56 protein-coding genes and 6 pseudogenes (1 of these 62 only partly in view) are annotated in these 57083 nt (G+C 55.8%); 21 read left to right on the top strand and 41 right to left on the bottom strand.

Features of this window, described 5'->3' with window-relative positions; genetic code table 11:
• Nucleotides 1–2950: the 3' end of a PKD domain-containing protein gene (locus DVK06_RS12105; protein WP_158600076.1), read on the top strand. The gene continues 4793 nt to the left of window position 1, outside the view; 2950 of the gene's 7743 nt are visible here — the last part of the coding sequence; its start codon lies beyond the left edge, outside the window; its stop codon occupies nt 2948–2950.
• Between the two features lie 81 nt (nt 2951–3031).
• Here the strand turns inward: DVK06_RS12105 and DVK06_RS12110 are convergent, their stop codons facing one another.
• Both DVK06_RS12110 and DVK06_RS12115 read right to left on the bottom strand, forming a co-directional pair.
• Nucleotides 3032–3784, bottom strand: coding sequence for a hypothetical protein (locus tag DVK06_RS12110; RefSeq protein WP_233561689.1), 753 nt, complete (start codon nt 3782–3784; stop codon nt 3032–3034).
• A gap of 79 nt (nt 3785–3863) precedes the next feature.
• Nucleotides 3864–4286 carry a TRAM domain-containing protein gene (locus tag DVK06_RS12115; RefSeq protein WP_121600434.1) on the bottom strand — a complete coding sequence of 141 codons (423 nt, stop codon included), beginning with the start codon at nt 4284–4286 and terminating at the stop codon, nt 3864–3866.
• Between the two features lie 130 nt (nt 4287–4416).
• Here DVK06_RS12115 and DVK06_RS12120 point away from each other — a divergent pair, with 130 nt between their 5' ends.
• The 3 genes and pseudogenes from DVK06_RS12120 to DVK06_RS19000 all read left to right on the top strand — a co-directional run bounded on the left by DVK06_RS12120 (nt 4417) and on the right by DVK06_RS19000 (nt 6214).
• The gene (locus DVK06_RS12120) at nt 4417–5241 is read left to right on the top strand and encodes an IS5 family transposase (RefSeq protein WP_121600435.1); all 825 of its coding nucleotides are present in this window, start codon (nt 4417–4419) and stop codon (nt 5239–5241) included.
• A 44-nt stretch (nt 5242–5285) separates the two neighbouring features.
• Nucleotides 5286–5459: pseudogene (locus DVK06_RS18995) on the top strand (transcriptional regulator); the annotation flags it as partial.
• Between the two features lie 212 nt (nt 5460–5671).
• A complete protein-coding gene (locus tag DVK06_RS19000) occupies nt 5672–6214 on the top strand; it encodes a helix-turn-helix domain-containing protein (RefSeq protein WP_199718657.1) in 543 nt (180 codons plus the stop codon).
• Between the two features lie 552 nt (nt 6215–6766).
• Here DVK06_RS19000 and DVK06_RS12135 read toward each other — a convergent pair.
• Both DVK06_RS12135 and DVK06_RS12140 read right to left on the bottom strand, forming a co-directional pair.
• Nucleotides 6767–8008 (bottom strand): RNA-guided endonuclease TnpB family protein, encoded by a 1242-nt coding sequence (locus DVK06_RS12135; protein ID WP_121600437.1) that lies wholly within the window; start codon nt 8006–8008, stop codon nt 6767–6769.
• A 24-nt stretch (nt 8009–8032) separates the two neighbouring features.
• Nucleotides 8033–8152, bottom strand: coding sequence for a DUF2080 family transposase-associated protein (locus DVK06_RS12140; RefSeq protein ID WP_121600496.1), 120 nt, complete (start codon nt 8150–8152; stop codon nt 8033–8035).
• A 259-nt stretch (nt 8153–8411) separates the two neighbouring features.
• Between DVK06_RS12140 and DVK06_RS19680 the strand changes: the two are divergent.
• Nucleotides 8412–8776: pseudogene (locus tag DVK06_RS19680) on the top strand (transcriptional regulator); the annotation flags it as partial.
• 228 nt (nt 8777–9004) lie between these two features.
• On the opposite strand, the pseudogene DVK06_RS12155 reads toward DVK06_RS19680, so the two are convergent.
• The 4 genes and pseudogenes from DVK06_RS12155 to DVK06_RS12165 form a co-directional block, all read right to left on the bottom strand.
• Nucleotides 9005–9475, bottom strand: a pseudogene (locus DVK06_RS12155) (zinc ribbon domain-containing protein); the annotation flags it as partial.
• Between the two features lie 74 nt (nt 9476–9549).
• Complete coding sequence (locus DVK06_RS19290; protein ID WP_233561692.1) at nt 9550–9696, bottom strand: hypothetical protein; 147 nt, start codon at nt 9694–9696, stop codon at nt 9550–9552.
• A gap of 3 nt (nt 9697–9699) precedes the next feature.
• Nucleotides 9700–10131 (bottom strand): PIN domain-containing protein, encoded by a 432-nt coding sequence (locus DVK06_RS12160; RefSeq protein WP_121600438.1) that lies wholly within the window; start codon nt 10129–10131, stop codon nt 9700–9702.
• Nucleotides 10132–10434, bottom strand: coding sequence for an AbrB/MazE/SpoVT family DNA-binding domain-containing protein (locus DVK06_RS12165; RefSeq protein ID WP_121600439.1), 303 nt, complete (start codon nt 10432–10434; stop codon nt 10132–10134). It lies immediately after the preceding gene.
• A gap of 480 nt (nt 10435–10914) precedes the next feature.
• On the opposite strand from DVK06_RS12165, the gene DVK06_RS12170 reads away from it, so the two are divergent.
• Together DVK06_RS12170 and DVK06_RS12175 are read left to right on the top strand one after the other, a co-directional pair.
• Nucleotides 10915–11577, top strand: a complete 663-nt coding sequence (locus tag DVK06_RS12170; RefSeq protein WP_121600497.1) for a helix-turn-helix domain-containing protein — start codon at nt 10915–10917, stop codon at nt 11575–11577.
• A gap of 13 nt (nt 11578–11590) precedes the next feature.
• Nucleotides 11591–12265 carry a hypothetical protein gene (locus DVK06_RS12175; RefSeq protein ID WP_121600440.1) on the top strand — a complete coding sequence of 225 codons (675 nt, stop codon included), beginning with the start codon at nt 11591–11593 and terminating at the stop codon, nt 12263–12265.
• A gap of 2 nt (nt 12266–12267) precedes the next feature.
• On the opposite strand, the gene DVK06_RS12180 is transcribed toward DVK06_RS12175, so the two are convergent.
• The 13 genes and pseudogenes from DVK06_RS12180 to DVK06_RS12235 form a co-directional block, all read right to left on the bottom strand.
• Complete coding sequence (locus DVK06_RS12180; RefSeq protein ID WP_121600441.1) at nt 12268–13182, bottom strand: NAD-dependent epimerase/dehydratase family protein; 915 nt, start codon at nt 13180–13182, stop codon at nt 12268–12270.
• Nucleotides 13183–13536: 354 nt separating this feature from the next.
• Nucleotides 13537–14289, bottom strand: coding sequence for a sugar phosphate nucleotidyltransferase (locus tag DVK06_RS12185; RefSeq protein ID WP_121600442.1), 753 nt, complete (start codon nt 14287–14289; stop codon nt 13537–13539).
• A 203-nt stretch (nt 14290–14492) separates the two neighbouring features.
• Complete coding sequence (locus DVK06_RS12190) at nt 14493–14738, bottom strand: sugar phosphate nucleotidyltransferase (RefSeq protein ID WP_121600443.1); 246 nt, start codon at nt 14736–14738, stop codon at nt 14493–14495.
• A 105-nt stretch (nt 14739–14843) separates the two neighbouring features.
• On the bottom strand, nt 14844–15287 hold the full coding sequence (locus DVK06_RS19780; RefSeq protein ID WP_121600444.1) for a hypothetical protein: 444 nt from the start codon (nt 15285–15287) through the stop codon (nt 14844–14846).
• Nucleotides 15288–15815, bottom strand: a complete 528-nt coding sequence (locus DVK06_RS12200; protein WP_121600445.1) for a sugar-specific transcriptional regulator TrmB — start codon at nt 15813–15815, stop codon at nt 15288–15290.
• A 1421-nt stretch (nt 15816–17236) separates the two neighbouring features.
• Nucleotides 17237–17434, bottom strand: a pseudogene (locus tag DVK06_RS19785) (ATP-binding protein); the annotation flags it as partial.
• A 333-nt stretch (nt 17435–17767) separates the two neighbouring features.
• Nucleotides 17768–19792 (bottom strand): hypothetical protein, encoded by a 2025-nt coding sequence (locus DVK06_RS18270; protein ID WP_147438068.1) that lies wholly within the window; start codon nt 19790–19792, stop codon nt 17768–17770.
• A gap of 59 nt (nt 19793–19851) precedes the next feature.
• Nucleotides 19852–22854 carry a hypothetical protein gene (locus DVK06_RS12210; RefSeq protein ID WP_147438069.1) on the bottom strand — a complete coding sequence of 1001 codons (3003 nt, stop codon included), beginning with the start codon at nt 22852–22854 and terminating at the stop codon, nt 19852–19854.
• 6 nt (nt 22855–22860) lie between these two features.
• On the bottom strand, nt 22861–23742 hold the full coding sequence (locus tag DVK06_RS18275; RefSeq protein ID WP_147438070.1) for a hypothetical protein: 882 nt from the start codon (nt 23740–23742) through the stop codon (nt 22861–22863).
• 971 nt (nt 23743–24713) lie between these two features.
• Nucleotides 24714–25067 carry a hypothetical protein gene (locus DVK06_RS19010; RefSeq protein WP_199718678.1) on the bottom strand — a complete coding sequence of 118 codons (354 nt, stop codon included), beginning with the start codon at nt 25065–25067 and terminating at the stop codon, nt 24714–24716.
• Nucleotides 25064–25390, bottom strand: coding sequence for a DUF5615 family PIN-like protein (locus DVK06_RS12225; protein WP_121600448.1), 327 nt, complete (start codon nt 25388–25390; stop codon nt 25064–25066). Before DVK06_RS12225 ends, DVK06_RS19010 begins: the two co-directional genes overlap by 4 nt.
• On the bottom strand, nt 25387–25704 hold the full coding sequence (locus DVK06_RS12230) for a DUF433 domain-containing protein (RefSeq protein WP_121600449.1): 318 nt from the start codon (nt 25702–25704) through the stop codon (nt 25387–25389). The genes DVK06_RS12225 and DVK06_RS12230 overlap by 4 nt, the downstream gene beginning before the upstream one ends.
• 155 nt (nt 25705–25859) lie before the next feature.
• On the bottom strand, nt 25860–26072 hold the full coding sequence (locus tag DVK06_RS12235; protein ID WP_233561695.1) for a glycosyltransferase: 213 nt from the start codon (nt 26070–26072) through the stop codon (nt 25860–25862).
• A gap of 28 nt (nt 26073–26100) precedes the next feature.
• On the opposite strand from DVK06_RS12235, the gene DVK06_RS12240 reads away from it, so the two are divergent.
• From DVK06_RS12240 to DVK06_RS12250, 3 genes are all read left to right on the top strand, one after another.
• Nucleotides 26101–26349, top strand: coding sequence for a UPF0175 family protein (locus DVK06_RS12240; protein ID WP_121600450.1), 249 nt, complete (start codon nt 26101–26103; stop codon nt 26347–26349).
• Nucleotides 26350–26562: 213 nt separating this feature from the next.
• The gene (locus DVK06_RS12245) at nt 26563–26880 is read left to right on the top strand and encodes a DUF6516 family protein (RefSeq protein ID WP_121600451.1); all 318 of its coding nucleotides are present in this window, start codon (nt 26563–26565) and stop codon (nt 26878–26880) included.
• Nucleotides 26881–26912: 32 nt separating this feature from the next.
• Nucleotides 26913–27326 carry a transcriptional regulator gene (locus tag DVK06_RS12250; protein WP_121600452.1) on the top strand — a complete coding sequence of 138 codons (414 nt, stop codon included), beginning with the start codon at nt 26913–26915 and terminating at the stop codon, nt 27324–27326.
• A gap of 27 nt (nt 27327–27353) precedes the next feature.
• On the opposite strand, the gene DVK06_RS12255 is transcribed toward DVK06_RS12250, so the two are convergent.
• The 10 genes and pseudogenes from DVK06_RS12255 to DVK06_RS18685 form a co-directional block, all read right to left on the bottom strand.
• Nucleotides 27354–27770: a PIN domain-containing protein gene (locus tag DVK06_RS12255; RefSeq protein WP_121600453.1), complete on the bottom strand. Its 417-nt coding sequence runs from the start codon at nt 27768–27770 to the stop codon at nt 27354–27356.
• Complete coding sequence (locus DVK06_RS12260) at nt 27767–28036, bottom strand: AbrB/MazE/SpoVT family DNA-binding domain-containing protein (RefSeq protein WP_121600454.1); 270 nt, start codon at nt 28034–28036, stop codon at nt 27767–27769. The genes DVK06_RS12255 and DVK06_RS12260 overlap by 4 nt, the downstream gene beginning before the upstream one ends.
• A gap of 121 nt (nt 28037–28157) precedes the next feature.
• Nucleotides 28158–28421 (bottom strand): glycosyltransferase, encoded by a 264-nt coding sequence (locus DVK06_RS12265; protein WP_199718666.1) that lies wholly within the window; start codon nt 28419–28421, stop codon nt 28158–28160.
• Nucleotides 28422–28587: 166 nt separating this feature from the next.
• Nucleotides 28588–28980, bottom strand: coding sequence for a type II toxin-antitoxin system PemK/MazF family toxin (locus DVK06_RS19790; RefSeq protein ID WP_369333403.1), 393 nt, complete (start codon nt 28978–28980; stop codon nt 28588–28590).
• Nucleotides 28922–29326: a helix-turn-helix domain-containing protein gene (locus DVK06_RS12275; RefSeq protein WP_121600456.1), complete on the bottom strand. Its 405-nt coding sequence runs from the start codon at nt 29324–29326 to the stop codon at nt 28922–28924. The genes DVK06_RS19790 and DVK06_RS12275 overlap by 59 nt, the downstream gene beginning before the upstream one ends.
• Nucleotides 29327–29442: 116 nt before the next feature.
• Nucleotides 29443–29697 (bottom strand): annotated as a pseudogene (locus tag DVK06_RS12280) (glycosyltransferase family 1 protein); the annotation flags it as partial.
• A 63-nt stretch (nt 29698–29760) separates the two neighbouring features.
• On the bottom strand, nt 29761–30702 hold the full coding sequence (locus DVK06_RS12285) for a hypothetical protein (RefSeq protein ID WP_121600498.1): 942 nt from the start codon (nt 30700–30702) through the stop codon (nt 29761–29763).
• Complete coding sequence (locus tag DVK06_RS12290; RefSeq protein ID WP_233561696.1) at nt 30699–31487, bottom strand: hypothetical protein; 789 nt, start codon at nt 31485–31487, stop codon at nt 30699–30701. Before DVK06_RS12290 ends, DVK06_RS12285 begins: the two co-directional genes overlap by 4 nt.
• On the bottom strand, nt 31484–32356 hold the full coding sequence (locus DVK06_RS12295) for a hypothetical protein (protein WP_121600457.1): 873 nt from the start codon (nt 32354–32356) through the stop codon (nt 31484–31486). The genes DVK06_RS12290 and DVK06_RS12295 overlap by 4 nt, the downstream gene beginning before the upstream one ends.
• 370 nt (nt 32357–32726) lie before the next feature.
• Entirely contained in the window at nt 32727–32912 is a 186-nt protein-coding gene (locus DVK06_RS18685; protein ID WP_158600077.1) for a hypothetical protein, read from the bottom strand.
• A 21-nt stretch (nt 32913–32933) separates the two neighbouring features.
• Between DVK06_RS18685 and DVK06_RS12305 the strand changes: the two genes are divergently transcribed.
• Complete coding sequence (locus tag DVK06_RS12305) at nt 32934–33452, top strand: NUDIX hydrolase (RefSeq protein WP_121600459.1); 519 nt, start codon at nt 32934–32936, stop codon at nt 33450–33452.
• Here the strand turns inward: DVK06_RS12305 and DVK06_RS12310 are convergent.
• From DVK06_RS12310 to DVK06_RS12330, 5 genes are all read right to left on the bottom strand, one after another.
• Nucleotides 33424–34689, bottom strand: a complete 1266-nt coding sequence (locus DVK06_RS12310) for a glycosyltransferase family 4 protein (RefSeq protein ID WP_121600460.1) — start codon at nt 34687–34689, stop codon at nt 33424–33426. The two genes, DVK06_RS12305 and DVK06_RS12310, sit on opposite strands and share 29 nt — an antisense overlap.
• Nucleotides 34690–34710: 21 nt before the next feature.
• Nucleotides 34711–35730, bottom strand: coding sequence for an NAD-dependent epimerase/dehydratase family protein (locus DVK06_RS12315; protein ID WP_121600461.1), 1020 nt, complete (start codon nt 35728–35730; stop codon nt 34711–34713).
• Complete coding sequence (locus DVK06_RS12320; protein WP_121600462.1) at nt 35730–36740, bottom strand: NAD-dependent epimerase/dehydratase family protein; 1011 nt, start codon at nt 36738–36740, stop codon at nt 35730–35732. Before DVK06_RS12320 ends, DVK06_RS12315 begins: the two co-directional genes overlap by 1 nt.
• A 530-nt stretch (nt 36741–37270) precedes the next feature.
• Nucleotides 37271–38716, bottom strand: a complete 1446-nt coding sequence (locus DVK06_RS12325; RefSeq protein ID WP_121600463.1) for a sulfatase — start codon at nt 38714–38716, stop codon at nt 37271–37273.
• Nucleotides 38716–40083 (bottom strand): sulfatase, encoded by a 1368-nt coding sequence (locus tag DVK06_RS12330; RefSeq protein WP_121600464.1) that lies wholly within the window; start codon nt 40081–40083, stop codon nt 38716–38718. The genes DVK06_RS12325 and DVK06_RS12330 overlap by 1 nt, the downstream gene beginning before the upstream one ends.
• Nucleotides 40084–40217: 134 nt before the next feature.
• On the opposite strand from DVK06_RS12330, the gene DVK06_RS12335 reads away from it, so the two are divergent.
• From DVK06_RS12335 to DVK06_RS12350, 4 genes are all read left to right on the top strand, one after another.
• Nucleotides 40218–41363 (top strand): polysaccharide pyruvyl transferase family protein, encoded by a 1146-nt coding sequence (locus tag DVK06_RS12335; RefSeq protein WP_121600465.1) that lies wholly within the window; start codon nt 40218–40220, stop codon nt 41361–41363.
• The gene (locus tag DVK06_RS12340) at nt 41363–42508 is read left to right on the top strand and encodes a glycosyltransferase family 4 protein (RefSeq protein ID WP_121600466.1); all 1146 of its coding nucleotides are present in this window, start codon (nt 41363–41365) and stop codon (nt 42506–42508) included. Before DVK06_RS12335 ends, DVK06_RS12340 begins: the two co-directional genes overlap by 1 nt.
• Before the next feature lie 159 nt (nt 42509–42667).
• Entirely contained in the window at nt 42668–44152 is a 1485-nt protein-coding gene (locus DVK06_RS12345) for a sulfatase (RefSeq protein ID WP_121600467.1), read from the top strand.
• A gap of 305 nt (nt 44153–44457) precedes the next feature.
• Nucleotides 44458–45330, top strand: a complete 873-nt coding sequence (locus DVK06_RS12350) for a glycosyltransferase (RefSeq protein WP_121600468.1) — start codon at nt 44458–44460, stop codon at nt 45328–45330.
• Nucleotides 45331–45548: 218 nt separating this feature from the next.
• On the opposite strand, the gene DVK06_RS12355 is transcribed toward DVK06_RS12350, so the two are convergent.
• The gene (locus tag DVK06_RS12355; protein ID WP_158600078.1) at nt 45549–46541 is read right to left on the bottom strand and encodes a glycosyltransferase family 2 protein; all 993 of its coding nucleotides are present in this window, start codon (nt 46539–46541) and stop codon (nt 45549–45551) included.
• A 214-nt stretch (nt 46542–46755) separates the two neighbouring features.
• Nucleotides 46756–48171, bottom strand: a complete 1416-nt coding sequence (locus tag DVK06_RS12360) for a flippase (protein ID WP_158600079.1) — start codon at nt 48169–48171, stop codon at nt 46756–46758.
• A gap of 155 nt (nt 48172–48326) precedes the next feature.
• Between DVK06_RS12360 and DVK06_RS18280 the strand changes: the two genes are divergently transcribed.
• From DVK06_RS18280 to DVK06_RS12375, 4 genes are all read left to right on the top strand, one after another.
• The gene (locus DVK06_RS18280; RefSeq protein ID WP_147438071.1) at nt 48327–50273 is read left to right on the top strand and encodes a hypothetical protein; all 1947 of its coding nucleotides are present in this window, start codon (nt 48327–48329) and stop codon (nt 50271–50273) included.
• Between the two features lie 94 nt (nt 50274–50367).
• Nucleotides 50368–50838 carry a dTDP-4-dehydrorhamnose 3,5-epimerase family protein gene (locus tag DVK06_RS12365; RefSeq protein WP_121600471.1) on the top strand — a complete coding sequence of 157 codons (471 nt, stop codon included), beginning with the start codon at nt 50368–50370 and terminating at the stop codon, nt 50836–50838.
• A 3-nt stretch (nt 50839–50841) separates the two neighbouring features.
• Nucleotides 50842–51915 (top strand): glucose-1-phosphate thymidylyltransferase, encoded by a 1074-nt coding sequence (locus DVK06_RS12370; protein WP_121600472.1) that lies wholly within the window; start codon nt 50842–50844, stop codon nt 51913–51915.
• A 2-nt stretch (nt 51916–51917) separates the two neighbouring features.
• On the top strand, nt 51918–52097 hold the full coding sequence (locus tag DVK06_RS12375; RefSeq protein WP_121600473.1) for a hypothetical protein: 180 nt from the start codon (nt 51918–51920) through the stop codon (nt 52095–52097).
• On the opposite strand, the gene DVK06_RS12380 is transcribed toward DVK06_RS12375, so the two are convergent.
• Complete coding sequence (locus tag DVK06_RS12380; RefSeq protein ID WP_121600474.1) at nt 52094–52984, bottom strand: SDR family oxidoreductase; 891 nt, start codon at nt 52982–52984, stop codon at nt 52094–52096. The two genes, DVK06_RS12375 and DVK06_RS12380, sit on opposite strands and share 4 nt — an antisense overlap.
• Nucleotides 52985–53036: 52 nt before the next feature.
• On the opposite strand from DVK06_RS12380, the gene rfbB reads away from it, so the two are divergent.
• Together rfbB and DVK06_RS12390 are read left to right on the top strand one after the other, a co-directional pair.
• The gene (gene rfbB / locus DVK06_RS12385) at nt 53037–53963 is read left to right on the top strand and encodes a dTDP-glucose 4,6-dehydratase (protein ID WP_121600475.1); all 927 of its coding nucleotides are present in this window, start codon (nt 53037–53039) and stop codon (nt 53961–53963) included.
• Nucleotides 53963–54415: an NUDIX domain-containing protein gene (locus tag DVK06_RS12390; RefSeq protein ID WP_121600476.1), complete on the top strand. Its 453-nt coding sequence runs from the start codon at nt 53963–53965 to the stop codon at nt 54413–54415. The genes rfbB and DVK06_RS12390 overlap by 1 nt, the downstream gene beginning before the upstream one ends.
• Nucleotides 54416–54621: 206 nt before the next feature.
• On the opposite strand, the pseudogene DVK06_RS19795 reads toward DVK06_RS12390, so the two are convergent.
• Nucleotides 54622–55383, bottom strand: a pseudogene (locus tag DVK06_RS19795) (cell division control protein Cdc6); the annotation flags it as partial.
• 186 nt (nt 55384–55569) lie between these two features.
• On the bottom strand, nt 55570–56784 hold the full coding sequence (locus DVK06_RS12400) for a glycosyltransferase family 2 protein (RefSeq protein WP_121600477.1): 1215 nt from the start codon (nt 56782–56784) through the stop codon (nt 55570–55572).
• Nucleotides 56785–57083: the final 299 nt, after the last annotated feature.

Raw genomic sequence — 57083 nt, forward strand, 5'->3', positions numbered from 1 at the left:
CACGCCCGTCGTTGGCGAGCCGGTGGCGTTCAGCGCGGCGGACAGCATGGATGCTGACGGCGAGGTTGTTGAGACACGTTGGGATCTGGACGGTGACGGCCACGTCGAATCTAACGCCTCGGAACCAACCACAACGTACGACGACTACGGTGAGCAAACGGCGACGCTGACCGTGATTGATGACGACGGGGCCCGCAACGAGACGACGCTCACGTTCGACGTGAACGCCCCACCCACCCCGGCGTTCACCACATCTGCCCCAGTCCTGACCACTGAACCAATTGACCTCGTGGCTGACTCCAGTGTCGACCCCGATGGCACGATAGAGTCGTACGAGTGGGATCTGGATACCGATGGAACCAGCGAGGCAACCGGTTCAACGGCCACAGTTGATTTCGTTGATGATGGCACGTACCCCATCGAGCTGACTGTCACAGATGACGATGGGACCGCTCGCTCGCTCACGCAGAACGTGACCGTCACCAACCGGCCACCGACCGCGACGGCCACAGCTAACGACACAACGCCGGCGATTGGACAACCGGTGACGTTCGACGCGAGCGAGAGCACTGACGTCGATGGTGCGATCGCAACTGTCGCATGGGATATCAACGACGACGGCAGCTACGACCTGACTGGCGATCAGGTCACCGGAGCGTTCAACCAGCCAGGCAATCAGACTGTCACGGTACGGGTGACTGACGACGATGGGGCGACAGCTCGTGCGAACGTGACTGTCGACGTGAACAGTCCACCGAACCCGCGTGTGAACACGTCCGACCCAGTGCTCTCGAACGAACCGGTGACACTCGACGCCTCACAGAGTGACGATCCAGACGGCACCATTCTCGCCTACGAGTGGACAATTGAAGCTGCGCCTGACGCAGCGGGCCCCAACGTGAGCCGGACATTCACTGATGATGGAAGCTACGCAGTCACCCTGACGGTCACCGATGACGATGGCGCAACGGCGAGTGTCACGACGAACGTCACGGTTCAGAATCGGCCGCCAGAACTGTGGCTGACGCGTGTCTCACCTGAAACGACTCCAGTCGAAACGGGCGACGAAGTCGAATACGCTGTCGATGCGAGTGACGATGACGGGGTAATCGACAATACGACGCTCACCGTCACGTCACCCACCGGAACCACCCGCACGGTAACGCCCGCTGGAACCGCAACCGTGCGGTTCAACGAGAGTGGGAACTGGAGCGTTACCGCCGCAGTCACTGATGACGATGGCGCCACGACAGCCACAAACCGAACACTCCGCGTGAACGCGCCGCCAGACGTCACCATCGTTGCCCCCGACAGCGTTGATGCGAACGAGGACGTGACCGTCGAAGCTGACGCAACTGACCCCGACAGTGAGATCAGTGAGTACAGCTGGGAGGTCGAGGGACGGACCTACTCCGGGCCGAACGTGACGTTCAACGCCGATGGCGGGGAGGTAATACCCGTTAGTCTCCAGGTCACCGATACTGCTGGCGCCACGACCGTCGTCAACGAGACGATTGCGGTGAATCCGGGCCTCGACCCACGAGTGTACGTCCGGACCCAACTAGGGAATCGCGTGCTCAGTTCAGAGGCGTCCGTGGATACACCGGATAGCATCGACCGAGAAGCAGTCACGTATGAGTGGGATCTCGATGGTGACGGACAGTTTGAGAGCGATGGTCGGGCACAGAATCGGCTGATTACCGAGCCCGGAGAGTACGAAGTCGCAGTCCGGGTGAACGCACCGAACGCTTCGCCGGCTGTCGACCGCGAGAGCATTCCGATTGTGTCTGTTGATGAGAGCCTCACGTTTGACTGGCAGCGCGACAGCGGCGGGGAGATAGGAGCCAGGGCTGGTGAGTCACTGTACGTGCTCGACGGCGAAGAACAGTCAGACGATGAGAACGAGAGCGACTCAACGGTCCGGTCGCTCGATCCTGCTGACGGGTCGACACAGTGGGCTGTCACTACCCCCTTCTATGCGGGCGACACACACGTCCAGGGGGACGCCGTCTACGCCGTTGGCCAGGGTGTCGCACGGATCACGCAGGACTCTGGTGTGATCGACTGGTCGTGGACGACAGCTGAGTACGTCGAGGCACAGATCACAGAGGATACGGTCTACGTGGCGGATGACCAGTCGATCGCCGCGTTGAACAAAACGACTGGTGCTGTGCGGTGGGATGTGGATGCGGACAACAGCTCAAATCCGTCGACACTCGTCGCTGGGAGTGACACGGTTGCCACGGAACGCATCGTCAGCACGGAGACGGGCTCCGTTAGCAACATCGTTGTCCGTGACGCTACCACCGGGGCTGTCCGCTGGCAGCTCACCCGTGATGATTATCCAGAGGTGGAGGGCATCGTTGACGGGCGGCTTATCCTGTCCGAATCCGGCACTATCACGGCGTACAACGTCAATACCGGTGCGGTTGCGTGGTCCCAACAACCGGCTGGCAACCAGTCGAGTTACTCGTACGTTCGGTCTGTTCAGATCGACAACGGGACAATCTTCGCCACCAGTGATGCGGGCACAACCGAATGGGTGACCGCGATTGAGCCCACTGGCGAGCAAAACTGGCGCACCGCCGCCCGCGACTCCGCTGAACTACAAGTCGCCGACGACCACGTGATTCTGGCCGGCGAGGGCGGCGTGTCTGCCCGTGACCGCACGGATGGCTCGGTTGCGTGGGATCAGACGCTTCCGGCGGAGTTCCCTGATCTGACGATTGCTGATGACGCCGCACTTGTGGAATATGACTATGGAGAACGCGGGGCCATCCTCGACACAGAGACGGGAGCCATCGAGTGGCAATCGCGGACCAACTACGTGTTCTACGACGTGGCGTATGAGGATGGCACGCTGTATGTCAGCACCGAAGCAGGGCTCTACGCGGTTTCGGATAGTGACGAAAACAATGTTACAGCGCGGCATACGGGGGCGCTCGGGTAGGAATACAGATTCGACCACGTGATGGGGACCTCATACACACGGGAAGACAATCAGAGCTGAGAGAGCTCGGCTAGTGACTGGCTAACTCTGAAGCCGGAGTTGCGCACACACAACGGCAAACACGAGCAGTAGCGCGCCGACACTGCCCACAGCGACTGCGTGTGCCGTCAGACCGTATCGAAGGGGGCTGGCGGCGAGTGTCCCGCCACCAACCACGAGCACAACACTCCCCACACCGGCAAGCACACGCGTTGCCGTCGCTGAGAGGCCATGCGTCACCCACGGGGCGAGCGTGAGTTGGCCACCGAGGACGAATCCCCCGATACTCGCGAGGGCTGTTCCCATGCCGAGATACAACCCTTGGAGGTCGTCGACACCAGGGTGGAGGCTTCCGACAGCGAGGATCCCGACCCCGCAGGTGAGCGCGAGGACGCCAGCAGCCCCGACAAGTGTGTCAAGCGAGCGGACGACTCTGAGGGGCTCAGGATCAGTTGGGTTCGGAATGCGTTCGACGGTCCGGTACGTCCAGTGGTCGCCAAGGCTCACAACGAGGATAAACGCGCCGAGCGCGAGCGCGGCCACCGTGTATGAATCGGTGGGATCGACGACATCGAGCGTCTGGTGGAACCAGAAAATGTTCGTGAACACCGAGGAGTGGAGGGCTTTGAGTTCGGAGGCATATAGTGGCGCCACCCAGTGGACGTCCGGCAGCATCCCCCACCCACCACCGAGGAGGACAAGGGTGCGTGCGTACCGTGTTGGTGGGAGGAGATACAGCGCGACAAGCGCCGTACAGATGCCTCCGACAGCGAAGTGAGTGATGGCCAGCGACACAGATAGTATCTCGTGTGGCTCTGTGAAAGCTTTCTGGCTGGCCTCGCGTCGGTTCACGAGTCGGCAGTACTACTGCCCACTACGTGAGTCGATCCACAACCTCCGCAAACGCCACATTTTCGCGCACCTGTTGAATCTCGACGGTGACGCGGTCACCAACCGTTGTGTCGGGCACGATCACGACGTAGCCGTGTTCGACCTTCGCGATTCCATCGCCCTGGTCACCGAGGTGCTCGATTTCAACGTTGCGGCGTTCACCCTCGACGACAGGCGGGCTATCGGCTTGCAGTTGGTGCTCATCGTGGGGCGCCTCATGGTCAGAATCAGGCGCTGTAGTCTCCGTATGTGACGTTGCTGTCGAAATAAGCGCAATACGGTACGTTTCACCCTCAACCAGGGTTCCGCTTGCGATCTCGCGGTCCGGGACTGTAATCTGGTAAGTGCCGTCAGATTGCTCGACAGGCGACGTATAGAGTGTTTTGAGTGTCTCAGAAGATTCCATGAATCGTGCGTCACTCTACAATAGTAGCTATCTTGATTTTAACGGTGGTGAATTTTGCTGTGTTGAATAGCGATCTAATCAGGTGTTATCACGGAGTAGAAGGACGAAGCCGAGGAAATCGATTCTGTCAATGGAAGTCAATTTCCTCGGCTTCGTTGAGCAGTGTCGTCGCCTAGTCAAACAAGCGTTAGGAAAGCACGCGGGCGAGCCCGCCAGCGGCGGGTTCGCCCGCTGGAAACACGTTGTGCTACACTGTCTTCGGCTCGAAGACGGCCACAGCTACCGAGAAACGCCGAATCGGCTGAAGTATATGGCCGAGATTCGTGACGCACTCGGCTTAGATCCAGACGATCTCCCAGACTACAGCACGATCTACAAGTCGTTTGATCGGCTGAAAATGTGGGTCTGGCGGGCGCTACTGCGCGTTTCCGCGCAGCAGCACCCGCAGTCCGGACACGCTGCGCTCGACAGCACGTTCTTCGACCGGCGACGTGCCTCCTCGTACTTTCGCCAGCGGGCAGGACGGACGATACAGACGCTGAAAGTGACGACATTGACTGATGTGGGATCACTAGCTGTTCTCGACGTTCACATCGCAGCGCGGTGGAAGCATGACACGAAGACGGGACCGCAGGTCGTCCGCCGAAACGCAGACGACCTGCAGTCCGTCGCCGCCGACAATGGCTTCCAAGACTGGCACACCGAGTACGAAATCGCCGCACACGACATCGATTACCTCATTCATTATCGCGGCTCGTCAGCGAACGCAGCCGCGAAAAACGCTCTGAACCGGGCAAAGGGCTACTCCCAGCGGTGGATGGCCGAAACACTCTACTCGACAACCAAGCGCTCGCTCGGCGATGCCGTGCGAGCGCTCAGGTGGTATCGGCAGTTCCGTGAAATCGTCTTGATGTTCGCCATCACCAACATAGAACCGCTTTGTGAACCGCTGTAACCGTAACTCAGCTTCTATTCAACACAGCAGATCAGAGTACTCTGTTGTCAGATGTCCACTCGGACCTGAAGCAGCTCGACGTGTTAGGGATCCTCACCCCCGAAGAAGGCGGCCCCAGCGGCGCGATCCAACCCGTCGTCCCGTTCGATCGGATCGAGGTTCACATCGACTATCCCCTCCTCGGTCGCGGCGACGCCGATACCGCTGCGAGTGCGTAGCGGGAACACGCAGCTGTCGGGTTCATTCTGCGTTGACGGGACCACGCATTCTCGTGGGCGCTGTATTCCGATGCCCTCGTTTCACTCGGGCGTTGAGGAAGAGGGCTTAGTGTCTGTATTCAGCTACCGCCGCAGGTATTCTTCTTGAAACGCCAATACTCAATAATTTGCGTGGGAATAGAATTATTACTGTCGAACCGCTACCATAGCGTATGTCAACTACGAACCCGCAAGACGATCCTGACTGGATGGACACCTGGAAGGAACACACATCGGCGTTTGATCGAGTCAAGTCAGTGACGATGACGCTCTCGGAGCCCCACTCCGCACCGTGGATCGCGGAGCAGGCAGCCGTGTCTCCCAATACGGCACGGGATCACCTCCACCGCCTCGTCGACCTGGGCGTTGTGACCGCAACCGACGACGGCGGGACCCGCCACTACTATCCGGATCCACTGTACACTCGACTCCGCGACATTCGGGAACTACTTGAAGAGACGACAAAACAAGAACTCTCAGAGCAGGCCACAGAATTAAAAGACGATATCGCGGCATGGAAAACGGAGTACGATGCTGACTCACCGGATAGACTCAGGGAACGAGCGGCTGCGGATACGGTCTCCGCCGAGCAGGCGGCCGAACTTACACGGGCGGCAAGTGACTGGAGTCTCGCCCGGTATCACCTCTCTCTCATCCAAGACGCGATCACAAACTACGACACCTGGACATCTGATCAGTCGTCGCTCACCGTATGACTGACGAGCCGGACGCGTCGGACAGTCAGGCCGAGCGTCACCGAACTTCCGGGTTTCATTCTCAGGCGGACGCCGTCCGTTCCGATGGCGGGACTGCGTCAGGACGGGAGCGGCACCGTATCCTCCGAGAATTGCGTGGGGAGTTGGCGAGACATCCCGCCGTGTTATCGGTTGCAGGTGAGCCACCGAATGCGTATCGAGAACTACAGGCGGAGCTTGATCCGTCGTGGTTCGGCCGTTCGGGAGCGACCGCCTCGCTCCGACTCACGTGGATCCCGGACCCGTCAGTTGAGTCAGCAGACGCCGATCGCACGAGTGACGAGTGGGTGCGAACGCCGATTCGAGCATACTACACCGTCCATTACAGCGAGCCATCCGGCTTCGATTGCGGCTTCCACTGTGAACCGAACCCCCACATTGAGGGCCTGCTTCACTATCAGGAACGAGACGAACCGGCCGATCCATACACGTACGAACCAGTCTCATTCGACGCGCAGTCGGTGTCCGGACTCCTGTGGGAACTGATGGACGCACTCGGTGAACTACTCCACCCTACTCGCTCACGGCTGACGCCGTTCGCTCCTTGAGGGTGGGGCTTCCTGTTTCCACGACGCGCTTTGCAGATACAGGCGTATCCACAGGGAGCGCAGTCTCCACAGGCGTTGATTCGGAGTATCCCACTCCTACGTCTTCAAGACCACGAGAAAGGATGTTCCACGCCGCGTTCGCATCCCTATCCGCTTCAAATCCACACGCCGGGCAGGAGTGTTCGCGCATCCACAGCGGTTTCTCAGTCTTCACACCACAGGAAGCGCACTCCTTTGTCGTCCCGCGCGGGTTCACGGCGACGAAGTGCGTCCCTTCACGTTCACACTTGTATTCGAGCATCCGCAGGAACGTTCCCCACGCCGCTCCCGCCCGATTTCGTGAGTTTTTGCGGAGTTCGACCAGCCCTTTTACATCCAAGTCCTCAACAGCTACCAAGTCGTACTCGGTGGCGTAGTAGTTCGACAGCTTGTGGAGAAAGTCGCGGCGCTTTCGCTTGAGATCAGCGTGGCGTTCCGCCACGATTTGTCGTTGCGTCTCCCAATTCGTAGAGCCGTGTTCCTTCCGCGAAAGGTCGCGTTGGGCGCGTTCCAATCGTTCGCGCTCGTCGCTGAAGTCGGGACTTTCGATGGCGTACCCATCGGTGTCGTGGGCATACTTGAGAATCCCCACGTCGATACCAACGCACCGATCTGGATCGGTTGGTTTCTCAGGTGTCTCTTTCCCGTCGACAACGAATGAAGCGAACCAGTCCCCAGTTGGCTCCTTCTTAATCGTGACTTGTTTGATCGTCTCGGTGTCGGGGATTGTGCGGTGTTTGATGAGTGGAACATCCGCAAGTTTCGACAGCGACAATACGGTCTGACCGTTCTTACTATCGAACTCGAAGCCAGACTGTACGTAGGTAAAACTGCGGAAGTCCTTGGGAGCCTTCCAGTTGAGGCTTCCGACGTTGTAGCCGTTCTGTTTCAACTGGGAGAGGGCCTTGATGCTGTCTTCGATACGCATGACAGCGGCTTGTGCGACCGTTGAATAGAGGTCATTTAGTCCATCCCACCAGACTTTAAGATCGGTGAGCTGATCGCGTACTTGGCGTACTCGTTGGGTGAGTGTTCCCGCCGATTCGGGGATTTTCTCAAATTCGTTGAGTGCATGATTGTAGAGTTGCCTACAGGTGTCTCGGTGATGATCCAACAGCTCACGTTGTTCAGGCGTGGGATCAAGCCGGAATCTGTAGGTGTAGCGCATTGACTATTCGTCGGGGGCTGAGGTTCAGACGATTTTCACGTCTGCACCACGCCATCGCTTCGGAACGAGAACGTGTGCGCCGTTGCCGGTCGGCTTCACCTCTCCCTCAATGACTTCGTGGTCTTCTAGTTTGTGTCTATCCATCATCTGTGTTTAAACATTATTTTAACGTAACTCTATCGGTGGGGTGGTTGGGCAGCGAGTACGAACGTGTTTGAGACATGATGACGGCGGTGTATCCCCTCCCTACTCGCTCCCGCTGGTCGCTCCTTGAGGAAGGGGGCTTACCGCCTGTATTCTGCTAATCGCCTCACTAAACAAAACGGGTCGTGAAAGACATTCGCTTGGCAGTACGCCCGCGTAGGCGAGACTGGACGGAGACGGATATGAACAGCTCCGCTAAGAGGCGCTTCAGTTCGTCCAAACGTCGACGCCGGCGATCTCGACAACCGAGACGCAAAAGCGACACTCCAGTTCGGCACCGACGACGACTTTGTCGACAGCCTCACGCCGCTCCGCCTCACGCTCATCCGCGCGATCGCAGCAGAGACCCCCGAGAGCATACGCGAGGCAGCCCGGCTCGTCGATCGCGACGTGTCGGATGTCCACTCGGACCTGAAGCAGCTCGACGTATTATGGATCCTCACCCTCGAAGAAGGCGGCCCCAGCGGGGCGATCCAACTTATCGTCCCGTTCGCTCGGATCGAGGTCCACATCGGCTACTCGCTCGGCGATTGCGGCGACGCCGATACCGCTGCGAGTGCGTAGCGGGAGCTCTCAGCTCGCGCTCCCCCATCACAGGATTACGGTCTCAATCTCATCAAGACCAGCAAAATCCGGGTCGCCAGAATAGAGTGTGTCACAGTCGTCGTGAATGGCGGCGGTTGCGAGATGTATGGCGTCTGCGTACGACAGTTCCCGTTCTCCCGGGTCTTGACATCCTCCTCCGTCTGAAGGCGGAGGAATCCCACGGCACCGCGCCGCTGGATTGGGATATTAGGGTTTGCAGTCCACCACTTGACCCTGCGGTTGGAATCCGCTGGACAAGTCGTGAAGGTAGACCGATGGCTGTGCCAACCAGCCGGTACTCCTATCCTCGTCCAAACTGGACGAAGACTCGGAGTTACTTTTGTTGATGTCGAGACGGATGTTCTCCGCCCCATTCACGTCTGCGTTGAACGCAGCGTCGCACCTATCACACGCATACAAACCGCGGTGGACGCGCTGACTTTTGTCTTTCCTCCCGCATGTACAACACGTCTTGCTCGTGTCGCGCTCTGAAACCTCTATAACCTCGATACCCTCGACTTTCGCCTTGTATTCGAGGATATCGGTGAAGCGGTCGAACGCCCAGCCATGCAGGTCGAGGTTGCCGTGCTTCCCCCAGTTCTTCGAGTTGCCGTTTTCGTCCTCGCGGACCCCGTCCAAGTCTCCGACGTTGATCCGGCCAACATCGTTCTCGATACACCCGAGCTCGTCGTTGATCAGTTCGATCATCTCATTGAACGAATAGCTCTTTTCGGTGCCGACGTTGAGATGCCCTACAGTTCGTGATCGGCGGCACGTTCACAGGCACGGACGACGTCGTCTTCGATCTCCTCCGCGGACCGCTCTGTTCCTTCGGCGAGGAATTCACTCACGCGCTCGCCGAGTTCGGCGACGGCCTCCCCGAACGCGTCGGTGGTCATCGATCACATCCCGTGGTCGCGGAACTGTTGAACCGTGACGTCGACCGGGAGTGAGTTGAAGTCGTCGTCCCCACCGACAAGGAGTGTCGCATCCCGATCGTGCGCCAACGCCACGGCGTATGCGTCTCCCAGCGCGATACTCCCGTCAGCTTTGATGATTCCCGCGGTGTGCCAATCAGCACGTTTAATGCTCACTCCACGGCGCTTGAGCGCCCGGATATCCCGGTCTCCAGACCGCAGTGTGTCCGATGTCGCGGTGCCGTTACCCTCTATCCGGGCGACCTTGTAGAGAAGTTCTGTTGCGTTCACCTCTGCGAGAACGCCGTCTACTCGGCCAGCCTCAATATCGTTGAGAATTTCGTTAACAACTTCGTGACCCTCCTCGTTGTAGAGAAAGGCAATGAGCGGTTCTGTATCAAAAACGTACTCCACCATTTATGGCTCGTCCCCGTGCCGCTCGACGAGATCCTGTACTTCTTCTTCCTCTCGGCGGCGTTCTTCTTCGTCCATCTCACGTACCATCGCGATTACCTCTCCCGGTTCGTGGTCGCCAGCGTGGATGCCGTGTAGCTCCTCGAGCGTCGGGACCGGCTCAACGATGATCCGGTTGCCTTCTTCGTAAATGAACACCTCTCCCGGGGTCTCGATGCCGAACTTCTCCCGCAACGGCTTCGGAATCGTTGCCTGCCCCTTCTGGGACACTCGTACTACTTTTGGTTCGTTTGTACTACTAGACATTATTAGTTGTATCTACGTGAGCGCGTGCTACTAAAGGTATCGCCAACTCACTATCTCTCGGTGTTATCCGCTGGGCACGAACACTCCCTCGGAGTTTCTCGACTGATTGGTCGAACGTCACGACAACGAGGTCAACCACCGACGACCGGCAGTACGGACTGGACGCCACGTCTCTGTCAGCGTCATCGACTCGCTACTGTATTTTCCGTCTGAGGCTCCGTACACGGTCGACGAGCAGCGGAATTTCGTTGCGAGCGACGAGCGAGACACGACGAACCACGGAACGCGAGTCGCATTCACCCTGTCACGCTTTGCCCCCAGGCTGTCTACAGTTTCTATCGGACCATCGCGCCGGACGGCGAGTTCACTCCCAGCAATGACTTAACCGGGGCGGAAGTCCTATGTATTGCTATCGCTGTAGAGATAACTACAAACGAGCCCGGCCAGACAGAACAAGGCCATACACCAATGATCGAATTAATGGACTCCACAGCTGCGAAGATTGTCTTAGCAGCCCAGCGTGGCGATTCTATCAATCGCATCGCGAGCAAGATTGATATCTCGTACTCATGGGTGTATGACTGGATTGAGCGGTTGACTAACGCAGATATTATCGCTAAAACCGATAATGGAATTCAGGTCGTCGACCACGAGATGCGCCAACAGTACGCTGAGATGATGGCTGCGTTGTACAGCCGCGACACCATCTCACAAGAGGACGCGTACATCGTCCCCCACTTCGCTGGGATGGAGTTTGTGTACACGGAAATTGACGCGGCGTATGTCTGGACGCACGGTGGCTACCAGATCGCGCGGAGCCACAACGACTATCCGGTATTCATCGACGTACACGACCGTGATGTCGAACGATGGATTGCGTTTTTCCAACAGTGGAGCGTCGATACGACGATCAACGAGCGTCCGGACGCCAGCGACGTCGATGGGAACGTCCACTACGTCTTGTACCCGAAGATCAATGGTATCGACGCCGAGTGGGTCAATGGCAACCCCGTCATCCCGTTGGACGACGCCATCAACCAGATGATGGAGAATCGGCCAGCGTACGAACCCGCCTTGGAGATCATCGCCGACGAGCACGACAGGGAAATCGATGCGGCCCACCACAGTGCGATGAGCACTTGACAGTGACGAGAAAATGAGTCTCCCCGAGCGACAATCCGAACTTATCGACACGCACCGCGCGGTACAGGACGCCGAACTGCCGTATGTTCTCGTTGGCGGCTGGGCAGTGTCTGCGTTCCAAACACGATTTACGACCGATATCGATACCGTAATTCCAGATACGGCACTCGATGACTACGATACACTTCTTCGTGACCTCGGCTACGAGAAACAGTTCGAACAGGATGTCTCGAACGAGTACGACGGTCGAATGGTCCAGTACACGAAATCGGTCGGAGCGAACGCCGTCAAGTTCGAGGCACTCGTGGATGCGATGGGATGTCGACAGACCGAAGCAGAGTGGTCATACCGCTATCTCCACGAACACAGTACGATCGAACCACTCGATGTCGCCGAAGACCTCGACGGTCGAATCCCGGAACCGGCACTGCTGTTCGCGATGAAACTTCACAGCGGCCGGAAGGCCGATACCCGTGATCTGGTTGTGATCAGCGTGCGTGCGGACTTCAACCGTATTGAACGACACGTCCATCGTGGCAACCCCGAGACGCTCGAGAGACAGATCGAGATAGTGCTGGATCAACTCCAACAGGATGGGTTCAAAGACTCGTTCAAAGGTGTCTTTCGACAAGAAGACCTGCCAGTAGATGCGGTTGACGCTCTCGTTTCCTTTCTGTCCAAGCAGTGAGCTCAACTGTGATAGGATTCACAAACGCGCGACACGCCCTCCTCAAATCCGATGGTTGGTTCCCACCCAGTTGCCTCGTGTATCTTTGAGTAGTCCGCCATGGTGTCGTGGACGTATTCGTCGAGGGGGTTCTCGATGTATTTGGGCTCAATGTCGGTCCCAAGCTCATCGTTGATCAGCTCAACCATCTCGTTAAACGAGTAGCTCTCCTCGGTGCCCACATTGTGAATGCCCTGGAGTTCGTGGTCGGCGGCGAGTTCACAGGCACGAACCACGTCGTCGACGTGGGTGAAGTCGCGCGTCTGGCTGCCGTCGCCGAACAACTCTGGGCGTTCGCCGTTCGCGATCTTGTCGGTGAACTGCGCAACGGTGTTGGCGAACTCACCTTTGTGTTCTTCGGCGCCGCCAAAGCCCTGGTACACGGAGAAAAAGCGCATCCCAGCGAGCGACATGTCGTGGAAGTTGTGGAAGTACTCCGCGTACCGCTCACGGGCGAGTTTGGAGGCTTCATACCCCGTGCGAGCCTCAACGCTCATTGTTTCTGGTGATGGCTCCGTGCGATCCCCGTATATTGAGGACGTTGTCGCGTACACGACCGTGTCACACCCGTCTTGCCGGGCCTGTTCGATCGTGTTCACGAACCCTTCGACGTTGACCCGGGCGCCTTTCGCGGGGTCTTCTTCGTGCATTTTGTACGAGGACAGCGCCGCGAGGTGGAACACAACGTCCACGTCGGTGGGCAGATCGGTGTCGACAACGGAGGCGTTGACGAACTCGACGTCCTCACTGAGGTTGTCGGGCGTTCCAAGATAACAGTCGTCGACGGCGATTACGTCGTTGTCTGCTGCGAGATGGTTAGCGAGATTCGAGCCGATGAACCCTGCCCCGCCTGTGACGAGGACGCGCTGGTCTTCCATATCGGACACCGCTCACCGATTCGGTGAAAACCTTGTGATAGTGAAAGAACTAGGAGACAGTCGCATACACCGAGCGGTAAGAGCGTTGAGTGACAGCTCCGGGCGTGACCCAATGCACGGCCGCTCTGCTGAGCGTTCGAGAAGAGGATTCAAGCTATCAAGACTGCGATTGCTTGCGACACCGGTCACACTGTGCAGCCGCTGAGAGCCCACGTGCGATGCGTCGCCCACACTCACATCGGGAGCCATCTGTCGTCTCAACCATAGGTTTGTGATAGATACACGATGTAATAGGTCTTTCTTCGAGCGGAACTGTGGAGTAGTAGCTCTGGGTAGGTCTGTTGATACTCTGGATTAGTCTGCCCCTTCGAGTGTTGAGTATGCGCCTACGGTACTCTCCGTCAGGGAAACACCGGATACAGACGCATGCCGGTCGACGAGTGTCTCTGAAAGCGTACTGTCTGTTACGGTAGCTTTTGGGAAGACGACTGTCCGTGAAAGGTCTGCGTTCTGTACTGTGGCGTCTTCGAGAATCTGGACGCCAGCGTCAAGTGTCACGTTCTCTGTGGTGGCACTTTCAGCCACATGCGGCTCTCCATCCAACATGAACCCAACTGCATTGAGATAGCTGTCAGCGGTGCCAATATCGAACCATGCCCCATCAAAGGTGAAGGCGTAGGTAGCTGTCCGCTCGTGGAGCCACTGGATAAACCAGCCTGGCTCATCGGGGTTGTTACCCTCCTCGAGATACGTTTCAAGCAGATCGATTGACTCTGCGGGAAATCCGTAGCAGGCGATTGAAACCAATGAACTCGACGGATTGTCGGGCTTTTCGGTGAATCCGACCACTTGGTCGTCATCGATATCAATGACGCCGTATGACTGTGCTTTCTCAAGCGACCCAACATCGTAGGCTGCAATCATCGGTGCGTCGTGGTCGCGGAAGCTATCAATAAAGTCGCTAACGCCGAAACTCAGGTAGTTGTCGCCTGCGACGATGATCGTATCATCACTCAGGTTCTCCCGCTCAACAAGCTGTGCGAGCGCGCTGATAACGCCGAACTTCTCGTCTTCGTCCGTGGTCTCTTCGATCGACAGGGTGGGCATTCGTCTTTAGCTAAGACTAGTAGTAATATTCAAAGTTCAGAATATAACTAAGAGTGTTGGGAAGGACAATTCCAGCCGGTGAGACACTGTTCATCGTGAAACCAGGCGATTAGAAACGCTAAGATTGGTGTTTTCGGCGTTTTGTCGGGGTGTACGAGCGAACTTCGACGGCAGATCACAGCTAGATAGTATTACTGTGAGTATTAGCTAAAGACGGATGACAGGGTGGGTTTCTCGTAGCCCGACTCTGTGAGATATGTTTCAAACTCATCAGCGAACCGCTCGTTCGTCGAGATGTAGACCTTGTCAACGCGGTCGTCTGTCTCAAGTGAGTCGAAAATCGGGTCGATAATTGTCTCTTCCCCAAGCGGCAGGAACATCTTTGGGCGATCAAGGGTGATCGGCCAGAGTCGTGTGGCATACCCGCCTGCGAGGACGATTGCGTCCATGGTATGCTCGTCTTCCGGGCAGCAATTAAATGTGCGTGGATTGTCGTTACCACATGAGGAGGGTTTCGACACAGCCAGATTCTCAGAGTTCTCTTCTCGTACATGCTAGGGCCACAGTGCCTCTATGCGTTGTTCTGTTGCCGTGAGGACAGTAGAGTATACTTCGAGTGGATGGAGTGACGGGAGTTCGAGGTCGCAGATTTCGGTGGCAGTCGGTGGCTTGTGGAAGTGTAACCGGGTGTTGTGGGTGTTTGGATGTCGGTCCCAGCGACACTCCCAGCGTTCCCCGTCCTCGTGCTCTTCGACGTAGTGGACCGAGAAATCACCAGTCGTGAACCAGCGGATGTCAAGGCGGGCCGCGGTTACTCTGTCAGGATATCGTCCAGCGTCAAGTCGTCCACGGAGCAGTCGAGGTTCGTATGAATCCGGGTCGAACGCAGTCTCAGTGACGAGTGAATCCGACGACAGGTTTCGCTCTAGCAGGCGCAGGGTCTGTCGATCTGATGGACCCGTCGAGTGTGAGGCCGGATCCTCCGGCGGCTGACTCATTTAGGCCGGTATCAGATGCCCGTCATTCTGGGAGAGCTGGCGAGCAAGTTCGTACAGCCGGATATCTCGAATCACACCCTGCCACTCGCTGACTGCGGTCATCCGCTCGTGGATAGTTTCGTGACTATCGTGATCAAACACGTTGACAGCCGTTGGGTCTGTTGTCTCGAACTGCGCTTCGTATTCCGTTCGCTGGGCTTCGAGCGCCTCCACTCGGTCGATGATTGCTTCAATAGAGAGCTCGGTTGCGATTTGACTGGCGTCCTGCCATTCGAGATATCCCTCGTTTCGTTCATATGTTGCTGGGCGGCTGTCGCTATCGGCTCGAGCGATGCCCATCTCCGTCAAGCGGTCAAGGTGCTTTTTTGCGGCATTCGGAGAGCAATCAGCAATCTCAGCAATCTCGGTGTAGGCAGTCGGAGAGGTAACGCCGAGGACGGCATCATAGACACGACCAAATGTGTCTGTCCCCGTCTGCCACCGTCGCTGAGTATCATCGGATGTGGGAGCTGGATCGAATTCGGTCATACGTATCTGTAAACAGGCACTCTCAATATATCTTCGGATTACTCAAATATAATTAGAAAGGAGCTGTATTGGGTTGAATACCATTGGTGGGCTTCGTCCTCGCCCTGAAGTGTGAGGCTTTCGCCTCGAATTTTCCGTAATCTGCGCGCGACAGAACTCACAACAGACGGGCGCCGCGACAGAACTCACGATTGTGGGGCACGGGTTCACTTGGGCGTAGTTTGTCGACAAGAGGTGTTGACAGGCTCGACACCATCGCTGAGGTTGCCGGACACACCAAGATAGCAGTCGGCGGCGGCGATTCTGTATTTTCTCTCACTCACGTAGAGAAGACACTAGCCTCAGCGAGCGAGCGACTCGCTTGGAAGTTAGACCCACAGTTAGAGGGGACACAGAGAAAGGTAAGGGGTATTATCGAAAACCGCTAGACGGGGATAGTTAGGGGGGCAGAACGCCGACTGATAAGAAGAATAAAAAGAAGGAAAACGTACAACCTCCGCCGACTGTGTGAGAGATGAGAGGCCCTCCAGCACGGAGGCCCGTAGATCCACCAGGTGGTCAGCCACACATAGTCTCTTTTCTGACGTATTGCGTCCCTCCCTGTAATGAGGCCCACCCTAGACTGCCGGACACACCGACTGGACAATTCACCCGAAACACCCCTTGGAATTCCCTCGATAAATCACCCACTCTTTTAGATAATATGTATGATAATTATATTCGCTGTCGTCGTACTGTAGATTCGAATTCGATCAGCACCCTCAGCCAACGACTGGTTGACACCAATTCTATACGGGTATTGTATTTAGAAACTGTCATACTTGACTACCTCTAGAGTCTAGGCCTACCGGGAGAAATGACTGTCTTGGCTCCGCCTGTTTGTAACGCACGTGTTTGCGACAGCACCCCACTTAGTTAGCCCCCATTTCTTCTTCTTATCAGTCGGGGTTATACCCCCTCTAACTCGCAGACGGCAAGCTGATCTATCTAAATAAGAGCTATCTGCTATTCACCCGAATTATCCCCCCTCTAACTCCCCTCTAACTCCGGGCTGACCTGTGATCCAACGACAAATCTCAGTTTTCATCTGTTCAATGGGGAGAGCTCGTCTTCTGTCTAGCTCACACACTCTCTCTATCATATCACTTCTAAAGAAATACTAAAATAAATCAAAAGTTGTCGGATGCGCTCTTCGGGTCCGCTACAGAACCAACAGAATTGCCGATGAGCAGTAACGAATTTTGTACCATATTTTTGATAATATTTGTCTCCACAGGAGTTGCCCTGCGGTGGCGATCCGGCTGGGTGGCCAACGGAAAAACACAACACTGCTCACACCACCGGCCAATGGTTGAATCCGATACAGCGGTTCTGTTGAAATACTTAGATGCTGACAGAAGCTCGCTGCTGAATACAGCGTCTGTAATGTCTGGATAGGTCGTCGCTGCGGCCTCGACGAACCGTCTGAGCTGTGTGGTCGCTGTTCCTTGGACTGCCTGATAGTAGACGGCATCGTGGCGGTCCGCGATCGATTGGCGGACGAGTTCGCTTTTGCCGATCTGACGACGACCGTGAATCGCCTCGGGGTCAAGCCCCGAGGCTTCCCGTTTCCACGACATGACTCGCAGACTCGACGCAATCAAAGTATTGAGATCCTCCTCTGCGTGGACGCGGAAGAATCCCGAGCGGTGGGAGTTTCAGGTTCGCAACCATGTTTCTGCCAGTTAACCGGAACTCATCTAACCCAGCCATCGTGCAGCGGCTGACTGGCGGTGCCAAACCGCCGGTACTCCTATCCTCCACATCGGTGACTCCCATTTGTTGTTTTTGCCAGCAGGGAATCCCTGACGCCTCGATGAACTCGGAGTTAGCTTGGTGCTTGCTCGACCAACCGGCACGAGGCGAACGTTTCGAGCATTCGCGTTCACCGTGTTGGCGTTTCGGATACTGTCTCATCGGGTGGATATCGACGCAAACACCGCTGCGCGAGCGGGCGGCATATATCGGAGACGCAGCCCCGTGAGTGGGCCTGAGGCAGTTGGTTTGTGACCTCGCTGGTTCCGGTATCGCTTGGCGAACGCAACCCACCCAAGCGGGCGAGATGGCTGATCAGCGGAGTGTCTGCCGTACGAGACCAGCTCCGGCTCCCCCACGTGATATGAGAGCGTTGCGTCCGGGTCAGAAAGGGTGTAGGTGTCTCGAAACGCGGTCATGAACGCGTCACGATCAGGCGAGCCAACTGCCTTGTCTGCGGCTGGCCACCGAACATCCTGGAACTCCGCCCCGTCTTGTACAAACACCGTTGCTGTTTCGCGTCCTGTCGCGAGGTGCGCGGGGCGAGCGGGCGCGGACAGTGGTCGGAGCGTGGCCTGGACCGTCTCGCGGTCGATCGCTGTTGTTGTCCCATCTGGATAGGTGATCTTCGCCCCTGTGGCTGTCGCGGTGACGCGGCGACACTGACTCGCGAGCGCCTCGAATGAATCGGTTAGCTGCCCGCGTATCAGCCAGTCGCCGTCAACGAGACACCGGAGTTCGTTTGTTGGGGTTAGTTCCCACGTTTCACGACCACAGTCAGCGTCACAGACCGCCGTGCCAACAGCATCCGCAAGCGACCGTGGTTGCTGATACAGCGTTGTCACCGACCCTGTTGGCGGTTTGAACGGCCGCGCAAGGAGTGTTGTCGCCTGGTGTGCAGTTTCGTGCGACTGCGCAAACACTGTGACCCCCGCAATCGTGGGATCGTAGTGGGCCTCCCAGACAGCAGCGAGCAGTCGGCCGGGGTGAACCGACTCACCAACGGGAAGATACACGAGCGTGGTGTTCCCATCGACAGTTGTCCGGTGAAACGACACCGCCGGTGATGACGACTCGACTGCGGTGATCGTCTCTCCGCGTTCGAGACACCACCGGACAACCGTTTGGGCAAACGGGTCAGTGATGTCGTCGAGCACGGCTGGGCGGCGACTCGCCTGGACTGTCGGGTCTGTCTCGGCAACCCGCATGCCCGGTGGCACGACAAGCGGCGCTACCGGCGTGATTTGGAGTGGTCTACGATACTTCAACTGCTCCCACCCCGACATCTCATACAGTCGTGTTTCAACAGGGAAGAACGTCGGCAGGGTGGATCCGGTTGCTGTGAGCCGGCCCGTGGCGCCGAGTGCCTGATAGTCGGCCGCAAGGGGATCACTTGGAGCGCGTGTCCACACCTGGGCGTATTCAGCCATCGAGCCGGCAACTGCGAGAGCGCGGTTCGGCGCCGTACTGTCGGACGCGGTCGTGTATGATTGTCGAAGAACGGTCGGGTTCGCAGGCAGGCTTTCTACTGGTATCTCTTCCCAGCCGTGATTGGAGAGCAATTCCCAGTTAGTGAGCGTGGCTGGGCTGTCGAGTTGGGTACTCATCGGCGACGGCAGGGTTTCTGCAAGCGTATCTCGATCCGTAATCTGGACGCTCGGCGTGAAATCGACGCGTCGGACGGCGAGTTCAGTTGTATCGGTGCCGCGTTCAGCAACCACACTGAGCGCCTGCGGGTAGTCGCTGGCAGCCGTGAGTAAGGGTGAAAGCGACGGTTCTCGGGTTGTTGTTTTCAGTGCGGTTGGCGCAGTGGCCAGCAAGCGTTCGGTGAACGCACTTGTTTCGCCAAGCGGGCGTGGATCGATCTCGACGATACTCACCCCGATCGTCGCTTCACTGGCGTTGACTGCGAGTTGCGCAAGCGTTGCTGTTTCGTCGGTGATGTCCGTACCCTCGACGCCTGAAAGCGAGAGTGGGTCACTTGGAGCGCTCCCTGCCCACACTAGGGTTCGGTGACGGAACACGCCTGGCAACGAGAGGTAACTAATGGGGCCACAGTCGTGGCTCCACAATGCGGTATGAACAATCTCTGCGACGACCGTCGATAGTGGCGGCGCGTGTCGGGGGCGAGGGTGTCGTGGGTCAACAGCAAGTTCGATCGCTTGCCAGGTGGGGTCTGTCATCTGAATCGGTGGAGTACAAAGGTGGTGTCGCTGTGGTGCTCACATAGAGGGAGGTGCGGTCAGGCGTCGTCTGGGTGAGACTCCTCTACCGCGTCGGGAGTCGTGCCCGTCGCCTCGCCGTCGTCACTTCCCTCAGTGGCGCCAGTGAGCGTTTTTTGGACGCTCGTCGTGTCTTTGGTGTCGGTACTACTCGTGTCCTCGCTGGAGGTGTTCTCCGTGGTGTCGTCGAGTTCCTCGGATTCCGCCTCGGTGGCGTCGGATTCGTTCGGTGCGTTCTCTACAGTATCGTCGAGGTCGTCGACTCGTTCGACAGTGCCGTCGGAGTCGTCATCATCTCCAGCGTCATCGTCGCTGTCTTCTCCAGCGCCGTCGTCTTCTCCAGCATCATCGTCGTCATCATCTCCTGCGTCATCATCGCTGTCTTCCCCAGCATCGTCGGGGTCTTCGTCGTCTTCTCCAGCGTCATCGTCGCTGCCTTCCTCAGCGTCATCGTCGCTGTCTTCTCCTCCAGTATCGTTGCCACCATTTTCGACAACATCGTCGAGATCTTCGTCGTCTTCCACAGCGTCGTCGGGGTCTTCGTCGTCTTCTGCAGCGTCGTCGGGATCTTCGACGTCTTCCCCAGCGTCGTCGCCGTCTTTTCCAACATCATCGCCGTCTTCCCCAACATCATCGTCGCTGTCTTCCACAGCATCATCGTCGGGTTCGCTAGCGTCCGCAGCGTCATCAGGGTCGTAATCTGCTGGCGGGCCCGTTTGATGCGGCGAGTCGATCGTCGGGTCGAACAGCCAATCGTAGCCGTCGAAGTACTGGTATTTGTTCCCCGTCCCACCGGTTTTAGCGTCTTTGAACGCATCGGGGAGGTATCCGCCGATGACGGACCTGACTGGCGCATCGTACTGCGAGTGACCCTCAAACCAGGTACTGAACGTCTCTTCGAGCGCGTCGTAGGTGAGCTGTGGACCATCGCGAGCGACAATGAACCGCTCAAAGAAGGCCGCAAAGCCCGCTTTTTGTGTTTCTGTTCGCTCGTAGGTCGCCCACTCCGGGGTGGGGTCGTACACTTCGATCTGGTTTGTCTCCTCGTCGAGGTAGGTGACCGTTACGTGGTCGAGGTAGCCGAACCCCATGGGAATGTGGGGTTCATAGATCCAACACCAGTCAGCGAGAAACGCCTTCTTTTCGCTGTAGGTAATGATGGCCGTGCCGTCGCGAGTCTCAACGCGGTGGATTCCATCCTCGGTCTTTCGGTAGTAGCCACACCGGCCGGTGGAGTCACCGTCCTCGTCGGTCGACTCACCAGCAATCGGCCAGTCGAAGGTGCTGACGTCTTCGCTTGCGTCTCCACGGACGAGTTCCCCATGGTCGTCGCTGGCGGTCAGTTCTCTGCCACGCAGTTCATACGTGGTTGCCCCGCTCCCGCGACGGACGACGCTGCGTCCATCGACGGTCCGCACTGGGTCAGTTTGGTTGTACAGGATAGCGGCGTTCCCATCAGGCGTCTTCTTTTTGTAGCCGCGACTGAGGTTCTGGTAGCCGCGCTCAACTTGATCTTGGGTAAACGCAAAGATGACGTGCCGGCCAGCAGCGATGGCCCGCTCGGCGTTTTTGAGCGTGTTCGAGGGTTTTGTGCTGTTTTCATCCTCGACTTCGAAGGCGACGATTGTCGAGCCAACAGCGATTCCAAGCGTGCGGATGAACTGCTCGTCGGTCCAGATCCGAAGGTCTGGAAGCGAATCGGTCGTCTGCTCGACCTTCTCGATGTCGTCACCCCCTTCGGTGAAGGTTCGCTCGACGGTGTTCTCGTAGCTCCGGTGTGGCAGGTTGCCCTCGTTTTGGACGTCTGGCTCACCAGACGCTTCGTCGGTTGCCCCCTTGCCATATCCGAACTCTGCGTCGGTCTCGATGATGATCGGCTCAACCGAGTGGAACGCTGGTTCTGATCGGCCCTCGACGTCCAGCCATGGATTTGTCTCCCATCTGTCGGTGACTGTCTGTACGAAGGGTCCAAGCTGCGCTTCAAACAGCGAGAACCATCCATAGAGGTTGTAGTCTTCTTTGAGGAAGTTCTCCGCACTCGTGTCGCCCGACATGAGCCGGCGGTGTTCGCGTTTTCCGAGGATGATTTTGCGGTTTCGGTCCGCGAGGGCTCGAACCTCTCTGCGGCTGGTGTGCTGGTTTGTTCGCTCGTCGTTGTACTCGACACGACATTTGTCGGGGCCGTTGACGCGCTTGGTGTAGCTGGTCTTCCAGAGGCCGGCTGCGAGCCGTGGGTCGTGGTTCGACGTGAAGTTTCCAGGCGCGAACACTCGCGAGAGGTCCGACGGCTTGCCCTGTTCGACGAGTCGCGCAAAGTCACGGTCGCCGCTGTAGGTATCTTTTGGTCGGTAGGTCGCACAGCGGACAGACGCGTTATACTGGCCATCTTTCCCGCTCACGATGACCTGATAGATGAACGGGTCATGATTCTCCCGGAAGGCGTCGAAAAGCGCTTTGAGCGGCTTTGTCTTGCTGTTGCCGGGCGTTTCTCTGTTGCCGTCTTTATGCGAGTAGAGGCGGGTCGTCGTCACATCAGAAATCCCGACTGGCTCGAGATCGAGGTGACCGACTTCTGCGGTTACGGCCGCCGGGTAGCGGCGCTTCACCGACTGCTTGAGCTTGCTCAGTGGCTGCGCGTAGGTCTTTTTTTCAGACGAATCGAGCGTCGACTGGGTGTTGCTGTTCTCATTAAGCCCGTACGGGCGCGGGTGGAGCACGAACTCCAGTCCGTATTTTCCCGGATACATGAGAATTTCGAGGCTCTCGATACAGCTTTCGCCACAGACATCGGCGATGATCCATACGAGGACGCCGGCGATATCGTTTGGTAGGTCCGCTCGCGCTTGTGGGTCTCGTGGGAGTCGGATGCGAATCGCGTTTTTTCGTTGCTTTGCGCCGCCTTGAAGCGACCGTACTGCGGTCTGAAACGGGGAGACGTCCTCCGGAGCTGGAAGCCCCTCGGCGCCGTCGTCATCTGAATCCGGCGATTGGATCCGTTCAATTCGATCGATTTGAATTGACATTTCTGGTTACTTTTCGGTAGCGTTGATGATGCTGTTCCAGTCCGTTCGGGGGATCAGATGGACTGTCGTGAACGGCCGGCTGTTCGGGCTGTCTTGCTGCGCTGTAGTCACTGCGGGACTGCGAGCTTGCTCGAGTCCGATGTTGGTGAGTCGATTCTCTTTGAGCGTCAACTCGCCGTCGAGAATCATGACCGTGGTGTGCTCCTCGTACGACGAGCACTGCGGGACGAAGGGTGTCCAGAGGAGCGACGGTCGTTCTGTAGGCGGGCAGCGTCCGTCGTGTTCCGTTATCCACGCATCGTAGCGGGGTCCTGTTTCAATCGCACCATTCCAGCGCTCGGACTGGGTGACCTCTGTCCCGATGGTGTCGTTCTCGAATTGGGTTTCAGGCTCGTTGCTATCGCGCACCGGGGGTCGGTCACCAGCGTCGGCCTCTTGCTCGGACGCGGGGGAGAGCTCAACAGAGAGGATCGGTTCAACAGGCGCCGGTTGCTCGTCGCTTGTTGCGACCCACACGCATGGGTTAGTATAGGTCCGCTCGTTGCCGTCGGGGATGAACGGAGCCGGTTGGGTGTAGCACGCTGCGCCGGCTGCCGTCCACGTTGCCACTGGATGCTCGAGGAGAGCCTGAAGTCTCGCAGCATGTTGTGCGGATGTGGTTACGATGTGGACTGGTTCTTCGGGCGCGGTGAGTTGGTCGACGGTTTTGAGCACAACTCCCGGCTTGATGACGTTGCTGGCGTTGACAAGCACAGCAATCTGCTGTCCAGCGCGGGATACGCGGAGGTCAATTGGACCTCGCTGGTCGGTTCGACCACCGTCGATCGTGTAGCCAGCCGCCCGATAGGCCGTTTCGACTCGGTTTGTCAGTGTGTCGTGGTTCGTCATTGCTGACGATTCAGCGCACTCAGGGGGTGATAATAACGGATTCGAGGAGTAAACGGGCGTAGAATACGTTAAACGGGCGTTTAGGAGACTATACGACCGTTCACTAACCATGTGGTTTTTTATATGATGAACAAATGCGCGCTGGCTAGAAGTCGGAATATATAAAAACTTTGTTTGCGGCTATTCTGACCAAAACGAATATAATGGGGGTCTGAGAAGCGCCAAATAATGACCAACCAAGCAATATGCTCTGAGGTACTTCCCGAGGCGCTGGCTGTCGCGCTCATTGATGCTGAGTTTGATCAAGTCACACGGCACGCACGATACAAGTATCTCGAGGCGTTTATCGATCGTGGCGCAGCGAGCCCAACGCAAGCGCTCACGCGAAGTGATGTTCAAGCGTACCTCGAAGCGACCTATCCCGATCTGGAGTTCAACTCGCGGACAACGAGTAATAAGGCGTTACGGGATCTGGTCCAGGCTGGGTTTCTCGAACGGGACACCCAAACACAGACCTATCGGTACTGGTTAGTTTGGAGTGGTGTGGACAGTTCGGAGGGTGCCCAGTGTGGTTCCACTAGCGAGACGGCGATGACGGATGGTAGCGGAGGTGATGGGTCGGTTGGTGTCGGTGACGAGGAGATTGCTCTCCGAGGAGACGGTACTGTGGCCTCCGGTGAAAGAGATCTGACTTCAGCTGCGGCGTCGACCGGCTCTGCGACTACTGCCGGCTGGGTGCCGTCTGTACGCACTTTGTCTCAATCTTGGGTAGGTGCGTGGGCCACTCTCTTCGTACTGTTTGCTGGCGGGAGCGTTGCGTTCATCACTGTCCTGTTGGCTCGGCTTGCGGTCCCGTCACTGGTTGTGACCGGCAGTGCGGCAGTCGCGTGGGGGCTACTCTCGCTTGGGCTCGCTGCGGGGATAGTGCTGGGTTTGCGGTCTCTCAACTACCCCACCCTACGTCGCTCAGTCTACCGACTTCGCTCGTAGAGGGTGGGGTTTCCTGTTTCCACGACGCGCTTTGTAGACACAACGGTGTCCACAGGAAGCGCACTCTCCACAAGCATTGAATCGTTCCAAAGTCTGATAGTACCTCTGTAGAGGGACTCTACCGTCGTCTTTTTGGCACTGAAATATTTCTGCCAGTTCTCATCGATGACGCGCAAATAGGTTGTTTCTGCTTGCTCGGCAATTGCGTCCCAGTCGTACTGCCGGGCGTGGTCGACCGGTGATGTCGGCGGCCGGGCGCAACCCAGCGTGGCATCAAGCCGCTCCGTGAGTGCGTCGTCCGTGGGCTCGACGCAGAAGTCCGCGTCGGCGATCACAGCGCAGAGAGCCAGATGGGATCTGTCTCCGCCGGATCGAACGGTAGCGCCTCGATGCGGGCGACCGCCGCACGGATCGCCCCACCAGTCATGTCCTGTGGGGCGACGAAGACCGGGACCGCGGCGTCTCGGTCAGCAAAGTCTTTGACATCGGTCGTGATGATCGCCATCCCTTCGGACGCGGCGTACGCCACGATCGCGTCATCGGTCGCTTCCGGACCAAGTGCGGCGATCTCCCGCGAGTACTCGACATCGTGACCGTCACCACGGAGTGCGGAGACGTACTCTTCAGGCACGTTCACGTCGGCGAGAATCCGGCTCACGACTCCGCGGCGTCCTCAGTCGACTCGGCAGTCTCACCGCGGCGTTCGTCGACGAGCTTGCGTGTTTGGCGCTCGCCGTCGCGACGCGTCCGTTCGGCCGCCCGCTCAGCGTCTTCGAACGCGTCGCGGTGTTCGTAGTAATGTGCGAGCGCCCCGAAACACTCGGCCATCGAGATCCCGTACTCGCCGGCGACGACGTGTGGATCCTCCTCGGCATCGATTACGCGCCGCTTGATATCGCGGACGGTGATCCGCGTTCCCTCCAGACGCGGCTCACCGGACCGAATCGACTCGTCCCGCACGATCGAGGTCATGCCACGATATACGACCGATATCCGTTTAGTCCTTCGGGAGGGCTCACACGATGTAGGCCTCATCAGATTCTCCCGCCTGCGGTGGGCGTCCGGGATCGACGCTTGCTCGCAACTGGGCGTGTACACAGCGCGTGGTATCGACCGCGTCGGTTAGCTCACCACGCGCCGTCGATCGCCCGCCGATAGGCCGTTTCCGCCTGCTCGGCGATCGCGTCCCAGTCGTACTGCCGGGCGTGGGCGACGGGTGATGTCGGTGGGCAGGCACCATCTAGTGCGGCGTCGAGCCGCTCCGTGAGTGCGTCGACCGTGGGCTCAACGAGGAAGCCGGCATCGGCGTGACTGGACGGATCCGTACTGAACGGCGCCACTAAGTAGCATTACACCGAATTGGGAGGTATGAGCAGTATCGATATCCCATCCGACGTGCTAGATGCGATGGCGGCACCGCCCGAGGATCGGGAGCCGATCGTTCGGCAGGAACTCGCAGTCTCACTGTACCGGGAGGGATATCTCTCGTTCGGGAAGGCTCGGGAGCTCGCCGGGCTCTCGAAGGCGGCGTTCCACCGACTACTCGGTGACCGCAAGATCCAGCGCCACTACACGGAGGCGGACCTCGCACTCGACGTTGCGTACGGGCAAGACTGACAGTTATCGTACACACGCCGCCGCTGTTGGCCCTCGCACTCATCGAACGGCTTCATCTCGTTGAAACTCAGATCGACGACGGGGTTGTTCCGACGACAGTCTGGGACGAACGTACGGAGACCCCTCGGCCAGAGAGAACTCGGGGACAGTTTGGGGTTTGTTGGAGTCTCGCCCAACACTTATACTGTTGGCCGTTGTCCCAACACGTAGGGGATGCCACAGGAGCCGCTCTTCCAGTATACGCATGTTGAAGCCGGCCTCGTCGAGAACGTCGTGCTTCGGCCGACCGATGATACCGAGACATACCCCTCTGGCTGGAAGTACACGCTCCACTTGGGCACCCTCGATGATCTCACACTCGTCCGGTATGACAACTCGCACGAGGACACGAAGGGGCACGAACACCACACCGCGGCCGGCGACAGAGACGACATCGAGTTTCCGGGGATGGAAGACCGACTCGTGGAGTTCTGGGCGAGCGCCGATGAGTACTGGGAGGCCGTCGGCGGTGACCCGCCCCGACCCCACTGATCGACCGCACCCGTCTCACCAATATCCCACTCATGACCACACTCCATATCACCGTCGGCGACCGCGAACAGCTCCGCCAAGACACACTCCAGTTCGTCCGGGATGTCGACGCCGATGATCTCGACACCCAGGACGGAACGGCGACGCTCCAGTTCGGAACCTACGACGACTTCGTCGACAGCCTCACCCCGCTCCGCCTCGAGCTCATCCGCGCGATCGCGGCAGAGACCCCTGAGAGCATGCGCGAGGCGGCCCGGCTCGTCGATCGCGACGTGTCGGATGTCCACTCGGACCTGAAGCAGCTCGACGTGTTAGGGATCCTCACCCTCGAAGAAGGCGGCCCCAGCGGCGCGATCCAACCCGTCGTCCCGTTCGATCGGATCGAGGTCCACATCGACTATCCCCTCCTCGATCGCGGCGACGCCGATACCGCTGCGAGTGCGTAGCGGGAGCTCTCAGCCCGCGCTCCCCCATCACAGGATTACGGTCTCAATCTCATCAAGACCAGCAAAATCCGGGTCGCCAGAATAGAGTGTGTCACAGTCGTCGTGAATGGCGGCGGTTGCGAGATGTATGGCGTCTGCGTACGACAGTTCCCGTTCTCCCGGGTCATAATATTTGAATCGAAGCTCCGCAGCATACGCGGCGACTTCGTCGATTACCGGCATACTCTCGATATGTTGGAACTCTCCGATCGCACGAACTGCTCTTTCCGCTGTTTCGTTGTCCTCGACGACACGCGTTCGATATGAGACCTCCGCGATGATCGTTGGCGCAATGAGTCCACCCTCTTTGGGCGTGTTCGCGCGTTCGATGACCGATTCGGCCTCACCAGCCTTGTCGCCACTGAACACAAACTCGAGCCAGACCCACGAGTCAAGGAATATCACCGCGCATCTCCGTCGAGATGTGAGCTCCAAGCTCTCTTCGACTCCCGTCGCATCTTCTCGACATCGATGTCGTGGTCTGCGAGTTGCTTTTTGATAGCACGAAGCTGCTCGAGTGGCGGTTCCTTCAGCTGAACACGGATCGATCCATCTCCTTCAATGATGAACTCGACTTCTGTGCCTGCGTCAAGCCCGAGCTCGTCTCGGATTCGTTTCGGAATCGTCACCTGTCCTTTACTCGTGATTGTTGCGTCTTCTGAAACGGCCATCTCTTACTTGAATAGTTTTCTACTTACTATTAAATATGATCCTTACTTTTGTCGGATGAATCAGATCGATGTTTCTACAGATAAGCAAGGCGAGTGACTCGGGGCTTGACCCCGAGGCCGTTCACCACGTGCCGTCGATCGCGCGCCGATAGGCCGCTTCAGCTTGTGTGGCGATCGCGTCCCAGTCGTACTTCGGGGCGTGATCGACGGGAGCCGTCTTCGGCCGGGCGCCGCCCAGCGCGGCGTCGAGTCGTTCCGTGAGCGCGTCGACCGTGGGCTCGACCAGGAAGCCGGCGTCAGCGATCACTTCGTCGGCGGCCGACTCGGGGTGATCGACCGCGATGACGGTACAGTCCGCCGCCATCTCCTTCGCGACGGTGAGCACAGCTTCGTCGTCAAGGACGCCGCAAAACGCTACCCGATCGGCGTGGGTGAGCGAGTTCGCTTCTGTTTCATGCCGCTCACGTTTGAGGGCTCGTCGTGGAACAACAATTCCGAGAGATATCCCAGCTGATCAGTACAAAGCGTATTCATCGAATCCGACAAAATAATCAAATGTTTGATATAAGTGCTTTTTTGATTTCCTTCTCACCAACAGCCGTGAGCTTCCCGATTGGTTTTCCCTGCCTGATCGCACCCGGTGGAATCGTATACAGCGCCCACGGCATGAAATACGAATCCTTACTCAGTGAAATCCCTCTCAAGTGGGTATCTTTTATTTCGGGAGTGTATTGGTTCTGATATTTGTTGGCGCTCGTCCCGATACACATAATCGTACAGTCGGTTGCGCCGAACGGGTGCGTGTCGTGCGCCAAAATGACCGCCGGGCGGTCTGCGTGTGCTTCCGTCGGATCGCGAACCCAACAGACTGTTCCAGACGGGTGCCTACTCATGCCGGAGATCCGCTTCGAGCTCGTCGAGTTCGGCCTCCAAGTCCGCGTCATCTGGCTCTTCTGCCGGCGTCATCGCTTCGGGGTCGGGGTCGTCTGTGTCTCGGTGGTGCGCAAACAGTCGATTCACCTGATCAAGATTTGCGACGTATCGGTGGAGGTCATCACGCTCGGGAAGCGCATGGTAATATCCATCTTCAGTTTTACCCACGTATTCCTCGTCATAGAGGCGAGCAAGTGTTGTCGTGGCCGTCCCTCGTGGGATGCCGAGATCCTCATCGAGATCTTTCGGAGAGAACCCCCATTCGGGGTTTTGATACAGGTGCGCGACGATGTTTGACTTCGTGGTGCCCGGTCGAAGATCGAGTTCCGGATCGTGGGTTTCGAGGTAGACGGGCATACTGTACTAGCATGTAGTAGCGTGTAGTATATAGTAGTTTCTCAACTCACGTCCTGTGACGAAGTACGACGCTTCGGGTTTGCCCCCAGGTGAGCCGTGCCACCCCCGAACGCCCCTCACCACGTGCCGTCGATCGCGCGCCGGTACGTCGTTTCGGCCTGCTCGGCGATCGCGTCCCAGTCGTACCCTCGGGCGTGGGCGACGGGTGCCGTGGGCGGACGAGCGCCGCCCAGCGCGGCGTCGAGTCGCTCCGTGAGCGCGTCGACCGTGGGCTCGACGAGAAAGCCGGCATCGGCGATCACTTCGTCGGCGGCCGACTCCGGGTGATCGGCCGCGATGACGGTACAGTCCGCGGCCATCGCCTCGAGGAAGTTCTCTGTGCAAGTGCGATCATCTTTATTAGGGTGTCTTGTGGCCGCGTCGTCAGTGGTGCGTCAGGATACTTCGCCGCGTCTAACGCTCGCAAGCGCTCTGCCACCACGCTGGTGGTGGTCCGCAATCGGTCGAATGCGGAGCTCCCCAAAGCCGTACTTCGAGTGAGACCCGACGCGAGTGATCGCGTTTTTCGCCGTCTCGATCGGTCGATCGCCGCTGTAGCCAACAACTTGGCCGTGATCGACGGTCTCACACCGGAACACGTCCGCTCCTTCGACGATCCGCTCTTCGCGGTAACGAAGGATGGCTTCCTCGTCGACGGCCCACCACCATGGCACGTCGACATCGTTCGTGGACGGGTACTCCGAACGCAGGACGAAGGGGCTGATGAATGTGAGCGTGTACGCCTCCCTATCGCGGAGTCGACTGTAATCAAGCGCATCGAGCTCACTCAGCTGCGTGTCTTTTAGTTGGGTCCGGCCGTATCCGTAGTTCCGCTGCCCGCCGAACTGGAGCCCATCGAGTGTCGCCTGATCGAGGGGGAGAACATCCGGATTGTCCGCGTGAAGATACGCGTGGATGTACCACGTCGTCGTTTGGGTGTCGTACCGATGGTCGTCCGGTCGACCCATGATCGTCTCGGGGGCAAACGCTGGCTGGCCATGTTGTGTCCGGACCGGATGGGTGTTGAGCGCATCCCGTGGCTGTCCGTCGAGCAACCACGGTGAGGACGGCTCCCGAAACAGGAACAGATCGTCGTACGCGTTGACCTCCGGGAGCGACGATCCGAGGTACGGCTTCGTGCCGCTCTTCGAGTGCTCCTCGGGGAAGGTACCGAACTGGCCGGGCACGAACATGCCGTGGCTCGCGTGGAGTGTCTGTGCGGTGTCGGCATCGAGGCGTTGGCCGATCGCGTGATAGATCGCGTTGCCCGTCACGTAGTACGGATGACCGAGGTAATCGATCTCCAACTCCCACAGCACCTGCTGGATACGACTCACTGCCACGCACCCCCGTCACGGACGTCGTCGAGATACTGTAGCGCCGTCGACCAACTCCGGATGCGCCGCAGATTCGTATCGAGTACCCGCGCCCACTGGTCGGTGTCTGTGGCGAGCGGATGGGCAGGTAACCGCTGCCACGTCGTTGCCCACGAGCGGTGGGGATGGGATCCGAGACGAGCGTATGGCCGGTCCTCGCAGGTAGCTGCCGGCGAAATCCGGAGACAGAACCGCTCGTCGGTATAGATCGTTCGGTAGGGAACAAGGGTATCCCCCGGATCGACAACGAGTGCCAACTCGTCGAATCCGTGCCCAGCGCAGTAGTTGTCGACCAGGGCACCCACGAGGAGCGTGTGGTACTTGAGCGACGTGTAAGGGTAGTAGACGCTCTCGTTGAACGCGCTGACAACTGCGTTCGTGAGCCACGCGCGATGGTCGGCTTCGGGATCGGATTCGGTCACCAGCTCTCGGATTGTCGCCTCCGGGTCCGATCCGGTGATCGTCTCGCGTTGACTCCGTCCGGTACAGAGGGACAGTCGGTAGTGGCTCCCGTGGGCCTCGACGGTCTGTTGCGGCTGGCCCGCGGGCCGGCTGAGGGCCGCCGCATCACTGTCCGCCCCGTGGGGGACGGGGTCGTTCACGGGCACGCCCGCGAACATGTCGTCGGCGTGGTCGTGCGCGTCACCGGTGAGCTTGTGGATGTCGTGGCGGTACGCCACGAGGAGTTCGTTGGCGGCGCTGGTCGCGGGATGACCTGCGATCGCGCCGTTCAGTCGATCGCTCACGCGTGATCACTGTGAAGTCGGTCCGCGAGGGCGTTCTCAATCTCGGGACGATAGGACTCAGTCCACTGATCGTCTTTCTCTTCCATATCGGCTGTGGGTCCGTTCGCGCGGTTGAACGTGCGCTTCAGCTCGCGCTCCTCGTAGAGCGGGTTGATGAGCTCGCAGTCGACGATCCCGCCGCCGAAATTTCGCGATCCGCCGAGCTGGTGCATGAAGTCGGTGTTGTGGTCGTCCAGAAATGTGATCGCCTCGGCTACGAGCCCGAGAAACGCCGGCTTTGGATCGCGAAAGGAGAGCTGCCAGCAGCCGTCGAGGTTCGCGACGGCGTCGACCTCAGTGTTCCGGAGCGGTTCGCGGTTATCCTCGGGATTTCGAGAGACGACGTTTCGATTGAGCCGGCGATAATGGCCTTCCGCGTGGCCGCGTTCGTACTGGACGTTCGACCGAACCGGCGAAAACCGAATCGGCCGGCGCAGGAGTGTGCCGGGGACCCCATCGAAGCCGCCGAACAGGTCGAAGATGACACAGCCGTCGTCGTCGTGTGCCGGGGTATCGACGCATGCGCCTTTCTCGTGATACCCGGCATCGAGGTCCCGATCGTACACGTCGGTCTTTCTGAAGTTCGCGTTCGCCTCACCGGGATGGCACGCGGTACCGCCTCGTTTCTGGACGACCGACTCCATGCCGTGGCGCAGCCAGCCCGACAACGGATACGCGGGAATTATCCCGCCGATCTGGTTCTGTGGGTCGGTCTCCTCGTAGTTGCCACTCGACGCATGGTGGCGATCGGTGATGATCGAGTCTCCGACCACGAGCAGATCACACTCGATCCGAGCGTAGACATCGCGGATCGCATCGAGGTCAGTCATCGCTGCCCCTCGAACCAGTGTCGCGATGGCTTTCCCCGGGTGTCTGGCCTTGCTACGTGGGCGTGACCGGTGCCCTGTCCAGTGGGTGGTCTGAACCGTTTCCGCTGTCGTCGTGCCGGTGGATTCATCACCGGCGAGGGCTGATCGAACATGCTTCATCACTCCGGTGAAGCGCAGGGGTCGATGTCTCCAGCATCGGCCTCACTGTTGAGGCGTCCCGCGCTTCTGTAATCGATCCATCTCACGCCACGCACTTAATCGTTGCCTATGCGCAACAGTCCGGATGCGGTCCCGCGTTCACGGCCGGTCGACATTCCTAATTAACTCGACGTGGAATGGGTGAGATATCGTGGCTCGAACTCGCGCCCTCTTAACCGAAAATGACCGGCAGGTGCTCGCGGGAGCGAAAGGCGATCAGGATCGCCGCCGCAACGTCAAGTGGGAAGTAGAAAAGCGGATCGACGAGGAACTTGCCGAGGATGTCGAGGTACTCGCTGAGAATTATCCGGAACTTCTTCAGATGCTCCGGGAAGTCGTTTGTGAGGATAACTAACACCCTTTTTGATTTTGTTACATAATGATGGAATTTCCCAATTATTGTGGTGAATGCGGCGCAGAGCTTGAATCAAAACACATCGAGGGTCGTGAGCGAGCGTACTGCGGGCACTGTTCACAACCAGTCTATCGAAATGCGAAACCCTGTGGAGGCGTCCTCGTCATCGACGACGAACAGGTACTGTTAGTAAAACGAACAAACCCACCGGCCGTCGGGTCGTGGAGTCTCCCAGCCGGCTTCCTCGAGGTAGACGAACCACCTGAGCTCGCCGCTGCGAGAGAATTACGAGAAGAAACTGGGGTCTCAGTTTCTCCAGACGATCTCGAACTGTTCGAGACGAATCTGATCGATCACGGGGACGGAACACACGTCTTAGTCATCATCTACCGAACGACTCGGAGCGCGGTCTCTGGCGACGTACAAGCAGGCTCAGATGCGGGTGACGCACAGTTTTGGCATATTGAGGAACTCTTGGAGGCCGGAGAGTCAATCGAACTCGGTCACGAATCAATCATGCGTCAGGCGATTGCGGAGACGTAGTCCCGACAAGCATCCGGTAGTATTCGTCGATCGAGGCATCCGTCGTGAAGTTTTCTTCAAATGCGTGGCGCGCGTTGGTCCCTTGTCGATCCGCGAGCTCAGGGTCCGTTTGCCATGTCTCGATCGCCTCAACGATCCCTGATACATCACCCTGTGCAACATGGATCCCAGCGTCGAAGGTATCCACGATCTGCGACTCGTCATCATCTGGTTGAGCGATCGTGAGGACCGGTTCACCAGCTGCCATTGCAGTGTAGAGTTTGCTCGAGACACAGATCCCTTCGAATCCTTCTTTCACGGTGACGACAGAGGCGTCGGCCGAAGTAAGACTGTACGGAAGATCGTCCCACGGTTGATACGGAAGGAATCGAACCGTATCGCCACGCAGTCCAAGATCGTCGGCCAGCGAAACGATGGTGCCCTTGTTGTCACCCTCACCGATGATCAGGAACTGGACGTCTTCGTCTTCGAACTCTGCAGCCGCTTCGACAAGTGTTTCGAGGTCATGAAACTCCCCAATATTTCCCGAGTACAGGATGGTGAACTGGTCGACGAGATCGTGTTCTTCGCTGAACCAGTTTTCCGTTTTATCCATGGGCTGAATAAACTCCTCGTCCTCCCAGTTATGGATGATTTCGACCTTACTGTCGTCGAACTTTGGCCCCGCATTCCGGCTGATACGCTCTTTCATGACCGGACCAAGTGCGACGATGTGTTTTGCCGCGAGAAAGGCTCGCCGATTGAGCAGATCCCAGATCCGGTGGGGAACGCTCCCCTCGGGAATATACTCGAGTTCGACGGGCTGATCCGGATACAGGTCGTAGACGATATAGGTGTACTCCCAGCCACGAATGCGACAGACGAGCCACATCGCGACCGGAAGGAACGGCGGATTCGAGACGAAAACGACCTCACGCTCTTTCTGTGGACGACTCAAAAGTAGCGCAAAGAACATCCACACCGTGAAGATCGCCCAGTTGAACAGGCGACGTGGAATCGAGGATTGACGAACCTGTGGTGCGCGAATGCGTTTTATCTGAACACCTTCGTGAGTGGACACTCGGGGTTGCTTCTCATTATCGCCGCTGTGGTAGTTCGGTTGACCAGTGAGAACCGTCATATCCAAGCCACGCTTTTCGAGACCGACTGCGAGATCGGTCATGAGCTGGCCTGTCGAAGCCGTATCTGGATGGAAATACTCCGTGACCAGAACGTACTCCTTGTTTGCGTCGGCCATTAAAATATCCGAGACGAGAGGTTATCGTTCGTGGAGCAGCGTTTCGAGGTTCTCCCGAACGTACTCTTTGTCACGCGCGTCGACGTACCAGTCGAGCGTGTTCTTGATACCTTCTTCCACGGTGTACTCCGGCTCCCACCCAAGCAGTTCCTCCGCGCGGGTTGTGTCCGCGGCCCGGTGACGAACGCCCTGCGGCTTGTCGGTCATATAGTCAATCTCGTCAGGCTCCCAGTCGAGATCGTCGAAGATGATCTCGACCGCCTCGTTCATTGTGACGTACCGACTGATTCCGGCGTTTACTGGAGTCCCGTCTGTGATGTTCTCAGCGGCGAGCCGAAGGGCACGCGTGATGTCTTTGACGTAGGTGAAGTTCCGCGTTTGTTCCCCGTCACCCCAGATTGGGAACGGGTCCTGTTCCGCGTACGCCTTCGCCATGAACGCGACAATCGCGTGGGTCTCGTTCTCACGAGGGCCGTACGCGGTGAATATCCGGACGATACTCGTGTCGATGTCGTACTGCTCCTGGTAGGCTCGGAGGGAGCGTTCCCCCATCAGCTTCGCCCAGCCGTAGACTTCGTCGGCGTACGCCCCGCCACGCTCCTCGAAGCTCACCATGTCCTCGCGGAGTCGCTGGCGTTCCTGTTGGATGTCCGTCGGATACGTACAGGCGCTCGAGGCGAAGGAGATCCGATCGACGCCATTCTTGGCGGCAGACTCATACACGATGTTGTCGAGCGCCATATTCGAGGCACAGTTCGCCGGATAGTTTGAAATGTATCCTCGGCCGCCGTGGTCCGCGGCAAGGTGGAAGACGGTATCGATGTCTGCCGTAGCTTCGTCAGCGAACGACCGATCTTTGAGATTCCCGCTGACGATCTCGATCTGGTCCTCAACCGCCGAAAGATTCTCTCGTTCTCCGCTGGAGAAATCGTCTGCTACGCGGACATCTGCGCCTTCCGCGACGAGATCTTCAACAAGGTGGCTTCCGATGAACGACGCACCGCCGGTGACGAGCACATGCTCGTCGTTCCATTCACTCATCAGTCACCTCCGTCTGCGACGGCGGTCTGTTTAGTTCCTTCGAGTTCATCCTCTGCGTATTCGTATACACGTTCGAGTCCGTCGTCAAGCGCGACCGAGGGCTCCCAGTCGAGTGCCTCGTCCATTTTTGTCGTATCTGCCGCGTACTTGTCCGTCCCAGTCGGCATCGAGAGGTCGTGTTCGATGCTGAGGTCCTTTCCGCTGATTTTGATGATCTTCTCCGCGAGCTGGTTCATCGACACGACTTCTTTCGCGTTACCGATGTTGAGCGGTTCGCCGTCGACTTTCGCCTCCATCATCTCGATCAGACCGTCGACGAGGTCGGTCACGTAGATGAATCCACGTTCCTGGGTCCCATCACCGAACAGTTCTATCGAGCCACCGTCTTCGGCTTCGATGGCTTTCCGACAGAGCGACGGGATCACGTGACTACTGTCCGGGTCGAGGTTCTCTCGCGGGCCGTAGGCGTTGAAGATTCGGGCGCTCCCAGTCTTGATATCACTGTCTTCGTGATACGCATCACACGCGACCTCTCCGAGGACTTTCGCCCACCCGTACGTGCTATGGGGGTTCGCGGGGATCGCTTGATCCTCACTGAACTGGTTCAGGTTGTCGTGTTGTTGCCGGTAGATACAGGCGCTCGACGCGAAGAGGAACCGATCGATGTCGTTGATCCGCGCCGCCTCCAGCAGGTGTTGATTCATCAGTACGCTCGGGGTGAGCCCGCCGATGTTCTCACGCTGAATGAAGTGGATCCCACCAACGCTTGCAGCAAGATGGAAGACGTGGTCGATTCCTTCGGTCGCCTCGATACATCCCTTATGCGTCGTGAGATCAGTCGGTCGGATTTCAACCTCGTCAGCGAGGTGCGCGATCCGTCCGTGCCCCTTTGTGAATTTGTCCGCAACGACGACATCCGCGCCACGCGAGTGTAGTTCCTCAGTCAGGAATGATCCAATAAACCCGGCTCCACCAGTTACGAGTACCCGCTCTTCTTCCCAATCTACCATACACACGAATACTTGTCAGCCGCAAATAATCTTGCTATTACGTCATCGATCAGGACACTTAGTCAGAGATAACCGAGATCCTCGAGACGGTCTTCAACGCCAGTCTCGAGAATCTTGATTAAACACAATATGGAAATCAGATAGCGTTTCTTCTGCCAAAACGCGGATTTCTATGGATTTTTATCGTTGACCCTTAATCAGGCCCGAATCTTTCCGTAGAGAATTCCGCAATAACGGCATCGAACCGTTACACAAATACCAGATCTTGAGTCCGCTTGACCGCATTCACAGCACCCACATTAACACTGATTGGCACAACTGCCACACAATGAATTGACAGTCATTTTCACATTGGGTGTACGTTTAACAGAGCCACCCGTGTGTATTGCTAGTAGCTAGAGTTCTGAGAAATATATCTCAAATCTCGAATTCAACTCCAGCCAGAGTGTGTGGTATTGGTAAATTTCTGCCGTGTGCCAAAACTACAGAACCTTTTAGGGTATTATTTGATTTGATGATTATACGTTGTGTCACTCAATATATCCCATCTCACGTAGTTGTTTCTCAGTCTGCTCATCAAGCCCATTCTGTACATCAGACGGGCCTTCAGTAGATTCGGTATCCTTGAGTTTCGCTCTCCAGTCTGCCAGTTGTTCTCGGAGTTCGTCTACGTGGCCGCTCGATTCTACCAAGTTTTTGCTTTCTTTTGGATCATGCTGGATATCGTAGAGCTGCTCAGAAGTTTCTCCGAAACGTCGGTGTAGAAAGTAAACTGGATTCGTCAGCACCTGGAGCATGAATTCTGGATCGATAAGCTTCTGTAGATATGGCTGGATACCACGGTTCGGTGATTCAGTCTTGATGTACTTCAGGCGCTGTCGCCGAACAGCGTAGAACGAGTTCTGGATGTCCGCATAGTCGGTTTCTGAGTAAACGACGGATCGCCCCCGTTTCAGCACAGACCGACCCGAGACGTCGTCGTCCATCTGTGACGGATTGTCGACACCGAGGTAGTCCAGCGTCGTCGGCATTAGGTCGATCAAACTCACCAGTGCGTCGTCACCGTCCCACTTCGGTTGGTCGTTGGGATAGCGAACGATGATCGGAACGCGCATCAATTCCTCGTAGGGAACGTGCGAATGGCCGACGTTGCCGTCGTGGTCACCGAAGGCTTCCCCGTGGTCGCCCGCGAAAATCACCATCGTGTCGTCGAATACGCCATACTGCTCCAGGCGATTCAGCAGGTTGCGGAAGGCGTGGTCGGTGTGTCTGATCTCACTGTCGTAGAGGTCGATCAGTCGCTGGAAGTCGTCTTCGCTCGACGCACGACGGAGACTCTCGCGTGTGCCGTCAATCGGCCCATCATATTCAGCATCGACGTACTCCTCGAAGCCGTCTGGGGGCTGATACGGGTCATGTGGGTCTATCGTCCACAAGAATGAGAAGAACGGTTCTTCCCCATCTTGTTCGAGGACTTCTGTTTCGAATCGATCGATAACCTGCTTAGCTGTTGGGAACACGACACGCCCGGACTCGTGTTCAAGCAGTTCATCACCAGCCGTCGATTCAGTGCGATGTGACGTGAGCGACTCGTCTTTGTAAAGGTCAACGAACTCATCGAAGCCACAGTCGAAGCCAATTCCCGAAGAGACGTTACCAATCGCGGAGATCCCGACCGTATTGTACCCGTTCTCCCGAAGAATCTCCGGCCAGCGGGGTAGGTCACAATTAAAGAAGTCGTCGAGCGTATTCACACCGTGTACCGACGGGTATGTTCCGGTAAGGATCGACGGTGCGACGGAACGTGTCCAAGTTGATGGCGTGAACGCGTTCTCGTACCTGGTGTGTTCTGTAGCGAATTCGTCAATATTCGGGGTCGTCTCGCGTTCGTAGCCGTAACACGAGAGATGATCGGCTCGGAGTGCGTCGCTGATGAAAACGAGGACGTTCGGCTTGTCGTTTACTGGCTTGCTCATCACTTGTACCCCAGTTGTTCAAGTCGGTCTTCGACATCCCCGGATACGTCGGGGGACGATACTTCCGTTCCTCCGCCCTCAAGACCACTTAAATGACTCTGTAATGTTGTCTTCAGTCGCTTTCGGGTCTCGGTTCGTTCGGCTGCGATGTTGGTTCGTTCTCCCGGATCGTTTTCCATATCGTAGAGCGTCTCCCAGTCCGACGACATGTCTTGGACGTACTTCCAATCTCTATTGACGACCATAGCCTTCCCCTGATTCGGGTCACCGGTATGACCGTATACGCCTCTGTCGTCTTGCTTGGTGAAATCGTCTGAGAGGATATTCCGACCAGAACACGCGTCGGGAACTGGAACGCCCACACAGCTCAGCAGGGTGGGGAACACGTCGACATTTGATACAGGAACGTCCACTCTGTCCCCTTCCGTGTCCGGCTGTCGGAACATGATTGGGATGCGCGAGACCTCTTCGTGGAACTCATGTGGGTGTCTGTAGTAGTCGTGTTCGCCGAAAGCCTCACCGTGGTCGGAAATGAGACCAACAACGGTATCCTCAAATCCGAGATGTTCATCGACAATTTCTAACAGATCCCCGATACAGCCGTCCACGTACTCTACCTCCCCTTTGTAGAGCTGTTTTAGTTCCTTTCGATCGGCTGTCGATAACCTATCCGGTGAGTTGACCATCTGTTTCTGTAACTGGATCGCTCGCCGGGAATCGACGCCTGAACTCCGGGTATCGTCTTTCGGTAGATACGGGTCGTGAACGTCCATATAGTGGACCCAGGCGAAGCAGGATTCTGAGTCCGTAGTCTTGAACCACTTCTCAACCATCCGGTTCAGCTCTTGACCCTTAACGTAGGGAACTCCGATGGTTTGCCCGGTAACGTACTCCATCAGGGAGTGAGTCCGTTCGATGAGTTTGTATGCGAGCGTATTTTTTGACTCTCCGAAAAACCGCTCCATCACTAACTTACGAGACTTCTCCATGACTGATTCCTCGTCACTCCCGGACCGAAACGTATCGAACCCGCGTCCGTATCCGAATTCTGGCCCAAGGTACGGGTTAGAGTGGAACCCTCCAGTCCGGTAACCGTGTTGCTGCATCCAGTCAGCGATGTGTGGTCGATCAGGGACGATACGGTCGTATCCCCCGTACTCCCAAGGATACGTTCCGGTTAGAATAGACGGGAAAGATGCCCGAGTATGGGGTCCGTTGGCGTAGGCGTGCGTGAAGACTGTGGACTCGTCGGCAAGAGAATCGATATTTGGTGTCGGAACGGCTTCCTGTGTGTCAGCGTATCCCAAATGGTCTTGGCGCAGAGCGTCGACAGTAATCAAAACGACGTTCTTAGATTTCCCATCCATTGAATCGGCATTGATAGCGGAAATTAATAGTATCTTGCTTTATGAGATAGGGGATAGAGTGAAACAGTCTTCCCACCTGATTATGTACAACAATACCACGCTATCTATTGAGGGCTTGCTACGTTGACTTGGACATGACAGACTTGACGCTCGTAATCGGATACTTTGGGTTCGGCAACGCGGGTGACGACGCTATCGGGCTTGCGACCGTTCGCCAGCTTGCGAAGAGATCCACGCTGAGACAGCTCATCGTAACTACCGGTCCGGAACCAGTATTCGAGAATGACGATGTTCAAACAATAACCTATTCGGTAGGTAGTATCTTCAGGTCGATCGCGAAGGTCGACAGAATCGTTATGACAGGTGGAACTCACTTTCACACTCAGGGTGACTCCTACGACCGAGTGAAGGTGTTCTCGTTCTACATTCTGGCGATACTCTGGGCGAAGCTCTGGAGAACGGAAGTCGATCTGCTCGCCCACGGGATTGGTCCCATCGACGGCCGCTTCTACCGGACTCTCACCACACTCGTTGTGATGCTGGTCGACAACGTATCAGTGAGGGACGAGCGCTCGCGGGAGATTGTCGAATCATTGCCGAGTCCCTCCAAAATCTCGCCCGTATTGGGCTTCGATGTGGCACCACTGCTCGATCGAGTCGTTCGCAGAGACGATCCTCAGTCGGAATCGTCGAGCGGTGAGTCATCAGCCGACTTGACGATAGGTATTTCGCTCACTCCTGCGTACGAGAAATATTACGACGACCCGGAGAAAGACGACGAGATAGTGACTGCTGTAGCTGATGCCATTCACCGCGTCGCCGATGGGCACCGAAACGTCGAGAGAGTGGTGGTCTTTGTCTTGCACACCGGTGAGTTCAACGACGATGTCTCTATGTCTCGGGCTCTGCTCTCTGAACTCGACGGGGTGAGCACGGAGTTACGATTGTACCAGAATGACCCCGAATCGTTTGTCAGAAGTATGAACAAAGTGGATAGAGTTATCGGTATGAAATATCACTCGCTCGTATTCGCATTCCTCCAGGCAGTTCCCACCCTTGCCGTCTCGTACCATCCGAAGTGCCAGTGGTTTCACGAATATACTGGCTACAGTTCGGACGCAACGGTGAGCATGGACGACGCAGTCAGTAGTGGCATCCAGTCTGAGGTCGAGGAGCTCGTACTGGCGGGCGAGAGCTACGAACCATCTATGAGCGTCGACGAGGCCGAATCACTGGCACGACAGTCGTTCAAAGCGATTCCGGAAGAGAGATCGAGATAATGAGAGTACTGCACTTTCTACCTGGCAATACAGTCGGTGGGATATCGATTCAAACGCTGGATGTGTCCGAGACGCTGAACGACCGGGGATTCGAGAATGTCATCGTAACTCCTGAAGAAAGTGGAGACTTCCTTGAGATGGCTAGTGAGCGGGGAGTAGAGACCGCTAAATTACCTTATTTCCTGCCCAAGCACTTCGACTCGGCTCGGGCACTCATGTGGAATCTACGATGGCTCGCAACGTTACCAGCCTCTGTTTTGAAGATACGACGACGCTTTCGCGAGCAAGATTCCGATGTCGTGCACCTAAACGGCCTCATGATGTTACAGCCGGCACTTGCAGCGAAGCTTGAGGGGATTTCAGTCGTCTGGTACCTCGTGAGCGACAACATCTACCCGGACTGGCTGGTCAGAGCCGTGATTCCATTCGTCAACTATCTGGCGGACGAGATCGTCCTCATCTCCGAATCCAATAGGGAGTTCTATATGCAGCAGGGAAAGGATGTCAGCGTCATTCCAGGGGGTATCGATACGTCGCAGATCGCGCCTCGAGAGGTTGACGAAACGGCCGTTGCGGAACTGAAGGACAGGTACGGGATCGGTCCGGACGATACGGTCGTCGTTACCCTCGCGAAAACACACCCGATGAAGGGGCAAAAGTACGCGGTTGAGGCGATAAGCAGGATGGACCGCGACGATGTCACTTACCTGATAGTCGGTCCGGAGCGTGATAAAGAGTACACTGACGAGTTGCGGGCGATGATTCAGTCGCACGGACTCTCAGATAGAGTACATATCACGGGATTCGTAGACGAAAAAACGACTGCACTCGGTGTGGCGGACGTGTTCCTGCTCCCGTCGCTTGGTGAAGGGACGCCCTTGGCGATAATGGAAGCGATGGCAATGGAGGTCCCGACAATCGCAACTTCAGTCGGCGGTGTTCCCAACATGCTGGACAACGGCGACGCTGGGCAACTGGTTCCCCCATCGGACCCCGATTCGATAGCTAAGGCTATTGAGGGATATATTTCCAGCCCGGGGTTGATGCGACGGCATTCTAAGAGAGCATCGGAACTCGCGGAGACTGAGTTCTCGATACAGAATATCTCCGACAAGTACGCGTCGGTCTATCGCTCGCTACGTTAGCCTGGTTTCGCTATCGCTCGAACTACACTCGAGAATTAGGTCTGTGTACAGGATTCGCGTTCTAACAGAGTGCATGGACTAACCCTCCGAGAGCGAGAGCTGTGTCAGTGCTTTTAGACAAGTATAAGAGTGGTACACTTATTCCATCATTTATCAACAATGGGCCAGACAAGGCCACAGGAACACACTCCGAACATCGTAATACTCGTGCTTGATACGGCACGGGCGAGGAACTTTTCTTGTTATAGTCACGACCGCCGAACGACTCCGTCGATCGATTCCGTAGCAGAGGAGGGAACGAAGTTTGAGGAGGTCACCTCTGTGTCACCGTGGACACTTCCCAGCCACGCTAGCTTGTTTACGGGTGTGCCGCCGACAATCCACCGGACGAATTCTCTCGATAGTAGTTTACCGGATTCCTTGGAGACGCTTGCAGACTACGTGAATAGACACGGATATCGAACGGTCGGAATGGCCAACAATCCGTGGTTTTCCAGCGAGTTTGGATTGACAAGAGGATTTGACGAGTTTCATGAGTTGTTCACCCTTTTCGGGGGCGACAGTTACCGTAGCTTTGTCAACATCCTTACCGACAAGAGTAGATCGTTGCCCGACCGTCTCGACAAGCTACTCTCCGAACAGTCGGTACCATCACTCATTAAAAACGGTATGAATGCTGCCTACCGGCAACTCGATTATAGAGACGACGACGGAGGGAAAACGGCCGTCTCGAAATCACGCGAAATCATTGGTGAAGATCAGCCTTACTTGCTGTTCGTGAACTTCCTTGAGCCGCACCTCCCTTACGAACCCCCAGAAAGCCACAGGCGGGAGTTCATCCCTGAGCACGTGAGTGATGCCGAAGTGGAGAACGTCAACCAGAACGCTCGCGAGTATAATGTTCGGAACGTCGAGATGGACGACGCCGATTTCGACATCCTTGAGCGACTCTATGATGCCGAAATCAAGTATACAGACGAGCGAATCGGTGAAATAGTAGGCGCGCTCAAACAGACGGGTGATTGGGAAGACACGATGCTATTTATACTGGGTGACCACGGTGAAAACATCGGGGATCATCAGCTTATGTCACACAACTATAGCCTCCACGAGACGCTGACGAAGGTCCCACTCATCACCCACTTTCCCAAGTACCTCGGGATGATCGCCGATGCCAACTCGAGGGTGAGTACTCTCGACATTCCTGCAACCGTCACGGATATACTTCCGGATGTAGGTGGTGCCGGATTTGAGGAAGTCCAAGTCGGCACGTCGCTTTTTGACTCCGACAGTCGGCCCATAGTCGCGGAGTATCTAAATCCGGTCCCGCCGGTGGAGAAAATGGAAGAAAGATGTGAAAATCCGGAGTTCGATGTGTCGGTGTACGACCGCAGACTGCGAGCGATATACGCAGACGGATACAAGTTCGTTCGAGGATCTGATGGAACTAGAGCACTCTACGATGTCGTCAAAGACCGGGATGAGGCGGAGAACGTTGTGAACGACAACTCAGAGAAGTCCTTGGAACTTGAGACTCGCTTGGACGAATGGATCGAACGGCACGAACGGCAAAGTCTTGAGGGGTCTGACGGGCTCGTCCAGGAGAACGTTGAAGATAAGCTAGAGGATCTTGGATATCTGTAGATTCATTCAGTGCCCAGAAGTCCGTGCCCACATAGTGGTTAGATGTACAATATGAGAACCTGTTCAGTTGCTGGTCTCGCCTATCAATCGTTCGAAGAAATTCTAGGTACTGTAGACCTCAAACCACCTGCCTGTGGCATTTTGTCCTGTCAGTGACGCCGGCGTCAGTTTCCGTTCAAGTGAGTTACTCCGAAGGAACTGCTTGAGTTAGCACCATTCAATAAAATAATCCTCGAAATTAAGTGGCTAAAGATGGGTATTCCTATAGTCAGAGTTAACAGTGGACCGGAATTTAGCCAGTAATAATGCCCACGGTCTCAGTAATCCTCCCGGTCTATAATGGAGAAGAATGGATTAAGGATTGTATCTCAAGTATAACTTCACAATCTGTAGAAGACATCGAAATAATAATCGTGGACGACAACTCAAAAGACGGTTCGGTAGACAAAATTCAGGATATGAACGATTCTCGGATAAAGCTAATAAGACACGATACAAATCGTGGGGTGCCTGGAGCCCGTAATACTGGAATAGAAAGCGCAAGAGGCGACTATATATGTTTCATTGATCAAGACGATCGGTGGGTCGAGGAGAAATTGGAGAAACAGCTCCAGGTTTTCAAGGATGGTGATGATAGACTTGGAGTTGTATACGGCGATGTTATCATCATGGATGAGAATACAACACTGAAACAAAGATTATCCACTGAATCGGTATCTGAAAGCCGTTTAGATAGAATTAAAGACATATTCTTGTCTAATCCCCCAATAACTATTACTACCATGATTAAGAAGAAGTGCTTTGATTTGCATGGATTATTAGATGATTCCTTGTATGGATGTGATGACTATGAGTTTTGGTTGCGTATCGCTGGAGACTTTACATTTGAGTATATCCCTGAGCCGTTGGCGTACAAAAGAGAGCACAGCAAAAACACCTCTGGCAATATAAATAAAATGACTGAAGATAGAATATCAATTGCAAATGAGTATATTAACGAGTATCCACAACTTCGTGGCGTTTACAAAAAGCGGATCTCTGACATTTATCTCATAGCTTCATATAGCCATTTTATAGATCGGAATATGTCAGAATCAATGAAAAATATCCATCGATCGATCGTTGCAGACGCTTATAATGTCATTTCTTCTCCAGCCCGGCTAATTAGGATGAACTGATTTTGGCTACCCGCCAACTCTTCTCAACCAAGTCGAGGAGACCGATCTCCATAGCCAGAGTCGTATTCTTTGGCTTCGTCCTTCTAATCCGTGATAGCCACCGAATATATCGCTATTCAACGTGGCACTCTTGTGAGGTTTGTGGCATCTTTGGACCAGACACTTTACGACCTATTCATATCTCAAGCGATTAACTAGACAGTGACAGCTAATGAAGATTATAGATCAATAATAGGTTTGAGAAAAACCATAGTAATGTCATTCGCAGCAGTTCGAATCCCGTAATCGAATTGGGAGTAAGAACCTGTAGTTAGATTGCAATATATTGCTGAGATCCCAGTAATCAGACTTTCTCCACATAGGGCTTCAGATCGTCTTTGTTCGTACCTGACCTTCTTTTTAAGAAATTTTTCGAGCCATGATTTTTCCGGACCGAGTTCAGAGTCCTCACAGGATCTCACGAATTCATAAACCTGTTGCCAACGCTTGATGCGGGATTGTTCATATCCAGATTTAAGATTATCTTGAAATTGTTCGACTATGTTTTTATTAGTAACTCCGACTTCCTGTTCATCGTGTTGTCGATATCGAATAAGTTCTTCGTCAATGGGGATGAGTCCGCCACGGAGTGCTGCGTGAACGGCTAAGTAGTGATCATGTGGCCACCCCTCCGGGAGCGGGAGGAGATGGTCTGTCCACCTAGCATCAAACATAATCGTTGCTCCTTGAACAAAATTACGTTGTGCAAGTTCACGTACTATTTTCGTCGGATTTGGCTGTGTTTGTGGCTTGTACGATGGTGAAACTTCTGACCATAGATCTCCGACCGGTTCCAAGGTCTTCGTAACTACCGATGAATTATGACATGCAAGAATTGCGTTTGACCGTTGGAGTGCTGATGCTTGGTGCTTAATTTTCATTGGATTCCAAACATCATCTTGATCAGAAAGGGCGATATAATCACCCGAACAGGCCTGAATTGCCTTCTCGAAGTTTTTCACAATACCCTGATTCTCCTCGTTTTGTTTAACGTCAAATAATTCGGGATAGTCTTGAGCATAGTCTTTGAGAATCGCCATTGTCCCGTCAGTGGACCCGTCATCCCGAACAACGATTTCGCTAGGGCGATTTGACTGCTCGAGAATAGACTCAATTTGATCTGACAGGTAATCCGCACCGTTATATGTGCACATGGCGACGGAGATCTCCATACTTGGTTGTTTAGAATTGTCTACGGTAGTATATTGCTTGTTACTTCGCACGGGCAGCCCGTATGCCGCCAGCTCTCGAATGGCCATCTCGATTAGGTCTGGCTCCCTCTATGAACATCCTTATCCAGAAAAACCGGTCTCGTTCAGTCGTGAATCGATGAATTCCTAGAGGCAACTTCTTTCGCTCGGGTCTTAAGTCAGAGTTGAAGTAGCACTAATTTTTCATCTGAGTTATAATATCATTTACTACACCTCGAAGTGGGGAAATTGAATATGCTACTATACCGTATAGCAAGATTCCCATAATGATGAATCCGCTTAGTGTTACGATAGAGTCAATCTTGATTACCGTATTCATCACTAGGAGTCCAGCGGCCATAACGAACGACGCTACAATTGCCCAGAATATTTCTCTAAACGGAAGTGTGATTCTGACAAATTTTGAAAGATAGTAGGCATGAAGTGCTGTATTTACTGTAAACGATAGTAACGTGGCTATGGCCGCCCCGATAAGACCAAACCACCATACGAAGATCAGGTTAAGAACCACGTTTAATATAATTGCAATCACAGAAGAATTTGCAGCCAATCGTGGTTTGTCGATACCCTGGAGTGCTCGACCGATGATAACGTGTATTGTTTGGATTACCTTTTCACCCATAAGGATGACTAGCACTAACCAACCCGCACTGTATTCTTGACCGAATACGACACCTAACATATCCTGCGAGAGTAACAAGGTCCCGAAAAAGGCCGGGATCACGAGAAAGATAACCGGAGAAATCGCCTTGGGAATTAGATCCTCAATGCGATCGTTGTTTCCGCCAGCGTCAAGCTGGCTCACTTTCGGGAATACGCTTACTGCCATCGCCTGACCGAGTAACATTACAATAGTTGTTAATCTCCATGAAACTTCGTAAATGCTTACATCAGCTTGCGAAAGAAAGAGGCCAATTATTGCGAGATCCATCCAGTTGTATAGGAACCCACTAACCATTGAGACGGATGCGTACTTTGCGTAGTCCCACAGTGAACGGGCCGCCGACCAGGACCAATTTCCTGGTACGATTGACATTCTGTGTACTCCCCAAATCAGCATTGACACGTATCCTGCTATGAGGGCGTAAACGACGCCGGACACTCCAAAATCAAGAAATACGAATATTACTGCCAATCCAACGAACGTTGATTGTTGCGCGAAGGATGGTATTGCAATATCTCCAACACGTAGCTCTCCTTTGATTACGTTTAATGAAAACTTTGCTGCCTCTTGAAGAAAGAGTGCAAGTATTAGTAACGAGACGAGAGAAGCCCCCAGATATTCACTCACACGGTGTCTAAATAGTAATAGTAGTCCAGATATAGCAATTAAAGGAAGTAACTTTAACAGAATTGCTGTAGAGACCAGATCGCTAGCTGATTCTCCTTCACTCATTCGCTTCGTTACAGCGCTTCGAATTCCGAAGTCTACCGGAATAGCTAGGAGGCCGAGCAACGCCTGAAATAAAAAGAATGAACCGAGTACACCAGCGTCAAGCGTCCGAGTAAGAAATATCAATAAAATAAATCCAAGAATATTGCTTCCAAAATCCGATATGAAAACTTTGAGAGCCGATCGGGAGACGTTCACACGACATCGTTTAGAAGGCACCCCTTTATGAGTGATGGATTGGCCATTCGGCTCAATTGATTCCACAGCAGGTAGCAGGTAGATTGTCAGGATCAAGATAACCGATACAGCGTGCTAGCGATATCTTTAGTAGTCGCCATAACATTGAACGGCATGTGATTGCTGAACAGCAGAGAGAGAAGTTCTTCTCAATATTCTTTTTCCTGTCTGTATCAATTGCTGTTCTAGTACTAAGATTTCATTCGAAATCCGGGTATCATACAACGATATTTGATTATTTACCATGGTGGGGATGGCTATCAATCAGCTGTGTCTGGATCGCGGGCAGCGCGTTTATATTTGTCACACAACATCGAATATACGCGGTGCTCACGGCTGCGACTATGACCGTCCTCTTGCTATTTCTCCCGTCAATTCTTGTTGATGGGACAATTTATGGACCCGATAGTTATGCTAAAGCGGCACATGCGAAGTCTATCGTTCAAGCAGGCCATGTAAGTTTCAATAAGTACGTTGCGTTTCAAACCAATTCAGCTATTACATCTATTGTATCCTCTGCTAGTGTTTGGCGGCCTACTGTTTTGATTATGGGAGTCCTCTCACCGTTTGCTATTGTTTTCCTATTTCAGCATCTACTTCCAGAAAATATCGATAGTGACAGAGTTGGGCTTTCATTAGCACCATTGGTTCCTCTGGGTATGGGAACTTGGCTCTTCTCTCGCTCAATATATCACTCCAACCATTTGGCGTATCCGTTGGCTCTCCTCTTTGTGGCTGTTGCATTAAGAGCAGCCAATACTAGAGACGGTCGATATGTGCTGGTGGCATTCTCTATCGGTATGATTCTACCGTTCATCCACCCGCTCGTATTTGCTTTGGCGACTGCATCAATATTAATGCTGGCGGGCGCAAAAAGCATTACAAAGGCTTTGGAGGAGAATACACGTGATTACTCGCAGATCTCGATACTGAGTGTCTTGTGGTTACTGTTGCCGCTATCCATATATTATGTTTTTTTCAATATAATCCCATCTACAACAGACTCAGTTTTATCATTAATTGGAGTGACTTCCCTCCAACTTGGCGCCCCATCACAACCGATTTGTTTAAGTGAAACGGCTGCTGGTTGTGCCGATTTCAGTCTAATCAATTTTGTTCCCTACGTACTTTTTGGAGTGAGTACCGGTATCGTTGGATTACATATCCTGACACAGGTTCATAGGGCAATCCGTAATCGTCAATTCCCAACGGAATCTATTCTGCCGAGTGTAATGTATACCTCTTTTATCGGTGCATATGCCCTGAAAATGGTCGGAATCGGCATTAACCCAATTATTGTTCGTGTCCTTGGATTTATGACTATTTTCCAACTTGCGCTGTTATCGTGGACTCGGTCACAACCAGTATTGGAATTAGATAAGTGGACTAAGATAAAGTGGCCTATCGGTATATTCTACCTTGGCGTAATACTCGTTGGTGCTCTTGTATGGCGACTTAGAGAGGTTATTGAGCCCTCATTTGCAGTCCTTGTAATTGGCTTCGCCATAATTGGATCGATCACGGAACTCATTTCGAATCACGAACCGAGACGCTCCGTGGTCCTCGTAGTCGTTGTCCTCGCCATTTCTACACCGTTACTATTTCCATTCCTTGGGATCAACGGTCTCACCCCAAATCTGGGAGGGACGATCGCTGAAGAGCAAGCAGTTGACTTCCACGATGATTTCAGGTCGGAGCAGTCTGTAATAGCAGCTCGTCCCCGCTTATGGGGCATCCAGCTCTATCAGGATCCAACCTCAGTACCATCTGGATATCGGGGTAGTGCTTGGTATTTAAGCAGACTTACAGTTCCCGATGGGGCTACCCAATATCCGCTTTATTTGGGATATGATGGCGGACCTCGGTCTGGAGCACCTGATTACGTCTTGACATCTGGAGTGACTAAAGACTACACTCGATCGAGTTATACTGATAACAACGTATCCTATCACAAGATCTCTTCAGTAACTCCTGCGGATGTTACGCAGTCGTATAGATATCCACAACGTATATATACTTCTACTAACCAAACTGTTCTGTTTCATGTCAGTAGAGATGAATAATATATGATAATTGAGTGGTGAAGTCTCCGCAAAGATGGTAGAGTTGAATGACAACCATTAATTCTATGCTTTCCGCACGTAGCGTATACTCTAGATGCCCAATATACACGACATCCAACTCAGGGACCTTCAAGTAAACGCCGACGAACGGGGCCATCTTGTCGAAGTGTTCCGCGAAGATTGGGACGAGTACGACATCACCCCGGCGATGTCCTACTACTCGATGACCTATCCAGGAATCATCCGAGCCTGGCACCGTCATCTCGAAGGCCAGGTCGACCACTTCGTCTGTCCGCAAGGCCGCATCAAAGTCGGCGTCTACGACGATCGCGACGACTCCCCTACGCAAGGCGAACTCGACACGTTCGTCATCGGCGAGCACAACCAACAGCTGATCCGCATTCCGGGCGACTGCTGGCACGGCTTCAAAGCGATCGGCGACGAACCGTCGCTCCTCATCAACTATCCGACAGAACTCTACGACTACGAGGAGCCAGACGAGGTGCGACTCCCATATGACACTGACGAAATACCTTTAGACTGGGAGGAACCACCGCATGAGTGAAACATGAAAGGCGTCCTACTTTCCGGCGGCACGGGCTCACGCCTCCGCCCGATCACTCACACCGGTCCCAAACAACTCGTTCCGGTCGCGAACAAACCGGTCCTCGAATACGCGATCGACGATCTCAAGGAGGCCGGCATCACCGAAATCGGCGTCATCCTCGGAAACAAGGGCCGCGACGAGATTCAGGAACTCCTCGGCGACGGCTCGAAGTATGGCGTCGACATCACGTACATCGTCCAGGGGAATCCCCTTGGACTCGCCCACGCCGCCGGGTGCGCGCGCGACTTCGTCGGCGACGACGACTTCGTGATGTACCTCGGGGACAACATCCTCAAATCGGGTGTCACCGATCTCGTCGAGAGCTTCGAAGCCGGCGACTACGGCGCGGGCATCGCGCTTCAAGAGGTCGACGACCCGCAAGCGTTCGGTATCGCGGATGTCGACGACGCGGGTAATGTCACGGAGCTCATCGAGAAGCCCGACGACCCGCCGACGAACCTCGCGCTCATCGGAATGTACGTCTTCTCGCCCGCGGTCTTCGACGCCATCGACGATCTGGAACCGTCGTGGCGCGGCGAACTCGAGATCACCGACGCCATCCAGTCACTGCTCGAAGACGGCCACGCGATCGACTCACACGTCGTCACGGGCTGGTGGAAAGACACCGGGAAACCGGAGGACATCCTCCACGCGAACCGGCTCGTCCTCGAAGATGAATCCCTCGACACTGCAGGCACAGTCGAAGATGGGGCAGAGGTCGACGGCCGCATCGAACTCCACGAATCGTCGGTTATCGAGGATGGCGCGGTCGTCCGTGGTCCGGTCTCCATCGCGGCGGACACGGTGATCAAGAGCGGCACCTACGTCGGGCCGTACACATCGATCGGCGCGAACTCCACGCTGGAGAACGTCCACATCGAGAACAGCGTCGTTATCGGTGACTCGACGATCACGGCGTCGGGCCGGATCGTCGACAGTCTTCTCGGCCGGAGCGCGAACGTCGAAAGCGCCGAGAACCACCTCCCCGAGGGCCGTCGCCTCGTCGTTGGCGAGAACTCCCAGGTTAAACTGTAACCATGCGCATCATCACTCACTCCTGTCCAGACTGTGGCACCGTCGTCGCCGCGAACGAGCTCGAATCCAACCGCGTGATGAAGTGTCCAGGACTCGGCTGTCAGGGAGTTCTCCGGTTCGACGACCTGCCAGAGGAGGAGCGTGAGCACTTCCTCGACAACCGCGAACGCTACGAGATCTAGCGCACGGCGTCCCAGATTTCTTCCACATCTTCTTCGAGGGTTGGCTGTAACCGATCGAGCCGTGACTCGACGGCACCCACGTCGAGACAAGAGTACGTCGGACGTGTCGCGTCCCGATCGATGTCGTCGGTCGAGCCCTGTTTAAGCAGCGCTGTATCTGCGCCGAGCTGGTCGACAAGCACCTCGCCGAACTCGTAGGGCGTCAAACAGGATCGACACGCAACGTGGTACAAGCCGGTTACATCCACATCGACTAACTCGAGCAACGTTGCGGCCGCCTGACCCGCTCGGGTTGGCGTCACCCATTGATCGGTAAAGAGCGGGACGGAGTTACCCGACACCAACTGATCCCGAACCCACGCCGGGAACCCGGTAAGGGCACCCGAACTCCGATGCACGCCCCAGACGAACGAGAGTCGCGTGATCAGATGGTCTCCGGGTGCATCGTGGACCGCCCGCTCGCCCGCCAGCTTCGAGTCACCGTACACTTGGATGGGATTCGGTGACGCCGCTTCGCCATACGGGTCGCGTACGGTGCCATCGAAGACGTAATCGGTCGAAACGTGGACGAATTCGATATCGTTGGCCGCACACTGCGCCGCCAACGCGCCCGGTGCATCACCGTTGAGCACGTTCGCCCGCTCTGGGTTCGTTTCACAGCCATCCACGTCCGTCATCGCGGCACAGTTGACGACGAGGTCTGGGTCGTGCGTCTCAAGCACGTCGTCAAACGTGTCATATTCTACAAGATCGAACTGTGTCAGCGGAATCTCGAACTCAGGCCGTGTCGAATGATACGTACCCATAACAGTCCAGTCGCGCTGCTGGCCGACATGAACGACATTGCTACCAAGGAGCCCGTTTGCTCCGACGACGAGAAGACGCATAGGTCGATTTTTCAACAGAAATATAAATAGGTGCTGTTGAGGAGAAAGTAGTATGCGAATTCTCGTCACAGGCGGGGCCGGCTTTATCGGGTCCAACTTCGTTCACCACGTACTCGATACCCACGAAAGCGACGAAATCGTCACGCTGGACGCGCTAACGTATGCGGGCTCAAAGGCCAACTTGGAGGGCATCCTCGACGATCCGCGCCACGAGTTCGTCGAAGGGGATATCCGCCATCAGGAACTCGTGACGGATCTCGTTGCCGACGTGGACGCGATCGTCAATTTCGCCGCGGAGTCACACGTCGACCGCTCCATCGAGGGCGCAAAGCCCTTTGTGAGCACGAACGTCCAAGGAACGCAGACGCTGCTCGATGCGGCTAACGAGGTCGGCATCGATCGGTTCCTCCAGATCTCGACGGACGAAGTGTACGGGCAGGTGCTCGACGGCACCTTCTCCGAGGACGACCCCCTCAACCCGCGCAACCCCTACGCCGCGACGAAGGCAGGCGCAGATCTGCTCGCGAACAGCTTCCAGACGACCCACGACCTCCCCGTGGTCATCACCCGCACCAGTAACAACTTCGGCCCGCGACAACACGCCGAGAAGCTCATCCCGAAGTTCATCCAGAACGCGGCTGCTGGGGAAGCGCTCCCCGTGTACGGTGACGGATCCAACGTCCGTGAGTGGATCTACGTCGAGGACAACTGCCGGGCACTGGATCTTGTGCTCCGAGAGGGCAACATCGGCGAAGTGTACAACATCGGCAGCCACGCGGAGAAGACGAACCTCGAAGTCACCGAGGCGATCCTCGATGCTGTCGGCGCGTCCGACGACCTCATCGAGTTTGTCGAAGACCGTGCGGGCCACGACCAGCGGTACGCGCTCGACACCGACAAGATCGAAGCGCTGGGGTGGGAACCCCAGTACTCCTTCGAAGAGGGACTCGAACGGACTGTCGACTACTACCTCGACTGATGGCCGACACGGACAACCCTATTCCGGACGACGAGTGGCACACGATCATCGCGAACGTCCCACTCGTCTCTGTCGATCTCGTGATCGAACACGACGGCGGTGTGCTCCTCGGGAAACGAGAGAACGAGCCCGCGAAAGGTGAGTGGTTCGTGCCTGGTGGGACGGTGTTCAAAAACGAGCCCCGAACTGATGCTGTTCACCGTGTGGCTAGCGAGGAACTTGGTGAATCCGTCGTGATTGATGACTGTCTCGGCACCTACGAACATTTCTACGAGACGGCTGATGTCGACGGTGTCAACTCGAAACACTACCTCGCGACCGCCTATCGCTGTCACTTCGAACGCGGTGATCCGGAGATCGTTGGCGACGGCCAACACAGCGCCTTCCAAGTCTTCCGACCGCCGTTCGAAAATCTCCATCCGTACGTCGACCGATATCTCGACGACTGTTAGCCCGATTTCTGCGAACAGTACTCGCCTCCCGCTTCCACTGTCTCATCCGCTTCGTCTTTGAAGCAACTTCTCGTCCCTACCTTCGGGGTTGCCATCGTCCACGTGCCAGCCCTCGATCGCGTAGCGACGGGACACACCCACCCCACCGCTTCCGCTGTTAGCACGGAGGAGACAACCACTATCACCACACCCGACAGACGCCCGATTCACGCGGACTCTAACAACGTCGCTAATCCGCTTCGAACCGCCGAAATGGACTGCGCCAGCTGATGTTCGTTGTACTTCCCGCCGCTTTTTCCCCAATTGTATTCTGTCGACTTCGTGATTCCCAACTGCGCTAACTCGCCCAAGTAATCACGAACCGACCGCTCCGAGACCGGACTCACGCCTTCTGAGCGAGCCACAGTTCGGTACGTCTCGACGACTTCTCGGGTCCGGACCGGCGTTTCACTGCGCTCGTGGATTCGTGTCAGTGCGTACAACATGAGCTGCCCGTGCTGGGAGTAGTTCTGTATCCCCTTGACCACCTGATCCGCCTACACGCGCTCACAGGCCTCCTGAAAGTGCGACTCGGTCACAACATCGGATCCGCTCTCGCGTGCGACATCACCGGCCTCCAGGAGGAGGTCTAAGCCTTTCCGTGCGTCACCGGAGTCTTTCGCCCCATAGGCCGCACACATCGCGATCACCCCGTCTCCGGGGACGCCGTCTTGGAAGGCGACACGTTCGCGCTGTTGGAGGACAAGTCGGAGTTCGTCGGCATCGTACGCGCTGAAGGAGACATCCTTCTCACAGAGCGACGACCGGACCTTCGAGGACAGCTGTGTTCGGAAGTTCAAGTCGTTCGAGATGCCGATAACGCCGAGCTTCGCGTCGGTGATATCGCCGTTCGATCGAGCACGCGAGAGCTTGTAGAGCAGTGAATCGTCGCCGATGTGATCGACTTCACCAAGTAGGATGAGCATCGTCGGTTGGCACAGGCTAGAGCCTACCTCTATGACTTCTCCTGCGGATTCCAACTTCGGACGGAAGTGGTGGAATACAAGCCCGAATAACCCAATTAAGCGGTCGGAACCGTGGGATTTCCGCGTCCTCGGGTGCGGAAAAAGGTCAATAGCAAACAAGTGGCCTAGCCAACTACCCTTGAATTCTAATCAATTGACCGTACTCAAGAAGAACGACGAGAACACAAGCTGAATTCCGACAACAACAGCGGTAAACGCGACCAGCGCTGCCGACGTGAACGGAACAGCATCAAACCCACTCAGGACCCAGTTACCAACCAGCCAACTGGCGTACGCGCCGCCAGCAGCAAGTACGACGACGCCTGCTGTCGCACCACGCTCTAACGTTGCATACTCAGTTATCCCGGTTGTAAGCGGGTCATCAGGCTGCTGAATCGGGTCACTGGCGACCGTTGCAAACACGCCAAGCGACCCAACCTGGGTGCCCACGATCGTGGCGAGACTCCCGGCTATCAGTGAGTTAATTCCGAGTGTCACCTCGCCAAGCGCTACCCCAGTGTGTGCAACTGTCATCACTGCGACACCGAAGATTGTCAACAACAATCCTGGGACCGAAAACAGGTACCCAGGCGCGTTCACCAGCATAAATCGGACGTGGCGCCAGCCATCACGGAAACTCTCGAGTGTCTCTTCGCCCTCTCGCTCGTGGTAGACAATCGGCACCTCTGCAATCTCGAGGTCCTTCGCTCCGGCCTCCATAATCATCTCTGAGGCAAATTCCATCCCAGTCGTCTCCCACTCCATCGTCTCATAGGCATCCCGCGTGAAAATCCGGAAACCGCTGTGGGCGTCGCTTACTCCAGCCCCGTAGAACAAATTCAAAAACCGGGTGAGTGCGGGGTTTCCAATGTGTTGGTGGAGCGGTGGCATTGCTCCATCTTCGATTTCACCGGCAAGCCGACTACCCATTACCATGTCCGCACCCGTCTCATCAAGATGATCGAGGAGTCGCGGAATCTGTTTGAAATCGTAGGTGGTGTCAGCGTCGCCCATCGCGATATAGTCGCCCCGCGTCTGCTCGAAAGCGTAGCGGTACGCATAGCCGTAGCCTTTCCCATCAGGCTCAACAACAATTGCGCCCATCTCACGCGCAATTTCGGGTGTCCGATCTGTCGAGCTGTCGCTGATAATGATCTCTGTCGGCACCTGCAGCTCTTTAATCGCGTTCTTGATCCAGTCGATACAGGTTCGAATGCCGGCTTCCTCGTTTAGTGTCGGCATCACGACAGACAACTCCGGCGTGATGGTTGCGTCACGCCCAACTAACAACTCATCGGCACTTCGTGTACGGTTCGGGCGCGGCGTGTCGTGATCTCCTTGTGAGGACGCGGTAGTAGATGCCATTTGTTTGAATATTCAGTTACTGTATCCTGTAGCGTGTGTCTATATGAAACTTGTTCTATAGTTATTATTTAGGATCAATACAACGATAATTACACCGCACAATTGGGTGATTCCTTATCAAGCGAGCGGCTGTCAGACAAGAAAGACAACAAGTCATCCAGAGTCAACGCGGCGGCCATATCATACTGATTATTTATCTTGTATACAACGGCAACTCATCCATCTTGGAGACATGGCGGCGGGCATCTCCACAGGTACCTCGTTTCACTGACGGCTGGACGCTCTGTTGTCCCACGCCG

This window comes from Halorubrum sp. Atlit-28R, assembly GCF_003665955.1.
In the GTDB taxonomy this organism is placed as follows: domain Archaea; phylum Halobacteriota; class Halobacteria; order Halobacteriales; family Haloferacaceae; genus Halorubrum; species Halorubrum tropicale.

What these genes read in the sequence shown, in the direction of transcription:
- DVK06_RS12115 (WP_121600434.1), bottom strand. Translation starts at nt 4,286, where the DNA reads ATGGAATCTTCTGAGACACTCAAAACACTCTATACGTCGCCTGTCGAG.
- DVK06_RS12120 (WP_121600435.1), top strand. Translation starts at nt 4,417, where the DNA reads ATGGAAGTCAATTTCCTCGGCTTCGTTGAGCAGTGTCGTCGCCTAGTC.
- DVK06_RS19000 (WP_199718657.1), top strand. Translation starts at nt 5,672, where the DNA reads ATGTCAACTACGAACCCGCAAGACGATCCTGACTGGATGGACACCTGG.
- DVK06_RS12135 (WP_121600437.1), bottom strand. Translation starts at nt 8,008, where the DNA reads ATGCGCTACACCTACAGATTCCGGCTTGATCCCACGCCTGAACAACGT.
- DVK06_RS12140 (WP_121600496.1), bottom strand. Translation starts at nt 8,152, where the DNA reads ATGGATAGACACAAACTAGAAGACCACGAAGTCATTGAGGGAGAGGTG.
- DVK06_RS19290 (WP_233561692.1), bottom strand. Translation starts at nt 9,696, where the DNA reads ATGACCACCGACGCGTTCGGGGAGGCCGTCGCCGAACTCGGCGAGCGC.
- DVK06_RS12160 (WP_121600438.1), bottom strand. Translation starts at nt 10,131, where the DNA reads ATGGTGGAGTACGTTTTTGATACAGAACCGCTCATTGCCTTTCTCTAC.
- DVK06_RS12165 (WP_121600439.1), bottom strand. Translation starts at nt 10,434, where the DNA reads ATGTCTAGTAGTACAAACGAACCAAAAGTAGTACGAGTGTCCCAGAAG.
- DVK06_RS12170 (WP_121600497.1), top strand. Translation starts at nt 10,915, where the DNA reads ATGGACTCCACAGCTGCGAAGATTGTCTTAGCAGCCCAGCGTGGCGAT.
- DVK06_RS12175 (WP_121600440.1), top strand. Translation starts at nt 11,591, where the DNA reads ATGAGTCTCCCCGAGCGACAATCCGAACTTATCGACACGCACCGCGCG.
- DVK06_RS12180 (WP_121600441.1), bottom strand. Translation starts at nt 13,182, where the DNA reads ATGGAAGACCAGCGCGTCCTCGTCACAGGCGGGGCAGGGTTCATCGGC.
- DVK06_RS12185 (WP_121600442.1), bottom strand. Translation starts at nt 14,289, where the DNA reads ATGCCCACCCTGTCGATCGAAGAGACCACGGACGAAGACGAGAAGTTC.
- DVK06_RS12190 (WP_121600443.1), bottom strand. Translation starts at nt 14,738, where the DNA reads ATGGACGCAATCGTCCTCGCAGGCGGGTATGCCACACGACTCTGGCCG.
- DVK06_RS19780 (WP_121600444.1), bottom strand. Translation starts at nt 15,287, where the DNA reads ATGAGTCAGCCGCCGGAGGATCCGGCCTCACACTCGACGGGTCCATCA.
- DVK06_RS12200 (WP_121600445.1), bottom strand. Translation starts at nt 15,815, where the DNA reads ATGACCGAATTCGATCCAGCTCCCACATCCGATGATACTCAGCGACGG.
- DVK06_RS18270 (WP_147438068.1), bottom strand. Translation starts at nt 19,792, where the DNA reads ATGACAGACCCCACCTGGCAAGCGATCGAACTTGCTGTTGACCCACGA.
- DVK06_RS12210 (WP_147438069.1), bottom strand. Translation starts at nt 22,854, where the DNA reads ATGTCAATTCAAATCGATCGAATTGAACGGATCCAATCGCCGGATTCA.
- DVK06_RS18275 (WP_147438070.1), bottom strand. Translation starts at nt 23,742, where the DNA reads ATGACGAACCACGACACACTGACAAACCGAGTCGAAACGGCCTATCGG.
- DVK06_RS12230 (WP_121600449.1), bottom strand. Translation starts at nt 25,704, where the DNA reads ATGACCTCGATCGTGCGGGACGAGTCGATTCGGTCCGGTGAGCCGCGT.
- DVK06_RS12240 (WP_121600450.1), top strand. Translation starts at nt 26,101, where the DNA reads ATGAGCAGTATCGATATCCCATCCGACGTGCTAGATGCGATGGCGGCA.
- DVK06_RS12245 (WP_121600451.1), top strand. Translation starts at nt 26,563, where the DNA reads ATGCCACAGGAGCCGCTCTTCCAGTATACGCATGTTGAAGCCGGCCTC.
- DVK06_RS12250 (WP_121600452.1), top strand. Translation starts at nt 26,913, where the DNA reads ATGACCACACTCCATATCACCGTCGGCGACCGCGAACAGCTCCGCCAA.
- DVK06_RS12260 (WP_121600454.1), bottom strand. Translation starts at nt 28,036, where the DNA reads ATGGCCGTTTCAGAAGACGCAACAATCACGAGTAAAGGACAGGTGACG.
- DVK06_RS19790 (WP_369333403.1), bottom strand. Translation starts at nt 28,980, where the DNA reads ATGACGCGGACTTGGAGGCCGAACTCGACGAGCTCGAAGCGGATCTCC.
- DVK06_RS12275 (WP_121600456.1), bottom strand. Translation starts at nt 29,326, where the DNA reads ATGCCCGTCTACCTCGAAACCCACGATCCGGAACTCGATCTTCGACCG.
- DVK06_RS12295 (WP_121600457.1), bottom strand. Translation starts at nt 32,356, where the DNA reads ATGACTGACCTCGATGCGATCCGCGATGTCTACGCTCGGATCGAGTGT.
- DVK06_RS12305 (WP_121600459.1), top strand. Translation starts at nt 32,934, where the DNA reads ATGATGGAATTTCCCAATTATTGTGGTGAATGCGGCGCAGAGCTTGAA.
- DVK06_RS12310 (WP_121600460.1), bottom strand. Translation starts at nt 34,689, where the DNA reads ATGGCCGACGCAAACAAGGAGTACGTTCTGGTCACGGAGTATTTCCAT.
- DVK06_RS12315 (WP_121600461.1), bottom strand. Translation starts at nt 35,730, where the DNA reads ATGAGTGAATGGAACGACGAGCATGTGCTCGTCACCGGCGGTGCGTCG.
- DVK06_RS12320 (WP_121600462.1), bottom strand. Translation starts at nt 36,740, where the DNA reads ATGGTAGATTGGGAAGAAGAGCGGGTACTCGTAACTGGTGGAGCCGGG.
- DVK06_RS12325 (WP_121600463.1), bottom strand. Translation starts at nt 38,716, where the DNA reads ATGAGCAAGCCAGTAAACGACAAGCCGAACGTCCTCGTTTTCATCAGC.
- DVK06_RS12330 (WP_121600464.1), bottom strand. Translation starts at nt 40,083, where the DNA reads ATGGATGGGAAATCTAAGAACGTCGTTTTGATTACTGTCGACGCTCTG.
- DVK06_RS12335 (WP_121600465.1), top strand. Translation starts at nt 40,218, where the DNA reads ATGACAGACTTGACGCTCGTAATCGGATACTTTGGGTTCGGCAACGCG.
- DVK06_RS12340 (WP_121600466.1), top strand. Translation starts at nt 41,363, where the DNA reads ATGAGAGTACTGCACTTTCTACCTGGCAATACAGTCGGTGGGATATCG.
- DVK06_RS12345 (WP_121600467.1), top strand. Translation starts at nt 42,668, where the DNA reads ATGGGCCAGACAAGGCCACAGGAACACACTCCGAACATCGTAATACTC.
- DVK06_RS12350 (WP_121600468.1), top strand. Translation starts at nt 44,458, where the DNA reads ATGCCCACGGTCTCAGTAATCCTCCCGGTCTATAATGGAGAAGAATGG.
- DVK06_RS12355 (WP_158600078.1), bottom strand. Translation starts at nt 46,541, where the DNA reads ATGGAGATCTCCGTCGCCATGTGCACATATAACGGTGCGGATTACCTG.
- DVK06_RS12365 (WP_121600471.1), top strand. Translation starts at nt 50,368, where the DNA reads ATGCCCAATATACACGACATCCAACTCAGGGACCTTCAAGTAAACGCC.
- DVK06_RS12370 (WP_121600472.1), top strand. Translation starts at nt 50,842, where the DNA reads ATGAAAGGCGTCCTACTTTCCGGCGGCACGGGCTCACGCCTCCGCCCG.
- DVK06_RS12375 (WP_121600473.1), top strand. Translation starts at nt 51,918, where the DNA reads ATGCGCATCATCACTCACTCCTGTCCAGACTGTGGCACCGTCGTCGCC.
- DVK06_RS12380 (WP_121600474.1), bottom strand. Translation starts at nt 52,984, where the DNA reads ATGCGTCTTCTCGTCGTCGGAGCAAACGGGCTCCTTGGTAGCAATGTC.
- rfbB (WP_121600475.1), top strand. Translation starts at nt 53,037, where the DNA reads ATGCGAATTCTCGTCACAGGCGGGGCCGGCTTTATCGGGTCCAACTTC.
- DVK06_RS12390 (WP_121600476.1), top strand. Translation starts at nt 53,963, where the DNA reads ATGGCCGACACGGACAACCCTATTCCGGACGACGAGTGGCACACGATC.
- DVK06_RS12400 (WP_121600477.1), bottom strand. Translation starts at nt 56,784, where the DNA reads ATGGCATCTACTACCGCGTCCTCACAAGGAGATCACGACACGCCGCGC.